A 57,671-nucleotide genomic window follows, 5' to 3' on the forward strand; every position below is an offset into this window, starting at 1 on the left:
TTAATATTAACATCCTAAGACGTATTCTGTCTGTTTTGGTTCCACTGATCAATAGAGAGTTGGAGCGATCATCGGCAGCTACAGTTAACTGTGTTCGTGATCCTCCCATGCTGGGTTGAATTTTAACAAGATCTTTTAAAGTAGCAGCGATATCCATAGCTAATGAATGTCTTAAAGGGACCATATCGATACCATTTGCAGAAGAGGAATCTACTTGTTTGATGATTTCTGCAAGACTACGAATGTTGTTGGCTCTACCTGACAAAATAAGCATGTTTGAGGGAGCATACGCAGAGATACTGCTCCATTGGGGCATTAGTGGTCGTAAAACAGGTACTAATTGCTCAGATGGAACATAATGAACGGGCACGACGGCCACCATCATGTCATCGCCTTTAGGGGGCTGTTTCATTTCGCCTGAAGGATCAGGTGATTGTGTTTTTGCATCAATATTAGGGATAATTTTAATGATCGCACCACTAGGTATCGCGGCAAAACCAGAGACTTGTAACACTGAAAGAAACACTTCATAGAGTTCGTCATTGTTCATTGGTGTTGCCGATACAATGGATATTTTTCCTTGTACTCTAGGATCAATGACGAAGTTTTTTCCTGTTACTCGAGACACTTCAGCGATGACCGCTCTGATATCCGCATTTCTTAGGTTCCATAACTTACTGCTTGGTGGCGGAGGTATTTCTGTTGGCTCACTTGAACTGTCGGATGGGTTTGATTGGGCTAAAGGAGGAGATTGATTTTCAATGTGTTTGTTCTTTTTAGAATCGATGATTTTTTGAGTTAATTTATTCTGCAAGGCACGTGCTGTGAGATAATCACTAATTGGTCCAATTTGTATGAGATAAAGTTTCTTATCCGATAGATTCTTAATTTCCACCGGTTCACTAACGAGCGCGGATAATTCTTGTTGGCGTTGTTTTGCATCTTTTTCTAAATTAAATGCGCCTGCTTGCAAATAAAAAGTAGTATTCCCATTTTTAGTAGTTGTGGAAATATTAATTTCGTTTGCATGAATTAATGCAGAACAAATAAATGTTAAAATAAAAATTACTATCGAGCGCATTGAAAAATCGCAAAATCCTAATTAAATAACATAATAACTAAATTTATAAACTTACAATAGTTTTTTTGACGTGTTACTGAAGGTATTTTGAAGCCTTTTTAAAATTCTGCTTCAAGATTATCTTAACTGCTAAGAATCTATCTTTATATTCACTTGTTTTTATTTTGAAGCATGAATTCTAAATTCATCGGGTAAGAATATCCTTCGTAGGTCAAAACAATTTTCTTCCTTTTTAATCCCGGACAACATATCGTTAATCCGGGTTGCTTTTTACTAAGGTTTGTAATGTGTATGTTCATCGTGCGCGTCATGACTGTGGGAGTGCTGATGGGCATATGGCTGAGGAGTATGATGTTGCTGAGGTATGTAATAGGGATGTTGATGTGAATGATGATAATAGAAAGAGTTAGGATTAGCACCTAGAGCTGGGGTTGTAACAACCACTGAAGTGTGAGTGTGTGGCTGGGTGGTTGATGGGTGAGTGTGCTCGTGGTTTTTTGGCTGATGTTCGTGTTTTCTTCTCATATTATTTCATCCTCATTTAATAAAGAATTGAATTGCATCCATTTGTTTATTCAGATGATAATGTGCAAAGTTGTACATTTTAAATATCATCTTAACGCATTATATGCAGATGGTTTGGTAAATGTATATGTTTTTCTGAGCATTTAAAAATTTAAGTTGAATCAATATATTGGACGATCTTAGAGAGGTGCCTTCTACTGGTTTTTTCTGATAAGTGTAGAAGGCTCTTGAGATTTCTTTATATGGGTTTAAGGGCAATAAATTGTGTCTCTGACTTCTTCAAGATCCGCATTACTGGGATCGTTTAAATCATAATTTCCGTGAAGCTCTTCACCTGTTGCGCTTACGTAAGTTTTTTCAGCATTTCTTCCTGCTACTGCATTTTGTCTACGCAACGCAAGAGCAGGGGGAACCTCATCGGGATTAGGCAATTGCATGAGCGGATTATCTGATAAATCAGCCACAGCCGTTCTTCCTCCGGTAACAAATAAGGTTTTCGTTTTTGTATCGAAAAATTTTGTCATAATAATCTCCAGCTGAATGGGTTATGGTGATTACATACTGTAACTCAGTTGAACTTATATATCAGTTTAAGTAAAGCAATTTTTCTGCACAAACGCAATTATTCAGTGAATTAACCTAAGATTGAATGGTTGTATTATCCAAACCTCCAACGCGCATGATACGGTATTTTAATTGTACAATACTACTGCCGATACTCTTTGTCTCCAAAAGTTCAAGCCCGATGTCATGCTTCAGTGGACCAAATAAAGAACGACCCGAACCGAGTAATATAGGGATTAAGGTAATTGTTAATTCATCAATGAGATTTTCTACAATGAATTTTTGAATGGTAATTCCCCCATCAATGTAAAGATGTTTCATCCCTTTTTTTGCCAGGCGCTGCACGAGGGCATAAGGTGTTTCAAAAGATGAAGAAACACATTTTTGTATGTGTTTGGGGATATTCATGGGTCTGCTGCTCATGACCACCACTGGCAGATCACCATATGGCCATTCATCAAATGTGAGCACCTGTTCAAATGAATTTCTCCCCATAATTAATCCGTCCACGCTGGAAATAAAGGATTGGTAACCACCATCTTCACCTTCAGGAACAAGCGAGTTGACTTTCATGAGCCAATCAATAGAGCCATCATCCCGGGAGATAAATCCATCCATGCTTGTGGCAATAAATACGGAACATTTAATGGACATATGAAATATCCTTGTGATAAATTTTTACAAACTGTAACGTTAAAGAATAATTCCAAGGTGTTTTAACTTACAAGGAAGAATACTACAAAAACAATACTTAACACGAAGAGTAAAAAATTAATTTTTTGTCGTGTTAACAGCTTTAATAAGGTATAGAGAATAATACCCCCGCCAATTCCATCCGCAATAGACGCAGTAAAAGGGATCATCATGATAGTAACCATGCAAGGAGCTGTTTCGCTTACATCCTGTAATTTCATGTCAGTGAGGTGTTTCATCATACAACACGCCACATACAAAAGGGCGGGGCCTACTGCATAGTTAGGAATCATTCGTGCTAAAGGTGAAAAAAATAACATAAGAAGAAAACCGATTGCGATGACTATAGCTGTGATTCCACCGCGTCCACCTGCTTCAATTCCTGCTGCAGACTCGATGTAAGGAGAGGTACTTGCAGAGCCTAATAATCCTGCTACAGCAGAAGCAGCTGCATCAACGGTTAGACAATTGCTAAGACGTTTGGAATAATTTTTTTGTTGTTTAAATACAGAAGGATTTAATAAGCCGATCAACGTTCCCGTAGCATCAAACACAGCAATTAAAAAAAAGGTAAACGTGGCTTTTAAGGCGGGAACTGTATTTAGGCCAGAAAAATCGAGCTTTAAAAAAGTAGCTTCCATGGAAGGAGGCATGGAAATTAATCCCTGCCAGGTAGATAAACCCATCAATAGGCTCAAGAGAGAAATACTGAGTATTCCGAGGATAATCGCCCCAGGAATTTGAAAATAATCTAAAATCAGTATAAGTAAGAATCCTAAGAAAAATAAGCCGCTTTCTGGACGATTAATTTCGCCAAGACGCATTAAATTATGCTGATCTTCAATAATAATTTGATTATTTTGTAAAGTAATTAATGCAATTAATAAACTGATTCCTATTAAGATAGCAATTTGTAAATTATGAGGAATTGCTTCGATTAATAGACGTCGCAGGCGTGTAAGTGACATTAAAAAGAACAAGACACCTGAAAGAAAAACAATGGCTAATGCTTGTTCCCAAGCGATTCCCATGCCTTGCACTACCGTGTAAGAAAAGAAGATATTTAATGCCATACCCGGTGCAATGCCAATGGGGGTATTAGCAAATACCCCTGCAAAAAAACAGGCAAAGGCAGTAATAAGACATGTGGCGGTAAATACTGCTCCCTGGTCCATCCCGGCCTCATGGAGTATGCTCGGGTTAATGAAAGCGATATACACCATGGTTAGAAAAGTGGAGATACCCGCAAGGATTTCAGTTTTCAGAGTGGTGTCTTTAAGAAAATAGGATTTTAACCGTTCCATAGTATTCTATTCTCCTATTTGAAAAAGAAATTTAAAGACACTGGCTAATCTATATACAGTGCGCGAATGTAATTGTTTTATTAAACATAACAAAAATTCAATTTTAAAGTATCTAGGTTCCGTGAACCAATTTTCTAGCGCATCCATATAAGCGCTCCGGCCAAATGTAAGAACCCGGAAAAAGCGGTCGTTGTTTTATCAAAACGAGAAAAAACACGCCGAAAGTGTTTGATTTTGGAGAAAAAAGCTTCAACTAAAAACCGCTCTTTGTACTGCTCTTTATCGATTTTTCTTGGGTTCTTCGCATTCTTTTTTGACGGAATGGTTGCAATACAGCCTTGACTCTCCAGTGTGTCAACAAGTGCCTGTGAATCATATCCTTTATCTGCAAGAACTATCGTGTCACGCTGCTCCTTCAATAGCTCTGCTGCTTGAGTAATATCGTTTCGATGTCCCCCGGTCAGGATAAACTTAATCGGATTCCCCAGTCCATCCACCAAAGCGTGAATTTTAGTGGTAAAACCTCCTTTACTGCGCCCCAATGCCTGAGCATCATTCCCTTCCTTGTCGTAACCAGATGCACACGCATGCGCGCGCACTATGGTGGCATCAATCATGACGGCTTGATCATCAACATCGCTAACTGAAGACATTAAGCCAGTCCAAATGCCGCGATCTGACCACATTTTATATCGCTTGTGAATTTTACGCCAATGTCCGTAATAGGGCGGGAGCAGGCGCCATTGACAGCCTGTACGTAATACATACCAGACTCCTTCCACAAAGCATCTTGTCTTCTCATTATTCTTAATGTGCAATCCTTTTACTCCTTGCAGAAAAGAATAAATTGTATCCCAGACTCGTTCTGATATATTATTATACATGTAGGCAGTTCCATTAGTGTTGTTAACGATCGCAATCGAATTTCACTATAAAAACTGCCTACTTTTCAAGTAATTAAAAAAATTGGTTCACGGAACCTAGGTTTTTTTGTAATTAATAATATGAGAAAAAAATAGTGCGCACTCACTTTAGTTGGGGAAGTCTTAAAGTCAACACGAAATGCTACTTCTTAAACTGCTTTCGTAGGAGGATTTGGGAGTAGGTTCAACTGATGTTTCGAGTTGCTGAGCATACCGTTCTTTATAGCTATTGAAATGATGATGGGTCGTTGTGTCTTTTCCAGAGAGAGTGTTTCGAACTATCTTTGTTACTTCATCAGTATTACTATTCTGGACTCCTAAAAGTTTCCTGAAGTCTTCCCCTATATCATCATCTGCACAGATTCGATTAATTAACCATTGTGCCGATTGATTATGTACCGAATACTTATCCCCACCTAGATAAAATCTGCGTTCGCAGCAAACTTGACACAGTTTTTCAAATGTTTTAGTGGCATGCTCCGTGTCTCCTGCTGATAGATAGGAATATAAAGTTCTCAATGTATTATTAATCACTACTTCTTTTTGTGCGGCTTCTTGCGACAAGAAAGCAATATCTTTGGTTTTTCTTTCTGTAGCAATTACTTTACTTTTCTTAAGATATTCCTCCTCTTTACTATCAATGAATGCTTCCATCATTTCTTTCATGCTATCACTTACTGAATTATATTCAGTTGGATGCTCTTCACGAAGCCGATTAAAAGGATGCCTTGCGCAAGTTTTTTTTAGTTCTTTATTTGCATACAGCGCATACTTATTGTAATCCAGTTCCAGTAAGTCTAATTGCAGTTGACGATCAGCATAACCCAATAATGAAATATCCTTAGCTATAATTTGCTTTTGTTCTTCTAGGGATAATTTTTTGAAAGCAAGCATTAAGACTCTAATTTTTGCTGACTGTAAGCCATCTCGTGTCATGGCCGCAAAATCTTTACAGTATTGTTCCGATAAAGTTGGATAGCCCTTTTTAAGTTGTTGTATCCTGGCATTGATATATTCATCTACTTTGATGGTAAAATTATCATTAATTAATGGTTCTATTAATTTGGATAGTCCCTTAGAATCAAGCTCCTCAACCAATGTTTTAATATGCTCCATTGGGTTTTGCTGGCGTTGTATTTTAATATCTTTTCTTGCAAATTTTTCAATTGCCTGGAAATAATTATAAAGAAATTCACTATCATAAGAATAACAATCTCGATCATCCAAGAGGTATTTGAACGCTTGGACTCTGTCATCAACCCTCATTTCTCTATATTTTTGGTTTGTATTTTCATAGGCTTGAGCAAACTCTGAATTGCTCTTTCGCATTTCATCGGATGCCAATTGAAAATGCCAGGCGATATTTGAATTTGCTATAGTACAATTTCCGGTTTTTTGATCTTTCTTTTGTAATTCTAGAGAAAGTTTTCCATTGAACTTATCTCGATTTTTTTCTAAAAATGCAGACATCATTTTGCGCGAGTCACCTGAAGTCATAGCAGCGCTCATCAATGCCTTTGCAAAACTTTCTGCATTTTCATTTTTTACAGAAAAAACCAGTACTGCAGGTGCACTCCTTATGTCCTCCCCTGTGGCTAAGTCATAATGACGTTGCCCACGATTTACGTAAATAAAATGAGTTTGTTGTTCTTCTTTAACAGCATGAACAGTATAAGCATGGCGAAACCATTCACAAGAAAATCCAACATATCCACCAACAGGTAGATCCGTAGTTTTTTTTGCAGCATCTCGATAAAAAAAATCAGGCAGTACATCGAAATTTAAATTGGAGCCAGCTTTTAATCGGTAGTATCTCCTTTTAATACTATCTACTGCTGCATCTGTCGTCCAACCAGTATTTCGAGAGGCAAAAAAAGAAGGATTATTTTGCAACCCTAAAACATGCGTCATTTCACTGTGAGAATTAATTACTCTAATTTTATTTTTTTCTTGAATTTTTTTTTCTTTTTCTATCTGCTGCCAGATTGGGCCAAGTCTGCTCGGAGGTATTTCTAAATACCATTGCTTTGAATTAGCTGTTTGCCCTAGGCCATTTCCCAGTGTTAATCCTTCTATACCATATTTTTTCATAAATTGAGCAAGGAATTCCCGATCTTTAAACTGAATCCGAATTTTATCTTGCGGTTGTTGATGTTCTTTTCCGGGTTGATAATTTTGTACAAAAGGTGTAACTCTTATGACTCCAGGCAAATTTGAGATAGCGTGAGCTTGTGCAATTAGTTTTTCTTTCTCTGTACGTTGCTGCATAATTGCTCGCCAACAATAACGCTTAAGTATTATTTATAGTATAGTAAACTGTATCAAAATCATTCATGTCCGAATTGGCTCAAAAGAAGTCAGAATCTATTGAATTCATCTCAATCTATTCCATTTAATGTGCAAAAATAAGAACTATGTGTCTATAATAAAAACTATTAGTATAAAATAAATCATTGGCAAATCTCAATTAGAATGCAGTGTAAAATTTTATGCTCTTAAACATTGGATTTAGGTTATGCCTGGCGCATCAGAACAAAATGCGTAACTCACAACCTTGAGTTGAAAAAGTGCATTTTGATGTCATGGATATCTGAAGTTTTTAATAGTGTAGCAACCTGCTTTTGCAATGCGAGTGAGCATGAAAAATCTTAATATTTCACAAGCAAAAACAATAACAATTATTAACAATTATCTAAAATGGCATAATCTGCCCATAAAATGGAATGAAACAGGTGTATGTAATGGTTTAGCTACAGTCCATGCTCATTATGTGCTTCAAGGAAAAGAGGATACTTTTTTAAAAATATTACAAAAGATTGCAGCCATGAGTGAAGGGGACTTCAGCCAATCAACTATAAGTGATTCTCCTGAAGAAGACATTGATCATTTTATAAGTCAAGTCATTTTAGCCTATGACCCTGGTCTTTTCGAAAAAACATTTTCTCAAAGGGATTCATATAAGGCCTTAAAAATTGATGGAAAACCTTTGGACTCAGATTTTGTACTTCCATTAATTACATCAGAAGAAAATTGGGCCAAAATACTGAAAGACATGGAACTTCAACATGGAGAGGTTTTAAAAATTAACTCGCCTAATCACGCAATTACAATTCATCGATTAAAGGGTGAGTATGTCGTTTTCGATCCTAATTACAAAGAAGGGATCAAAAAATTTGACTCCGAAGAGGCGTTAATGACAGAGTTACGAACTAATGTTTTCCAATTCCAGGATAGCAGCATGGCATTAACATTCACGCGCTTAACTCGTTCCGGATTCAAGCATAGCTCATCCTTTGAACAAGCTACACCTGAAGATTATACTAGGAAATACCTTGATCCCAATGCTATTGCTTCTTATGACGATAAAACAATAACCGGTGCCATAATAATAGCTAGAAATGGTAATGAACAGTTAATGCAAATCTGTCTCAATAAAGATAAAAATAAAATTTGGACTGCCACTGAACTTATGGATTTAGGTTTTGAGGCAATACTGAAAAATAACACTCAAAGTATCATCCCGATTTTAAATCAATTAAATTCGTGTCCTGAAAGCACTAAGCAAGAGAAAGAAGATAAGAAATCAGCATTTTTCAGCATGATTTTACTTTCCTTGAGAGATGGCCGTGCCGAATTACTCAATAAACTCATCGAAAATGAATTTGGAAAAAAGGTTTTTCAGAGTATCGATGATGGGCTGTTATTAAATATGGTTGCTCGAGGAGGTAATAAAGAACTTTTAATTGATATTCTCGAAAAAATTCAAACTAATCCTGCAATAGAAACTTTAGAGGAAACAGAGGATACCCAGTCCATTATTGATTTTCTAGATACAGATGAAAAAGACACTCAATTTGAAGAAGTAGAAGTAATGGATCTCTCCGATTTATTGGATATGGAAGAGGTAGAAGTTCAAGTAGATAGTCTTTCCGATTTTTTAAGAGAGGACTTACCCATAATGCCACAACGGACTCGGTTAACGCAAATTATTCTCGAAAAAGACTCTAGAGGGGATAATGCCATAACCTTAGCCATAAAAGGACATTCTCCAGAATGTCTTGAAGTGCTTTTAAAAAAGCTGAACCAAGAAGGTTATATTCTGACCGAGAAGAAACAACAGAAATATTTGCTTCTTGCCATTAATACTAATAATGTGCATATGGTAGACGAACTTATAAGCAATATGGGACCTGAACAGGCAACAGACATTGTGAGCAAGATATCTCTATCCGAAGAACAAGTTAAAAAGCTCAATATACACATCCTTAAGACTTTAGAGCAAAATGGAATGAATTTTGATAAACCAAGTCAAGATATTATTACTGAAAAAGCATCACGAAAAATGAATATTTTCGAAATTATTGGTACTAAATTAGTTAAATTTTTTGATTACATCCAAAGTGTTTTCCAACTCAATTGTTCTGAAGAAAATGAAGATTCTTTTTCGTCCACTCCTGATTCTTTAGCTCAAACAGAACATAATCTTAAAACCCCACCGGATAGAGAGCTTATCTCGAAATTCCAGAGTTTTAAGCAAAAGCATCAGGACCAAATATCTGAAAATCAATCAACCTCGGAGATACAAAATATACCGGGAGCGCCTACCTTGGTTAGTAGCTGAATTAATTTCATATTAGTTTTTTGTTTTCCTGAGGTTCATTGTGGATTTGGCAACGACACACACCCTTATAAAGTATAAGCAATAGAGGAGATTGAACTACTATTCTAAGAAGTGAATACTTTAGTCATACGATAGTTTTTGAAGGTAATGCCATTTAATTCTTTGGTTTGTTTTGCTTCAGTAGTGTATCCTTGATTTTCAAAAAATGGTTTTGCTGTGATGCTGACGTCTGAAAAGAGCTTTGGTATTCCTAAGGCTATTGCTGTATGTTCACGAGCTTCTAATAAGGCCTTGCCAACTCCTTGTTTTTGATAGTCCTTATGTACATAACCTCGATTGAGGCGCCCATTTTTTTCTAAATCCGAGAATCCAATAATTTTGTTACTGTCTTTATCAACAGCTACAAAGGTATAGTTATTCGCAAGAGATTTTCGCCATTCGGATAAGTTGGGTTTTTTAGGTGCCCATACATTGAGTTGTTCTTTCGTATAATCCTTACAGTTGACAAAATGGACAGTATCATAAAATAGTTGATAGATTTCTGTTTCATCACCCGGTTCAAAAGTTCTGATATAAAATTTTTGATTTAATGTTTTAAAGGCGGGATAAAATTCTAAAGAGTTTGCAGTCCAGCGTTTCTTGAGTTCGAGGAGTATGTTTTCTGCCATTTGTTTTAAGTGAGGCAATAAATTGTTTCTGGATGCAACGTGAATAAACGCGTGCAAACGCGATAAAACTCTTGGCCTAACCCAATTTTCTTCGTCTTTCCATAATGAATTTGCTGGAACAGGTCCTGAGGGACCAACTCTGTCTTTTTCTAGAGTCGAATCAAGAAAAGGGAGGGTTTGTTGCAATAACCAGAAGCCACACGCTTCAGTATAGGCTTTAGTATATGCTAAATCATCTGATGCCGCTGGAATGGTTTGTTTGAGTTCTTCTCGATAAATAATCTCTAACGGGATGATGACTTCTTCAGGTATGGATTTGGCACACCAACATGTAGGCATGCTCATTCTAAGATAAGTACCATCGAGTAGCGCATTGCGTACAAAAGCCCATTCAAAATCAATAAGTTGCAAATCATGTGTGTCTTCATGATCAAAAACATTGTCTGGACAAATATCGCCATGGGTAAGCACAGTAAATGGGCCTGGTTTAAGTAAAGATTCAATCAGGGAATTCGCTTCATTAATGCTTTCTGTTGTTAACGGTAAATGTAACTTTTTATTCGCTGCATGCAATTTTTCGATTAAATCAGTACGCGTAAAATCCAAATCTTCTTGCAGCGTTTCAACGTTTCCATGAATTTTCTTTAACAGTGCTTCATACATTGATGTTTTACCATAACTTGCTGCATGAAAACTTCCTAATGATTTCATAAATCGATTTAAGGCACGCGTTGCCTTATCCCGGTAAGGAAGTGTTAAAGAGTCCACTAAACTTATATGCTGCCTTCCCAAATCCTCAATAAGAATAAATCGATATTCTTTATTACCACCATAAAAGCGAGGCATATTATGCATACTCTGATGAATCTGATTTGCAAACTCAAGACCTGCCCAATCGCGAGCAAAGCGAGCATAAGCCTCTTTGTCATCACGATCTGATGCTTCAGGGAGGGATTGTTTAAAAATGATGCTTCTTGGAATAGAGTTTGATTTACTCGCTAGAGTGATACGCGCCACAATATTACGTCGCTCTTTTTCACTGAGAAACTGTATGGAGTTTATTTCTACTTGGGTTGCAAAATGCTGTTGAAGCATTTGTATCGTTTTTTGTAACACTTCACGATTAATTTTTTGTTCCTGTACTGTCATGTTACTTAACCAATATGTGAGGTTTCAGCATCAGCAGATATGCTTTATCTTCGCTGTAATCAGTATGTTTAAATCTCAATTTTCATAGCAGGAAAATCGCATGATAATTATTCGTTCCTGGATCCTCAAGAAAGGTAGGAAAACTCTGTGGTTCTGTTATGAATGCACCTAAGTATAAGTTTTTATTCGATGTTTGTTGTGACTTATTGATCTAAATGGTGGCTATGGGTGGACTCGAACCACCGACCTCAGCATTATGAGTGCCGCGCTCTAACCGGCTGAGCTACATAGCCACAAGAGGCGTGATTTTGTCGTTTTAATGGAAAATTGTCAAGTCTGTTACCCTATTTTTTTTGATTTTTTTCTGATTATTCCTAGGGTATGTTGACAATTTATCCCCATCGCCTACGTGCCGCGACTTGTTCGCGGCATCCAGCCTCTCTTACTCAACGGCAAAGTTCTTCATATAGATCACGCCATTCTGGATTAAGATCCTCAATGAAATTTCACTTCTACTGCCTGCACCAATTTTTGAAACGTTTTTCACGCCGGCTTCTACATAGGTTTCATGAACCTCATAATAAACCAATTTATGTACCTTATACTTAGCTGTAAATCCTGAAATTATGTTATTTTTATGTTCCCAGACTCGTTTAATTAAATCTAACGTTGAACCGGCATATAGGTAGAATTCCAGAACCTGGATTCTATGAGTAGATCTCGCCAGGACAGCCGACGCGTGCGGTATAACATTGCTTCAACCATCATTCGAAGATTGGGCTTGTCATAAATCTGATGTTTCCAGCATGATCTCCTTTAGTTTTTGCTACAGCTCATCACTGAGCATTAGTCTAGCCATTGCAAACTCATTTTATACTTGATATTGGAATCGTTATATTATGAATTTGCTCTTATTAATCAATAGATTAGAGCAATATCTTAGGTTTGTTTTTTAATTTGACCATCTCATGGATGCCGCGAACAAGTCGCGGCACGTAGGCAAGGGGGATGAATTGTTAACATGCCCTAAGTATGCTTAATCATTTTTTATAATGGCTTAAGTTCAATAAAACAAAAGCATAATCAATAAATCGATTTAAGAAAAAAATGTCAGCCGTACTCTTAATTAGGAAATTTAGAACTTTAATTTCATAAAATACTGGACCTCTATTTATTAAAAATTATCTTAAATCAGAGGGTTAAAAACTTATTGAGTATAGCCGGGTGATTTGGCAGACTAAGGATACCCAGATACTTTTTTTGAACTCACAGAGGAGCAAAAGGTTTCTGCTAAAAATAAAGGAAAAGTCGATGCATAACATCAATCAACAAAATCAAAATCCTTTTGATGAATTAGCTAGCGAGATGCTATTGGAGATTCTTAATGCACGCAATAAAGATAAGAATTATATCCTTAAGCCAAACGATATGGTTTCTTTTGCTTTAAGTTGCAAACGTTTTAACTGGATGAGCCAGAAAGCTAATTGCTTTTTCTTCCCACACACTTATAAAGAGCTTCGGGAGAAAGCTTCGGATTACCATAACTACAAAGAAAATCAACTTGCGAAATTGAGGCTTGAACAAAGATTGCGAAACGAAAAAAGCGGCCCATTTTATTGGAATAAGACCATTAGAAATAGAATTGCCTGTTGTTTGGGCTTACTCCTGGCATCTCTTTTAGCTCTCAAATTGGATCTAAACTATGAAACTTTTTTATTAACTTCTTTAGTTTTGACCATGGTGACTATGATAGTTAACGAACTCATTATGAATCACCTGGAGTTTTCTTTAGATGTATCCAATGCGAGGAAGATTCCTCTCCAGTTTTTTGAGGAAGAAGTAGCAAGTATTCCAGGCTCATTGAGCTTGTAATTAACTAATTGGTATTAACTTTTATGCTTTAAGATCGATATCTGCATAACAATTGAGGTTCTGAGTCTAAAGTACCCGAAGTCGCATGTACAGCAGTGCTTTTCATGAGGTCTATACAGGCGCAGGCACTATTTTGGAAGTGCGCGTAGGGGAGGAGTCCTGGGTTCTGCAGTGCTTCACCCAGGATAAATTGTCTAGTAAGTTAGATGATCAATAGATACATGGCACCTGGTCCACGTAATATTTGCACTAATAACTCATTTTTTTTATGTAAGGCCATTTGTTGTAATGCTTTAACGTCTTTAATTGGCTCTTTATTCGCAGAGATAATAATGTCTCCAGGTCTTAAACCTGCACGCCATCCTGCACTTGTTTCAGAGGCACCAACGACTTGTACGCCAATAACATTACCATGAGGCGGTGTTTCTTGCTCAAAGTTTCTTAATGCCAGCCCATAAAGAAAAGGATTCTCTGATTGCAGTTTTTGTTCATGTGATTTAATGTCAGTAACGACTGCATCCAGCGTAATAGTCTTGCCATCACGTTGAACAACCATTTTAACATTTGAACCTACACGCAAGAGACTAATCGTCGTTTTTACCTGAGTCGCTTGTGTGATTTTTGTATTGTTAATTTGGGTAATAATATCGCCTGATTTTAAACCAGCACGCTCAGCAGGAGAGTTTGGATTAACTTGTGATACTAATGCACCTTGGAAATCTTCGGGATATCCAAGTGAATGAGCAAGTTCAGGTGTTAAATGCTGAACAAATATACCCATTAAGCCACGATGAATAGAACCAAATTTAATGATTTGTTGTGCTACATCCTTTGCCATGTTGATGGGGATAGCAAAACCTATTCCTACGTTACCGCCATAAGGAGAAAGAATGGCGGTATTAATCCCGATCAATTCTCCTTTTGTATTAACCAGAGCACCACCAGAATTACCTGGGTTAATTGCAGCATCTGTTTGAATAAAGTTTTCTACGCCTTCAATGTTTAAATCACTGCGTTTTAAAGCACTGATAATACCAAACGTTGCAGACTGGCTGTTGCCAAAACTGTTTAAGCCAAAAGGATTACCAATAGCTACTACAAAGTCGCCCACTTGTAGTTGATCCGAATCACCTATAGGCAAGGATTTCAGGTTTGTGGCATTAATTTTTAATATGGCCAAATCCGTTTCACTATCACTACCGACCAGTTTTGCTTTTAAGCGTCGGCCATCCTGTAAAGTAATCGTGACAAGACTCGCATTGCGGATTACGTGATCATTCGTAATAATGATCCCATGTTTTGCATCCACAATCACACCAGAACCTATGCTTTCAAATTTACGCCCTTTTTCAGGAGCTGCTTGGTGTGGTTGTCTGCTGTTTTGAGCCTCTTCATCATTTCCAGCTGCACCAGGAGATGCACTAGGAGGTAGATAACCTTGTACCGCAACATTCACAATTGCAGGCATAATATTTTTTAAAGCGGGAGCCAAACTGGGCATAGGGGTAGGCGCTGCTTCATTAGTCGCATTAGCTGCGTAAGTTAACGAGACCGTTAAAAAAAGCAGGCTACTTATAATGAATTTGATATGTTTTATCATAATTATTAATCCTGAGGTTGATCATTAAACCAAATTAAGGTAGCTATTCTACCTGTTTGTGACGTTCTTCGATAGGAATACAACTCATTTTTTAACTCAAAAGTACATAAACCAGACTGATAAACGGCTTTTATGCCTTTTAAGTTCAAAACAATTTCAGCAATTAGAGGCAAATTAGCCAGCCATTTTCCATTAACGGGGTTAAATGCCTGTTTACTTAAAGGGTATGTATCGGTAAAAGTTTGATATACTTCCTCTCCGACTTCATAACACTTTTGACAGATTGAGGGGCCTATCCAGGCTAATACCTCTGGCTCTGAACTCTCCATTTTATCGAGTGTTTTTTCAATGATACCATGCGCTAATCCCTTCCAACCAGCATGAATTGCTGCAATCTCCGTGCCTTGAACATTACAAAGCATGATAGGTAAGCAATCAGCAGTAAGAATGGCTAAAGGATGTTTCATTGAGCGGGTTATTGAGGCATCTGCATTTCTGTTTGGATCTTCTTCTGCAATAACACAATGAGTCCCATGGGTTTGATGTAACCATTGTGGCTCGCCGGGCAGTTGCAACAACTCCATAAGTTGTTGTCTGTTTTGCAGGACGTGGTGATCATTGTCCCCTACATTCAAGCCCATGTTATTACTGTCATAAGGGGCTTGACTATATCCTGATAAACGAGTTGTACTCAGGGCTGTGATATTTTTTGGTGCTGGCCAATTAGCTGGATTAGTCTTCATAATGCTGGTCCAATGTGTTAAGAAGAAGTTTAAAATCATCAGGTATTGGAGCCTTAAACGTCAACTCATTTTCTGTTTTTGGATGATAAAATGAGAGCATGCATGCATGCAGTGCTTGTCTTTTAAAGTTTTGGAGCAGGGCGCGCAATTGCTCTTTAGCTTGAGCTGGGAATCGCATACGTCCCCCGTAAAGTGGATCACCAACAACCGGGTGATGGATATAAGCCAAATGGACTCTAATTTGATGTGTTCGCCCAGTCATCAGCTTAACGTCTAATAAAGTAAAATCCTGATATTGTTTTTTTACCGAATAATGAGTTATTGCTTGCCGTCCTTGCTCTTGAACGGCCATTTTTAATCGATTTCGTGGGTTTCGTCCAAAACCAGTATCAATCGTACCGCCGGAAATAATATGGCCTTGTACTAAAGTAATGTAATGACGTTGAATTTCGCGAGCTTGCATTTGACGGATTAAAGAAGTATGTGCGGGGAGTGTTTTTGCCACGACTAATAAGCCTGTTGTATCTTTATCTAATCGATGAATAATGCCCGCTCTTGGCAAATGATGTAAGGATGGTTCATGATGCAACAATGCATTGACTAATGTGTGCTCTTTATTTCCTGCCCCAGGATGAACGACCATGTTTGCAGGTTTGTTGAGTACTAAAATGTCTTCGTCCTCATAAACAATACTTAAGGGAATTTTCTCGGCAATACAATGGTTAAAATCCTTTTCCATTAAAGTAAAATCAACATTAATCTCAATCAAATCTCCATCTAAAGCTTTGTCTTTAGGTTTACATGGCTTTTGGTTAAGCGTTATTGTACCGTTTTTAATCCAATTGCTGATTTGCGAACGTGAGTATTCAGGCAGTAAATAGGCGAGCACACTGTCAATACGTTGATTGTGATGCTCGCGCGGAACAGTTAATTGTTTATGAATATGTTCTATCATCAAATCGTTTCAGTCTCAGCTGCTACGAGGCGTCCTCGTAATGAGTTAGGTAATGCATCATTAATTTGAACGCCGACGAATTGTCCTATCAAATGAGCGGGACCATCAAAATTCACCACCCGATTGCATTCAGTACGACCAGACAGCTGTTGGGAGTCTTTTTTAGAGTGCCCAGTAACTAATATTTTCTGCGTGCTTCCTATCATAGATTGGCTGTACCGTGAGGCGTTTAATACCAGCCTGTTTTGTAATATCTGCAATCTTTGCTTTTTTACTTCCATAGGGGTTTCATCGGGTAAATTTGCAGCTGGAGTACCTGGTCTTGGACTGTAAATAAAGCTAAATGAAGTATCGAAACCTATTTCATGAACCAAATCCATAGTGTCCTGAAAATCTTTATCTGTTTCTCCTGGAAAGCCAACAATAATGTCTGTTGATAAACGAATGTCTGGGCGTACTTTCCGCAATTTTCTGATCTTGGATTTAAACTCCAAAGCAGTATAACCACGCTTCATTAACCCTAAAATGCGATCGGAACCACTTTGTACAGGCAGATGTAAATGATTCGCTAATTCAGGCACTTCTGCATAGGCATTAATTAAATTATCTGAGAACGCCAAAGGATGGGATGTAGTAAAGCGAATTCTGCCTATACCCTCTATGGCAGCAAGATAATGAATTAAAAGTGCCAGATCCGCAATATCACCATTTTCCATCACTCCACGGTAATCATTAACGTTTTGTCCCAATAAATTGATTTCTCTGACACCTTGGATTGCCAATTGATAACACTCAGCAAGTACGTCATCAAAAGGACGACTGATTTCTGTGCCGCGAGTATAAGGCACGACACAAAAACTGCAGTATTTGCTGCAGCCTTCCATAATCGAAACAAATGCCGTAGGTCCTTCAGCTCTTGGTGCTGGCAGATGATCAAATTTTTCAATTTCTGGGAAACTGATATCAACAACTGGCTTTTTCTTTTCCATTCGTTCATTAAGCAATGTGGGAAGTCGATGTAATGTTTGTGGACCAAAAACGATGTCAACAAAGGGGGCTCTTTTAATAATGTCTTCACCTTCTTGACTTGCAACACAGCCCCCCACACCAATTACCACATGAGGATTTTTAGCTTTATATTCACGCCACTGTCCTAATTGCGAAAAAACCTTCTCTTGTGCCTTTTCACGAATAGAGCACGTATTAAGCAATATCACATCTGCCTCTTCAACGTGCTCCGTTTTGACTAAGCCATGTGATTGCAACAAAACTTCTGCCATTTTAGTTGAATCGTATTCATTCATCTGGCAGCCGTTGGTTTTGATGTATAATTTTTTAGCCATATCAAATCTACTTTAAAAATGTGTAGCCTGAGTGAGAGTACAATCCGTATCAGGTAGACCTGAGTCCGGCTTTGCACCCAGGTTACTGTATCCCAGGAAGTTTCGTATTATTTCATTAATGTACACTTTGGCAATAAGTTTCTTTAATTTTGGGCAAAATAATTAAGGCAGTAAGCATTCCCAGGGGAAGAAGTGCAAGTCCCGTATGGTAAGCCTCCAATGGATATACTCTAACACTTCCATTCATTTCACCTTGCCACATTTTGTCAAGAATATAGCCAATAAGTGGCTGTGCCAGTGCAATACCTATCATGTTCATCATATTCATAAAGCTTAAACCTGTAGCGACATATTTTTTATTGCATAACTCTTTGGCTACAGTAAATGCAGGTAAAAAGCCTGCTGAGAAGATACCAAACGCAAACAACAAAATCTCCATGTAGATTGGGTTATTAATTGGAGCAAAAATAAAAATTATGGAGGTTATAAGTGCGCCGATACATCCTATGTACATAGGTGGTTTGCGTAAACCAATACGATTCGACAATATTCCCCATAAGGGGCTGGCAATTGCCCAACCGATAAACACTAAAGAAATATAATTTGCGGCAGTTGTTTTAGTGATCATCATTTTAGTCATCAAAAAGGGAACCCCCCAGAGACCACAAAAAACAGGAGTAGCCATATACATTAAACCGCCATAGCAAGCAACCAACCAAAGTTGTTTGTTTTTTATCAGTGTTAATAAACTTGGTATTAAGGGTTCTTCTTTAATAGAAGGGTGGTGAGTTTTTTCATAATTTTTAGGAGTGTCTTGAGCAATGACAATAAGCAAGACTGCCAGAATAAGACCTACAATACCCATAATGAGCATGCTGTGGCGCCAACCAAAGGATTCAATTAACAATGCCAAAGGTGCTTCCCCACCGATTGCACCTAACATTCCTATGGTAACCATGAGGCCAGTAAGTAAGGCAAAACGCTGAGCAGGAAACCAATTCGCTGCGAGCTTCATTGTACCTACAGCCGCAAATGCCGAGCCAAAACCTATCATTAGACGTGCCACACAGGCCATAAAAAAGTTATCTGTCATTCCGAATGCAATGGTACTGACAGCGCAAACTATAGTCGCTAGAGTTAATAATCGGTGTGGACCGAAATAGTCCATTAAGACACCGCCAGGTAATTGCATGGCTGCATAAGAATAGAAATAGATTCCGGATAGAATTCCTAATGTTTGGCTAGTAACGGAGAAATCCCTCATTAATTCATTACTCATAACGCTAGGGGAAACTTGTAAAAGACATTCGTAAAAATAAAATAAGCAACCTAAGCCCCATACCATCCAAGGCATTATTGATTGTATCCCAAAACTTGCTACTGAGTCGGACCGTGTATTGTAGTGTGCCATTATTTTATAACTCTCCAGATTCATCGATACGAAATTGATTTTGTATTATCACTCTTGGGCCAAGATTACAGTTTATTACTTATGGCCAGCCATCCTGGCGTTTTTCAATTTAAAAATTTTCGTATGCAGTCCTTACTTTTACGCTCTAAAACTTCACTTTGATGAAACATGTGAAATATACATTTTGAAGAAAAACTGGGAATAGTCCTGTAGATCAGGTGGTTAAACCTTGTGTTCCATTTTAATGCAGTTTTTTAAATCAAAAAGTCAACCGGCAACATTACCATACAAACATATAAATTTCATCATATAAAATATTAACAGTTTGGTTATTATTTGTCTATTGCTCGTTTGGGTAGTCCGGGGGATCAATGACTACACGGGTTCCTTTCATTCCATCCCCCGGCAGGTCAATAAATTCTTCATTTAGCCAACGCGCATCCTCAATAAACATCCTGATACAACCGTGGCTTGCTCGATATCCAGGTACATCATAACTACCATGTAACGCATAGCCTCTAAAAAAATGCATGCAATAGGGCATTAAAGCACCACCATCATTGCCATCTGATCTTCTCGGAAATACAGTGGACACACAATCAATATCTTGCTTGCGAATAACGCGAAATGAACCAGTTGGTGTATTGCAGCCTCCGATGACGCCTGGACATTTTCCTATCCCTGACGAAATAGGTCCCCACCAAAGGAGCTCACCATCTTGATCATAGGCTGCCCAAGCTAGCTTTTTTTGGCTTACATAAATTGCTTTTTCTCCTTGAGAGTCAATATATCTTGGAAAAGGAGAAACATCATAGATAGTCAAGCGGTCGATATTTTTCGGTACTGCTATAGTCATTCCCGAATGTAACGCAACATTCATACGATTAATTCGTCGTACCATGTCTCGCTCTTCGGGATTAGGGAATAGCTTTTCCCAGCTTTCACCATTTTTAATTTTCATACAAAAATAGTCCGATGAATTACATAAATTTTCACCGTATCTCGCATGAGCAAGAGCGAGTTGACTTATTGTAAATAAATAAATAGAGACGATTATTGATATCATAACTTTCATAAATGATCTCAATTGGGGTCATTATATCCTCTATAGCGGCACTTTAAAAAATAACTTTATACATGACTTTTATAGGATACTATCATGTGGAGAACTGGGTAAGAAATTCCTGGGTTTTACTGTGCAAACCCAGGCATCATTATGTTTCAAAGATAAAAATCAGGATGAAAGCGAAGAGTCAGGCTCTGAACTGCTGGGGGAAATTTTTTGCCAAGCCTCGTGAACTTGCGCAAGTAATGCATTGGATTGCGCTAACAATTCTTTATCGTTATTGAGATTTGCTTTTAATAGTAAATATTCAATATGCATGTAAATTTGGAGTAAGTTTTCTGCTATTTCACCACCTTGTTCGTGGTTTAAACTGGTTTTTAAACCCTCAATGATACTTAATGCCTTACTAATATGCTCTCCTTTTTCTTGAATTTCTTTTCGCTCAATATTGCCTTGGGCTGTGGCAATATGAGTTCGCGCACCTTGCAATAACAAGTTAATTAATTCATAAGGAGAGGCAGCATCGATACGAGTTTTTAATTCAATTGTTTTGTAGTGATTTATAACTTGTTGATTTGGATTCTTCATCGATAATGCTCCAATTATTTAGTTTTCAATTTGGGTAGATTCGACAAAATTTGAGTAAGCGTATTGCTGGTGTTTTGCATCTGCGAGATTAAGAGATCTACGGCATTCCATTGTTTATAATATCTTTTTTCAAGAGTAATGCTGCGTTCATTGATGTGTTCTTGCATTTCATCTAATTGTTGTGCCTGAGTATTTAAACGGTCTATTCGTTCCTCAATTTCACCGTCTTCATCGATTAATGAACCTAAATAGCCATCAATTAATGAGGCTAACCCATCACTGACGATAATTTGTCCTCTATCCCCAGCAAGCCCAGAAAGAACATCAATTGATAATGTACTGAAATCACCAGTACCATTTAGAGTAATTCCATCTGTTGAGTTGGCCAACACGCCTCCTAGGGTGCCTGACATGCTAATGCCTGGAGTATATTCATTTAATATGACATCATATGCTCCTGCAGCAACTTCGGTATCCAATGAATTAATTTTAATATTTGGATCGGTAGCAGTTATTTTTTTTGCAAATAAATTCTTAATATCTTGATAATTATTATTAATCGCTTCATCCAACATATCGGGATCAATTTCCAGCAAGCCATGCTTATCGCTGGTAATCCCCAGATCAGCAAGACTTTGGATGGGCCCATCAGTAGTTAATGGGTTAGTGGCTAAGTGATATATGTTTATTTTTAAATCCCTAAGCTTGTCGTCACCTTGCAATACTCCTCTTTTCCTGGTTTCCATATCGAAACCAGTTAAAGCAGTGATGAAATTGACAAAATCATTATATTTTTTGACAAAATCATTAATTAAGCCTTTGAGATGAGCTACATCTTTTTTCACGGTTAAAGTGATTGTTTTTGCCGGATCAGCTTGTTGAAGATCGAGCGTGATTCCTGTTAACGCATTTTCCAATCGATTACTGCTTTCATTCACAAGCAATCCATTAATTTGTACCTGGCTATTTTGGGCAGCCATGGTTTGACTTAAAGAGGTATTGGCGGTTGTCGGGTCATAATTCATAGCAGTTAGGCTACCTGTAATTTGCATCGCATATTGTTCACCTGTTTCGGATGAAGTTAACGTTAATCTTGAGCCAACACTATCTTGTACAATTGCTGCGGTAACACCTGTGTTTGCGGCATTGATGGCATCGCGAACTGCATTAAGGCTGTCGTTTCCTGGAGTGATATTAATTGTTACAGGAGACACTTCAGTATTTAGTGTGAATGTTGCATTGTCATTGCTGTATGTACCAAAGTTTATCGTGATGCTTCCGCTGCCTATCGAAGAACTATTGTTAGCGAAATAACCGCTTGCAAGGCTTTGCGCTTGAGCTAATTGATTCACTTTTATCTGATACAAGCCTTCAGCTGCTTGTTCTGTCACTGAGGCAGAAACATACCCAGCTTCGTTGAGTAACGAATTCATTTTATTAAATTCACTAGCATAAGATAGGGAGTTGAGTGTCGCTTGAAAATTGGATATGGCACTTTTTAATTGACCAAAAGCAGACAACTCAGTGGTAACGGAATTAAGCTTTTTATCATGTCGTACTTGTGCTGGCATGAGATCGGCTTTGACCATGCTTTCGACCATTGCTTTAATGTCCAAACCTGACCCAATGCCTGGAGTTGATAGGCCCATAATATTCCCTATTTGTTTTAGTAATCTCAATGAAATTACGTTTATCCATAAATTGCATCAAACATGTTTATCTATAGAACCACTAATTATCCCATCAAGCAAGTTAAGTAAGCCTAAATACTCATCTGAGGGTATTTTGCGTATTATTTTATCTGAGGTTTTATCAGTTACTATAGTTTGCAGAAGGCCTGTGGCATGGTCTATGGCCTGTTTCGAATCAGTATCCAGATTCAGATCCGACGTAGCGCATTTAGTCACAGGCTTAATGTTTTTATCTTTTAATTTGACTGAATCACTTTGTAGCAATTTATTATTTGCTGGAGGAATCGATTCCATAGTCATTTTTTTACTCCTTTCCCTTGATTGATACTTTAATCATTGGGATATAAAATAAGCCGAAAAGCGGCAATTGCCGCATTTCGGTTTTTACTTTCTTACAACTATCCTAGCAAGGAAAGAACAGATTGTGGCATCGCATTTGCCTGGGCCAACATTGCTGTTCCTGCCTGTTGTAAGATTTGGTTTTTAGTTAAACTTGCCATTTCTGCTGCATAGTCAGTATCTTGAATACGGCCTCGTGCTGCGGACATATTATCAGATACGTTTTGCAGGTTAGCTACTGTTGCATCAAGTCGGTTTTGCAAAGCACCTAATGCAGCGCGATTATTAGTGACACTATCTAAGGCGGCACTGATTCTCAATATTGCTTGCTCTGCACCATCCTGGGTCGTGATGTCAATACTATTCACACCATTTGTATCCAGACTGATGGTACCTGATAAACCGACATCAGCCAGAGTACCCCCTACAGAAATAGTTTGAGCAGCACTTACAGTGAGTTGTCCGCGCAGGGTTGCTGCAAATGGACCACCTGTGACTGTGAGTCCGTCAGTACCTGCAATAAATCCGGTACCACTTTCAGTTACGGCAATGTTTCTTCCATCTGCTGCAGTTAACGTCATGTCACCGCCATTTAGAGAGGCCACAACCCCTGTTTGGCTGCTTACGGCATTGATTGCATCCATAAGATCTGTATTCGTTAATGCAGTGGAGACGTCTTGGTTCGTAAATATATCAACACCGTTAATGGTCAGATTATAAGTATCCGCTGCAGTGCCACCTATAGCTCCAACAGTTTGGGTACCACTTGTTGATGCGGTTACTGTTAAACCAGGAACACCTGCAGCATTAATCGCAGCTGCTTTAGCATATGCGGATGAGCTGTCTTGGCCGTTTGCTGTTCCCACATAGTTTGCAGACGAGCTGACACTTACCGCTGGATTAGAACCAAGAGCAAGAGTAACATCAGCAGCAGCGGCGGCACTTACTTCGGTTCCTTGTTGATAAGCGATACTACCTATTGTTGAGGAGGCAATACTATTTATCGAAAATGAAAGGGTTTCACCTGCATTAGAGCCAATTTGCAGAGAAGCGTTAGTATAAGCACCATTCAAAATACTTTGCCCGTTGAATTGTGTACTCGTAGCAATATGATCCATTTCACTCAAAAGGTTATTTACTTCATTTTGTAACGCTTGACGGTTGGATTGGCTATAAGTTCCGTTTGCAGATTGAAGCGCTAATTCCCTCATGCGTTGTAAAAGATTAGTTGACTCTTGCATCGCACCTTCGGCAACCTGGGCGAGTGAAATACCGTCATTAGCATTTTTCACTGCTTGGTCCATTCCCCGAATTTGTGATGTCATATTGGTTGCAATTGCCAGCCCTGCAGCATCATCTTTTGCACTATTAATTTTTAAACCAGATGATAATCTTTGTATCGCAGTTGCCATAGCGTTACTTGATTTAGACAAGTTACGTTGAGCAATTAACGAGGGCACGTTAGTATTAATAATTTGAGCCATATTATAGTCTCCTCAGACCTAAATCCCTGGTTTGGGACATTTGTAAATTGGCAAATTCCTTTTAAATGGCGAATTTACCGTACGCAAAAAGGTTATCGGACATCCGGCAAAAAACTTTAGGCTCACCCTTGTTTTTTTAAAAAAAAATGGAAAATTTATTTATTAAAATGAATGGGTTGCATTTTTTGAACACTTTGTTTTTGTTTCTAATTCTTTCAATATTTTACTTTTTTTAACTTCAAGGCACATAACCTGGGATGAATCACAGTGCAAACGAAACCTGACCCCAGTATACGCACTGTATGCAGCTGCATAAAAAGATCATACAAAAAGAAAAATTCCAATTCGATTTCATGTGCATTTAAGAATATTTTTTTCTGTGTATAATATTACGATTCTATAATATTGGGTTCCAATTATGAGTTGGTTTAAAAAACTATTGCCTTCAAGAGTGAGTACGAGCTCCTCCCAAAAAAAAGGAGTTCCTGAAGGTTTATGGCTTAAATGTGCAGGCTGTAATGAAGTTCTTTATAGCACTGAATTAGAAAAGAATTTAATGGTCTGTCCCTCCTGTAATTTCCATCACCGGATCTCTGCACGGACTCGAATTCAGCAATTTCTTGATGAGGGAGGCCAGGAAGAGATTGCTGAATTATTGGAGCCCCAGGATCGGTTAAAGTTTAGGGACTCAAAAAAATATAAAGACAGGATCTCACAAGCACAAAAAACAACAGGTGAGAAGGAAGCTTTGATTATTGTCAAAGGTACGTTATTACAACAACCTGTAGTTGTGGGATCCTTTGAATTCAATTTTATGGGCGGCTCCATGGGAGCTACGGTAGGGGAGAAATTTGTTCGTGCAATTCAAGTAGCAACAAAAGAACAAAGAGCTTATATTTGTTTTACTGCAAGTGGTGGTGCACGGATGCAAGAAGGGCTTTTTTCCTTAATGCAAATGGCCAAAACTTCAGCTGCTCTGGCTAAATTTGCTGAAACGGGCTTACCTTTTATTGTCGTGTTGACTGATCCAACCATGGGCGGGGTTTCTGCCAGCTTTGCAAGTCTGGGAGATGTGATTATTGCTGAGCCTAATGCGTTAATTGGTTTTGCTGGTCCAAGAGTTATTGAGCAAACTGTAAGACAAACTTTACCTGAAGGGTTTCAGCGTAGCGAATTTTTGTTAGAGCATGGACATATCGACATGATTCTCGAAAGAAAAGATATCCGTCCAGTTGTTGCTGAATTGATATCTAAATTAACGCGCAAAAGTCTAGGGGATTCAGTTGCCAAAGCAGGATCGTATTAGACCGCTTACGAAACACGCTGTAAAGAGAGAGGTGCGAGAAAACACGGAGCACAGAACTGGAGTGTACACGAGCGTACATGAGGATTCGAGTACCGTATCGACGAAGCAATTCTCCTCCCCGGCAGCGTTTCGAAAAAAATCTCTTGATGAATGGTTGCATGATTTAGAAACTAGAAATACTCATGAAATACAACTTGGTTTAACGCGTATTATGGAAGTTGCACAAAAATTATGTCTGCAACGCCCATGCTGTCCTGTTATTACTGTAGCGGGTACTAATGGAAAAGGTTCAACAGTAACTGCCCTTGAAATGATTTATCATGTTGCCGGATATAAAGTTGGCGCCTACACCTCACCTCATCTTATCCAGTTTAATGAACGTATTCGAGTAAATTTAACGCCCATTTCTGATGATGACCTATGTCAAGCCTTTAGTATTATCGAAGAAGTTCGTGGAGAAACTCTTTTAACTTATTTTGAAATGACTACTTTGGCAGCATTGTGGCATTTCAAAAAAATGGAATTGGATATCATTATTCTGGAAGTGGGATTAGGTGGCCGGTTGGATGCTACGAATATTGTGGATGCAGAATTATCCATAATTACTACTATAGATTTTGATCATCAGGAGTACTTAGGAAATACACTTGATGCGATTGGTTATGAGAAAGCGGGTATCCTTCGTTCTGGTAAACCATTCATCTATGCTGATATTAATCCCCCTGCATCAGTAACTCATGTAGCGAAGCAACTTGGTGTTCCTGCCTATTTGTGGAGCCAAGAATTCTCTATTCAAGAAGAAAATTCTGTCTGGAATCTTCATTACGAGGAAAAAATGAAGCTTTCCTCTGTTTATGGATTGCCTAAACCATCAATACAGCTCAAATCAGCTGCTGCTGCAATTACTGCAGGTGTTTTACTTGAACATCATCTGCCAGTGACACGTACCCATTTTCAAATTGCCATGCAGCGTATTTATATTCCCGGTCGTTTGCAATTGCATAAAGACAAGGTGAGCACTTTATTTGATGTGTCTCATAATCCTCAATCGGCAAGATTACTTGCAGATACTTTGCGCATGATGAAGAAAATAAAAATTCACGCTGTTTTTTCTGCATTAAAAGATAAGGATATTTTGGGCCTGATTATGTCTTTGAAGGATTGTGTTGAGAGATGGTATCCTGCACAATTGGATAATAAACGTGCTGTTAGTGGAGATGTGCTGCTCACCTTTTTTAAGGATGCAGAAATTCCTGTGGGAATTTGTTATAATAACCCCTTTGCAGCTTTTGAAGCCGCATTGGAACAAGCTAAACCTGGTGACTTAATTGTTGTTTATGGGTCATTTTTTACTGTGAGTCATGTTATGGCTAATAGGAGATTCAATGAAATTAGTAATTGATGAGAAGCTAAAACATCGTTTGGTTGGTGTGGCTGTTGTTTTATCATTAGGTGCAATTTTTCTGCCTGCAATGATGAAGAAATCAAGTCAACGCCTTGAAAATAATTTTAGTGTAAAGGTACAGCTACCTCCTAAACCAACAACTCCTGATGTAGCGATAACGGATGAAAAGGAGATGTTTAAAACCATAAAAATAGCCAAGATTGAAATTCCTCCTGCCGTAGAACAAAAAAAGTTAAATCCAGAAAAAGAAGACATCATTCAATCCGTTCAAAAAGCTGATGATGCCGCTATTTCTGTTGCTAAGGCAGAGGCAACTAAGGCGAATACTGTAGTTGTAGCGAAACCCATAGAGTTAGCATTAAGCAATGCCGCGCAAAATGTTGTTAAAAAACAAGTAAAAGTAGTAGCTGCAACAATACCAGCTAAATCGGCTACACCCTTTAAACCGGTAGCAAATGTGAGTCCTAAAACGATTAAAAAACCGGTAATTGCTCAAGTAAATACAAGCGATACTAAAAATTACAAAAGAAATATATATGCTGTTCAACTGGCCTCGTTTTCAAAGTTAGCCAATGCCCAATCCTTAGTTAGTAAATTACGTAGCAAAGGATATAAAGCAAGTTACATCAAAACTGCTGGACGACAAGGGGTTATTTATAAAGTTTATGCAGGACATTCACCTATTAAAAGTGATGTAATGAAATTGAAAATTCAATTGGCAAGTGCCCTGCAGTTGAATGGTTTTGTAGTCAATACTGGAGTTAGCTAACCATGCAATTTCAATGGGTTGATTTAATTTTTATAGTAATAATTGGTTTATCCTCAATTACTGGTTTGTTAAGAGGATTTATTAAAGAATTTATTGCTTTGGGAGTATGGATATTAGCAGTATGGGTAGGTTATAACTACTCAGGAGCTCTTAATCCCTATCTGCAACCATATATCCAAGATCAATCAATTCGTACAATATTAGGTTTTATTATTGTTGTACTTGGTGTTTTAATCGCTGGGGGTATTGCTAATGCGATACTTGGCCTTTTTTTAAGGGGAAGCGGTTTAGGTGCTATGGATAAAGTTTTGGGCGGTATTTTTGGCTTTGCCCGTGGCGTTTTCATTCTTTCTCTTATCTTCGCAATACTCAGCATGACTTCTTTGCCATATCAGCAATACGTTCAAAGCTCCAGAATTTATAATCAGCTTGTACCGGTTATAAACTGGATATCTGGTTCTTTACCCGGTTTAATTAATAAAGCTAAACAAACGGTATCGGCAAATGAGTCCTTTAATTTTATTGATATAAGCCCTGATCTTTGATGTATTCATAGACTGTGTGAGGGAGCATGTTTTTAACATCAGCTCCCTTTTCTATTTCTTCCCGAATGAAAGTGGAGGAAATATCATAATTGCCTGCATCAAATAAAAAGACACTTCCAGCTTGTGTGTTTAAGAGTTCTATTTTGCTTTTAATCTGATGCTTTTCTAAAAATTCCTGCATAATTTCTGGGACAGCTTGTCTGGCAAACTCTTTTCTATTGATTACTAGTAAATTCGCTAGAGTAATAATTTTCTCCCACTGATGCCAACGGGGTAATGATAGAAAGGCATCATATCCAATAATCAAAGTTATCGATGCTTTTGAGTATTCCAGCCTAAAACTTTTCAAAGTTTCAACCATATAAGAGGGGGTGTCGCGTTCTATCTCTCGTAAATCTAGCTTAAAGTCTGGTATCTCTTTAATTGCCAACTTTAACATTTCCACTCTTTGCTCATTGTTAGCTAGCGTTGGAGGCTTTATAGTTGGTGTTTTACAGGGAAGAAAGATATACGAGTCAAATTTAATATGTGTTTGAATAAATTTGCTGGCCTGCAAATGACCATTATGTATGGGATCAAAGGTGCCGCCAAAAATAGCTATGCTGTGCATGTGTCACCCATTAATTTCCCCAGACAAAGCGAGAGGGCAGCGTTTTCGAGGGAATTCCATACTTGGCTATATGAGCTATTCGATTTAATACGCTCGTCGATAGAGTAACAATATCGATGAAGCTGCTGCAATATTGCTTGATTAAATCGATTACAACATATTTTATAGAGGTTGACACGCTGGGGCCAAATTTTTAATTGGCTGCATGCATTTTGAATATCAACTTTCTTTTCCATTAAATAAGACAGCTGTATGATTAATCTTATTTCCTGACTAAGCATCCATAAGACTAAAGTAGCTTCTGTCTTATTATTTGCCGCATGACGTAAAATCTGAATCGCCTTATCCCCTTGGCCAAGGAGACATGCATCGACTAACTCGAAAAGATTATGGTCACATTGATCGGATAAGTGCTCCAATACGTGTTGCGCCTCAATTTTGCTGTTAGGAGTATAAGATAATGCTATTTTTTCAATGGCTTGTGCACAAGCCAGCATATTTCCCTGTGTATATTGGTGAATTAAATCGGGAATTTGCAGATCATAACTCATGAAATTTTTCTTTAACTGCGTGACTATCCAACTTTTCATTGCTTCTGAATTAAGCGGATAGGATAGGACAAGTGCAGCCTGTTGATGAGATGATATCCACTGTAATTGTTTCGCAGGTACATTCGGCGCTCTAATAACAATGAAGCAACGTGAATTAATTAAGTTAAGGTATTCCGTGAGAATTTTCTTTCCCGTAGCGTCTATGGATTTCTTATCATAAAAAATATTTAAGAGTACGGTATCTGAAAATAAGGAGTAACTGTTTGCTTCTTCCTTTACAGTATTCCAATCCTCTGCTGACTGGATGGATATGAGTTGCTCATCATAGTTATAATTTTTTTGGATGGCTGACTTTATAGTAGCTAAAGACTCTTCCAGCAAGTAATTATCTTGCCCAATAATTATATAGAGCGGGGCAATTTTTTTTTCTACTTGCTGGGCAAGCATTTGTTGTTTGATTTGCATGATAATTTTAGTTTAAGCATGTGCAGTGTCGTTTTTTTCTTACCCCACGCTACCTGTTCTCTTTTCTGAGGTTAGGTTCTTGCAGATGGCTAAGTCGATAAATTATTTGGGTCACAGCATCTTGCTTCATTTCTCCAATTAAAATACTTTCTTCATCTTTAGAACCTAGAATTCTGTTATTATTTAATATAAGTTCCCGGGAAATACTTATTCTACCAGGAGCATTAATAACTTGGCCTGCGCGTGTTTTCAATACAAATACTACAGTTAAAGTTAAAGTATATTGGCGTGGATTTGTACTTGCTCCAACACTGATGATCTGTTGTTGTAAGTTAACCTCATTAACAATTAACCAATATCGTGCTCGAGAGGGATCAGGATTCACTTCAACATTGGATCCTTCCAGTCGGGATTGCAGTATTGAGACGAATTGTTTGTCATCGTTTTCAGAAATAATAGCTACATTATTAAGCCATCCAGGGACATTGTCCATACCTCGTAGATGAAACCCACAAGCTGATAGTAATAATAAGAGCAGTAACGGTATTAGACAGCGTAAAACTGCAATTTGATGTTTTTGTTGTTCAAGTCCCACAAATTGTACGCGAAGTCCATGCGGGACTTTAGAAACACCAGATTGGCCATACTTCATTAGTTAACAACCAAATTAATTAATTGCCTGTGTGCAACAACGATTGCTTTTTTTACTATTTTATCAGCCAGAAAATCTTTTACATGTTCTTTGGCTGCAGCAATTAATGTTTCTTCTGCAGCATCTACAGCCGCGGTAAATTGAGCTCTTAGTTTCCCATTAACTTGAACTACATAATCCACTTCATCAGTTTTCAGGGCACCTTTATCTACTCTTGGCCAGTTTGCATCAATAATTGCTTTTTCAAAGCCTAATTGTTGCCAGATATGATGGGTAATATGTGGTGTTATAGGAGCCAATAACCGCAACAGTATACTCATGCTGGAGTGAATAAAGAATTTATCTTCTTCAGTTTCTATAGAATAGCTCGATATTTCATTAAACAGCTTCATGCAGCCTGAAACTACTGTATTGAACTGATTTCGATCATAATCATGTGTCGCTTGTGCGAGAGTTTGGTGCACAACAAGACGTGATTTTTTTAGCCGACTTTCTACTTGCTGCCAGTTCACATGTCCATTGCCACTTAGAATGATGTCATTGATTTCAATGAACATATTTTGATGCTGATGGGCAAAAGCCCAGACGCGTTTTAGAAAACGGTGCGCGCCTTCAACAGCAGTATCTGACCACTCTAATGATTGCTCAGGAGGTGCAGCAAACATAACAAATAGGCGTGCAGTGTCAGCTCCATAAGTATCAATAAGATGATTGGGATCGACGACATTTCCCACAGACTTAGACATTTTATGTCCGTCTTTTAAAACCATCCCTTGGGTTAACAGCGCTTTAAATGGTTCATCCGAATTCACTAAACCTTCATCACGCATCAGCTTGTGGAAAAAGCGAGCGTAAAGTAAATGCATTACCGCATGTTCAATTCCACCCACATATTGATCTACAGGAGTCCAATATTTTGCTCGATCATCAAGCATGGCATTTTCCTGACCTTTACATGCAAAACGAGCATAATACCAAGATGACTCTACAAAAGTATCAAAAGTATCTGTCTCGCGAGATGCATCCTGACCGCATTTGGGACAGCTTACGTTAACAAATTCTGGACATTGAGCAAGGGGTGAGCCGGTTCCAGTGATTGTTACATTTTCAGGAAGAATTACTGGAAGATCTTCGTCTGGAACAGGTACAGTACCACATTGTTCGCATAAAATCATGGGAATAGGGGTGCCCCAATATCTTTGTCTTGATACGCCCCAGTCACGCAACCTATAGTTAATTGTTGCTTTTCCTGCATCATGTTCCTCAAGGAAACTGGTTATAGTTTCCACTGCTTGGGAGGAGCTTAATCCATCAAATTGACCTGAGTTAATTAATGTCCCTTCTTCGGTATAAGCAGATTTGCTTAAGTCATGTTTTTTGTCATTTGCAGGTTTAATAACTTCCTTAATAGGCAATTGGTATTTGCGTGCAAATTCCCAGTCTCTTTGATCGTGTGCTGGGACTGACATTACAGCTCCAGAACCGTATTGCATAAGCACAAAATTTGCCACCCATATCGGTAGTTCTTCACCAGTAATAGGATGGACTGCCGACATCCCCGTATCAATACCTCGTTTTTCCATGGTAGCAAGTTCTGCTTCAGCCATTTTAGTACCTTGACAACTGTCAATGAACTCTTTGACTTCCTTATGAGCACTTGCTGCTTCCTTGGCAAGGGGATGATCCGTTGCTACTGCAAGGTAGGTTGCCCCCATTAAGGTATCAGGGCGGGTTGTATATATTTTTAATCGTTTGGGATAATTATTGACATTGAAATGAATTTCGGTTCCAGTTGAGCGGCCTATCCAGTTGCGTTGCATTTGTTTTACTTGTGCAGGCCATTCGTCCAATGTATCTAGTGAACTGAGGAGCTCGTCAGCATAAGCTGTAATTTTAATAAACCATTGGGAAATTTCTTTCCGCTCCACAAGAGCGCCAGAACGCCAGCCGCGCCCATCGACGACTTGTTCGTTTGCCAAAACGGTTTGATCCACAGGATCCCAATTTACCACGGCATTTTTTTTGTACACTAACCCTTTTTCGAATAATCGAATAAAAAACCATTGCTCCCATCGATAATATTCTGGGGCACAAGTACAAATTTCACGTCGCCAATCATAGGCATTACCAAGACGTAAGAATTGTTTTTTCATGGACTCTATATTTTTTTTGGTCCATTCAGCAGGAGGGATTCCGTTTTTGATGGCTGCATTTTCAGCAGGCAAGCCAAATGCATCCCAACCTATGGGTTGAAGCACATTTTTACCCAAAGCACGTTGATAACGGGCAATAACATCACCGATGGTGTAGTTACGAACATGCCCCATGTGCAATGTCCCACTTGGGTAGGGAAACATGGATAAACAATAAAATTTCTCTCTGTTTAAATCTTCTGAAACATTAAATGATTGTTTTTTATGCCAATACTGTTGAGCTTGTTCCTCAACTTCTTGTGGTATATAGGTATTATCCATAGTCCGATTTTTTAAGTGACTCTAAATCGCTAAGGATAACTCCTCTTGTGTCTGCCAGCAATAGATTATTACTGGAATAAGCGACGAAGTTGAATAAAAAGTACAAAAGAAAGAAAAATTGTGCAAAATATGAGTACTGGATACTCATACCAAATAATCCATGGAGTAAGTCCTTCAGCAGGAAATATACTACTTTGCAATAGCCCAGAACTAAATGGAGGCAGACTTTCTACTATATCTCCGCTTGAGTCAATTACTGATGATAAGCCGTCATTATTGACTACCACTTGATATCGTCCTGTAAGCAGGGAAAGGATTTGAGCCATTTGTAATTGTTGGTAGCTGGCTAATGAGTGTCCAAACCAGCCATTATCACTAATTGAAACGATCCATTGGGCTTTAGGCATTTGATCACGTAAAATATTGGGGTAAGCAATCTCATAACAAATGAGACTTGCTATAGGATGGTTTTCAATTCGAATTAGAGGTTGCTTTCTTTTCCCTGGTAATAAATTGGGTTCAGGTAAACTCAACCAACGATTAATGGTAACCAGAGGTTTGGGAATATATTCACCAAAAGGAACCAAATGGCGTTTGAGCTTTTTCCCTTTTGCCTGTCCAAGGGTAATTACCGAGTTGTAATAATTTGTTTCACTATCATTTGTAGGTTGTAAAATGCCTAACATAAGCGCGCTGTTCGCCTTCAAAGCTTTTTTGTTCAGTTTAAATAAGTATTTATCCAAATAACTTGCAGGCAGTGGTATGGCGGATTCTGGCAAAATAATTAATTGTTTACCTAGGAGTTTATTAATTGCATCTTCATAGTATTTTAATAAATTCCAAAATAAGGTTTCATCCCATTTATCGCGCATGGATAAATTAGCCTGAACAGCGCCTACACTGATAGGTTCTTGTTTGATTTGTGACCATGAACTATTTTTGCAAAGTATTGGGCTCAAAATGATGAGTACAATTATGATCAAGTAGTGGTAACGTTTTTTGGTATTTTGTGACACAGCTAAAGTCAGTAATGCAGAAATTAAAATACAGACAAAACTGAGTCCATAAATCCCTAAAACAGGCGCGATGTATTTAATGGGAGTATCAATGAGCACGGTGCCTGTCAATAACCAAGGAAAACCGCTAAATAACGTAGCACGGCAGTATTCACTCAAGCACCATAAGACACAAAATAGAGTTAAAGACAACAATTGTCGATTTTTAAACTTAAGCAATTGATAAAAATAAGCAACAAGGGCAGGGAAGAGCGCGAGATACATAATGAAAATTAATGTAACTAATCCTGCAAGTAAATAATTGAGTTGGCCATAATCGTGGATACTGACTATAACCCAGGAAACTCCAAAACCGAAATAGCCTATCCCATAAAAAAAACCAAGTGAAAAGCCTTGTTTCGCAGAGCAATTTTGTAGGCTCGAATAGAGAAAGGCTAAACTCAACAGTGCTAATCCTGGTATATGGAAAGGGGCAAAACCAAAAGGAGCCAGAAGGCCTGCTATAAATATAAAAAAGTATTTAACATAGCCAAAACGAATTGATGAACTCAAAGGGATAGAATTGGCTAAAGCGGTTTGCTTCATGAGTTGTTAAAAAATTATAAAACGATAAGATAATTGAGTCCTTTATCCAGGTCAAGAATTAGTGAAACATTTTATAACTGATCTGTCTCCTAATCCGGATGAAGTGCAAGCGAGTGTTTTAATGACATGAAATTGATTTGCAATAGATCACCACCGCCTACGTCTTGCGGCCTGTGTACAGGATCCCGCTTCGGTGCCATTCATGGATGCAGCGGAAAAGCTGCTGCACGTAGGCCTTTTTATGTACATCCACTCCCCATGACTTGCTTGCAGGGTCCAGAACTAGTGACTATTATTTTTTCAGAACATAGGTTCCTGGTGCATCACAAATCGGTCTTATATCTTGCTCAGGATTGCCTAATTCAGGTGGTTTCTTTTTTGTACCAGAATAATCTGCAAGCCATTTTTCCCAGGCTGACCACCACGAATCTTTAAAATGAGGTGCCCTTTCTAACCAAATGTTAGGGGCCAAATGTTTATCATCCAATTTATGGGTGAGCATTTGATAACTACGTCCATCGTCCCCTGGTTCATTAACGATTCCTGTATTGTGCCCTGCATTAGTTAATACAAAGGTAATATCGCTATCAATAAAGTAATGAATTTTATACACCGATTTCCAAGGCGCGATGTGATCTTTTATAGTGCTTACTGAAAAAATAGGTAATTCGATATCGGCAAGGTTAATGTTCTGATCATGAATCTTAAATCGTCCTTCAACTAAATCATTATTTAAAAATAACTTGCGCAGATACTCACTATGCATTTTATAAGGCATCCTGGTCGCATCGTAATTCCATGCCATTAGGTCACTTACTGTCTGGCGTTTGCCCAATAAATAATCATATACCACACGAGACCAAATGAGATCTATGGAGCGTAACATATTAAACGCCCCTGCCATTTGCGAACCATCTAAATAGCCTTTTTCCCACATGATATCTTCAATATATGTAAGTTGGTTTTCATCGATAAATAGCTGCAATTCGCCTGCATCCTGAAAATCAGTTTGTGCTGCAAACAGCGTCATGGTTTTTAATCGATCATCATTATCAGCTGCCATTTTTGCAGCAACCATGGTTAATAAAGTCCCTCCAATACAATAACCTACGGCATGAACTTTTTTTTGCGGAATAATTTGATTAATTGTTTTTAATGCATCCATCACACCTTGTATTGCGTAATCAGAAAAGTCTAAGTCTCTATCTTCAGAGGTTGGATTTTTCCAGGAAATCATAAATACAGTATGCCCTTTATCTACTAAGAATTTAACCATGGAGTTGTTAGGCGAGAGATCAAGAATGTAATATTTCATAATCCAGGCTGGGACGATTAAGACTGGTTCTGGGTGCACTGTTGAGGTTGTTGATTCATATTGAATCAGCTCAATTAAATGATTTCTATAAATAACTTTCCCGGATGTTACTGCTACATTCTTTCCTACTTTATATTGATCACTTCCCGCTGGTGGTTTGTCATTCAGTCTCCGGATGATGTCCTCAATAAAATTATTCCATCCTTTGCTAAAATTCATGCCCCCTTCATTCATTGTGGCAGTAATTACTTCAGGATTTGTTCCAGGAAAATTAGATGGAGCAAAAACGTCCAGAATTTGGCGTGTTACAAAATTAACTATATTCTCATGATGGTTGGAAACTCCACGAAGATGTGTTGTAGCATCCTCCCACCATTCTTCTGTTAATAAAAAGGATTGTGAATAAACATTGAATGGATACTGAGACCATAATTCATTTTGAAAGCGATGATCGGTTTGCCGTACTTCAACACAGGGTTCACATTTATCCTGGCTTTGTTGTTGTATGTATAACAATAAACGCCCTAGTTTTTGGAGTGCATTTTTATTTAAGTCAATTTGCTTTGCCGGCGAAAAAATTAAATAGATTAGCCAATCTGTAAAAGACATCATGAGTGTTCCTGGGGATAACCAGTTACACAATTGGCTTATTATCGCATGGAATAATCTATCAAAACTTACCCCTTCATAGTCGCATTTTTCTGATTCGGTTAATAAGGGGGCCTGGGCTTTCTTAGTAGATTTTGGGGGCTTCTTTTTCGATTTATTCATGACAATTCCTTTTATGAATTCAAGAATTTTTAAAATATAGTCCTTTTAAATATTATGTATTAAAAAATAGAATAACTCGATTTTAATATTCTCATTTTGTTTCGCACATAGTTTAGAGAATACTATCCAATTCTGAATATTTTGTGTAGGATGATTGCGTTTTATAATGGGAGAGGGATAAATGTATAATGTAATGATTACTGGTGCAGGGAAAATTGGTAGCTTAATCGCTTGTTTATTATCAGAGAGCGGCTCTTACCAAGTTCATCTGGTTGATATTGATTTTAATGGATCCGATGTAAAAAGGCTGTTGGACGCAGTACCCAAAATTAAAACTGTAGCCTTAGATGTTCGAGATCAGCAGTCAACCCAAGCTTATATGGAAAAAAATGGTATTGTGACTGTTATTTCAAGCCTTCCATATTTCCTAAATACTTATGTTGCTGAAGCTGCAAAAGCTGCCAAAGCACATTATTTTGATCTCACCGAAGATACCGCGGTGACTGAAGCAGTGAAAGCAATTGCTCTTGATGCAGAAACTGCATTTGTTCCTCAATGCGGGTTAGCTCCCGGATTTATCAGCATCGCTGCAAACAGTTTAATGCATGAGTTTGAAGAGTGTCACCATGTTAAATTACGTGTCGGAGCTCTTCCTCAAAATGCAAATAATGCCCTCCAATATTCATTAACTTGGTCAACTGATGGAGTTATTAATGAATACGGCAATCCTTGTTATGCAATTAAATATGGAAAAGCAGTAACTTTAGCACCTCTAGAAGGATTAGAAACAATTCAAATCGATGGTTGTGAATATGAAGCTTTTAATACCTCAGGTGGATTGGGAAGTTTGGCAGAATTACATGCAGGTAAAGTACAAACCATGAATTATAAAACAATGCGTTATCCTGGCCATTGTTCAAAGATGCGTTTATTAATGAACGACTTGCGATTAAACCAAGATAGACCTACATTAAAACGAATTTTAGAAAATGCTATTCCTAAAACTTATCAAGATCTTGTGATTGTTTATGTTTCTGTTGAAGGAATGAAACGAGGCGAGTTAACCGAAAAAAATTATGTGAAAAAGATTTATCCTGCAGAAATTTGTGGTTTGGAATGGTCAGCAATTCAAATAAGTACTGCTTCTGGTGTTTGTGCAGTAGTTGATTTAGTGCTTGGGCAAGAGAATGAGTATAAGGGAATGATTTTACAAGAGAAATTCCAATTGTCTTCAGTACTGGAAAATCGTTTTGGTCGCTATTACGCTTAATCTAGAAATATCATGTTACTGTACCCGGATTATATTTTAGTGAGTCCGGGTTACTATGGAGACATTTAATGGACATATTAAAACGTTTGAAAATTCATGCAGTTAATCCTGGCGCTTTTAGTGGCCAAGGTTGGCAAAGTGGAGTTCATGAGCATCAACTAATCTCTTATAACCCTGCAAATGGTGAAAAACTTGCAGAAATAGCAACATGCACTCTACGCGATTATGAAGAGGTAATGACTCGTGCTCAACATGCTGCGCATGAATGGAAAAAAGTTCCTGCTCCCAAAAGAGGAGAAATCATCAGGCAAATTGGCCAGGCCTTGCGTGAACATAAAGATGCATTGGGAAGTTTGGTTTCACTTGAAATGGGCAAATCCAAGCAGGAGGGGGACGGAGAGGTTCAGGAAATGATTGATATAGCCGATTTTGCGGTGGGTCAATCACGAATGTTATATGGTAATTCCATGCACTCCGAACGTCCTCAACACAGAATGTATGAGCAGTGGCATCCATATGGTATTGTTGGCGTTATTTCGGCGTTTAACTTTCCCGTTGCAGTTTGGTCTTGGAATGCTTTCCTGGCTGCTATCTGTGGTAATGTGACTCTGTGGAAACCTTCAGCAAAGACTCCTTTGTGTGCTATTGCGGTTCAGCATATTTGCAATGATGTGTTAAGAGCTAATGGTTGTCCGGAAATATTTAGTTTAATTATTCCAGAAAGCCACGATGTGGTTGAGGAAATGGTTAATGATAAACGTATCCCTCTTATTTCATTTACTGGCTCAACAGCTGTAGGTAAAAAGGTTGCAGAAAAAGTTGCTGCCCGATTAGGTAAAACTATCCTGGAATTAGGTGGTAATAACGCAATTATTCTCGATGAATCAGCAGATCTTCATTTAGCAATCCCAGCCATTGTTTTTGGAGCAGTAGGTACTGCAGGTCAACGGTGTACTTCTACACGACGCTTATTTATTCATCATTCTAAGTATGATTATGTTGTAGAACGTTTACGTTTTGCCTATGAGCAAATAACAATTGGTGATCCTTTAGATAAGAAAAATTTAATGGGACCGCTTATTGATGAACAGGCTGTGCATCAATTTAATCAGGCAATAGCTCGAATTAAGGAAGCAGGCGGCCGGATTATTTTTGGCGGCGAACCAGTACAGCGTCCTGGTTTTTTTGTTCAGCCTACATTGGTATGTAATATAAAAAATCATTGGGAAATTGTACAGGAAGAAACATTCGCGCCAATTTTGTACGTTATGCCTTTTCAGACAATCGATGAGGCGATTGCTTTACAAAATCATGTACCTCAAGGATTGTCTTCTGCCATGTTCACCCAAAACCTGAAAAATGCGGAACATTTTTTAAGTGCCTGGGGCAGTGATTGTGGAATTGCCAATATTAATATAGGGACTTCAGGTGCTGAAATTGGTGGTGCGTTTGGTGGAGAAAAAGAAACCGGAGGTGGGCGTGAATCGGGTTCTGATTCTTGGAAAGCATACATGCGTCGACAAACCAATACGATAAATTGGGGAAATGAACTACCCTTAGCGCAAGGCATTCGTTTTGATTTGTCTTGATTTAAGGTAACTATTAGCACAGTTCACCGAAAAGCCATATTTGGTGCATCTTGGGCGAAAGCCATTCTAAAAAATGCTCACATAGCCATCTATGCTGCGCTTTTTTAGAATGGCTTTCGCCCAACCTGCACTCAAATCTGACTTTTCACCAAGATTTTTAAAATTTTGGTGAATGGATACGATTTAAGCAAATTGAAGGGTGAAGCGAGGCGTAACTCCGGTTACAATTCACCTCACCCCAGGCTACATTTAATTAACGAGGAAAAAAGAATGCAGGGACCTTTTTTTATAAAAAAAGTCGCAGTTCTGGGTGCTGGTGTTATGGGTGCGCAGATTGCAGCGCACTGTGTTAACGCAGGTATAGAAACGTTACTCTATGATTTGGCATCTAAAGAAGGAAATCCAAACGCACTGATTGATAAATCAATAGCTAATTTAGGGAAGCTAAAACCTGTTCCTCTTGCTACTGCCCAAACTGCAACATTGTTGCAAGCACGAAATTATGATCAGGATCTTGCTGATTTATCTTCATGCGATTTAGTGATTGAAGCAATAGCCGAGCGCTTGGATTGGAAAGAAGATTTATACAAGCGGATTTCTCCATTTTTAACAGAACACTCTATTTTAGTGAGTAATACTTCAGGTTTGAGTATTAATTCTTTATGTTCTGTTTTACCTGAGGCGCATAGGAAGAATTTTTGTGGTGTACACTTTTTTAATCCTCCACGTTACATGCACCTTGCAGAACTTATTCCTGCGAAAACTACAGATAAGGAATTAGTGGATAAACTGGAAACATGGTTAACTCGTAATTTAGGTAAAGGAGTGGTGCGCGCTAAAGATACGCCTAATTTTATTGGTAATCGTATAGGCGTATTTTCTCTCTTAACAACCTTGCATCACGCTTTTTCTATGGATATGGGATTGGATGAAGTTGATGCATTGACAGGCCCTTTGTTAGGGAGGCCAAAATCTGCCACATTTCGCACTATGGATGTTGTTGGTCTCGACACCATGCAACATGTAATCCACACAATGCAGCAGCAGTTACACGATGATCCATGGCATCATACGTTTAAACTGCCAGAATGGCTGCTTAATCTTATTAAAGAGGGACATTTAGGTCAAAAAACAGGCCAAGGTATTTATAGAAAAAATGGCAAAATTATCGAGGTTTATGATGTTAGAACATCAACTTATCGTCCGGCTCAACCTGTTGTAAGCGATGAGTTGAAAACGATCATGGGTAATTCTGATCCAGCAGTACGCATGCAAAATCTACTTACTTCGAATAACAAGCAAGCACAGTTTTTGGCTGCATGTTTCAGAGATTTATTCCATTATTGTGCCTATCATCTAGAGTCAATTGCAGAGAATGTTCGAGATGTAGATTTGGCGATTCGCTGGGGCTTTGGATGGATGCAAGGACCTTTTGAAACATGGCAATTAGCAGACCTGGCAAAAATGACTCAATATATTAATCAGGCAATGAAGGAAAAATCCTCTCTTAGTACAGCGCAATTGCCCGGATGGCTTTTTGAAATCGATGCTTTCTATACTAAAAATGGTGCATATTCGCCGCAGATGAATGATTATCAACCACGAAGCCAATTACCTGTGTACAAACGTCAATTCTTCACTGACCGGGTTATTAAAGAAACAGCTCATCCTACACCGGTGATTTATGAAAATGAAGGTGTGCGTTTATGGCATTTACAAGATGATGTAGCTGTTGTGAATTTCAAAAGTAAAGCAAATACTGTGGGACAAGTTGTTCTTGATGGATTGGAGGCTGCAGTTGAAACTGCGGAAAAACAATGCCGTGGGTTAATTATTTATCAACATGATGCGACTAATTTCTGTTCGGGCGCTGACTTACGTGGTGTTCTTAATTTAATTAAGGACAAGAAAATGCAGGCTTTGGACACTATGATTGCACAATTTCAACATGTAGCTTTACGTTTGAAATATAGTTCTATTCCAACAGTTGCGGCGTTGAGAGGACGTGCTCTTGGTGGTGGCTGTGAATTAATGATGCATTGCGATGCCGTGGTTGCAGCCTTTGAAGCTTATCCGGGTTTGGTTGAGTTTGGCGTTGGAGTCATACCTGCTGGGGGTGGATGTAAAGAAATGGCCATGCGTGCTGCACATCTGGCTCCTAAAGGCGATTTGATGGCAGTTCTTCAGGGTTACTATCAACAAATCGCCACTGCGCAAGTTGCAAGTTCAGCTGCTGATGCAATGCAGATGGGCTATTTACGAAGCACGGACCGTTATGTCATGAATGCTGATGAAGTCCTCTATGTTGCATTGGCTAAAGTAAATTTTATGCATACAGAAAATTACTTGCCTCCTTTAAAGAAACAGTTTCAAATTGCTGGAATTGAAGGTAAAGCACGATTACAGGCAGGTTTGGTTAATTGGTTAGAGGGTGGATTTATTTCTCAGCATGATTATTTCATTGCTACGGAGCTGGCAACAGTACTTTGTGGTGGCAATCTCAATCAAAACACATTTGTTGATGAGAACTGGATGCTTAAGTTAGAACGAGAAGCTTTCATAACTCTTGCTGGATCGCAATTAACTCAAGCACGCATTAGTCATTTACTAGAAACTGGCAAGCCGTTACGCAACTAAGGGAGATTTGAAAAATGACTAATGTATATATAGTTGACGCATTACGCACTCCAGTAGGTAAAGCACCACGCGGTGTGTTTAAGAATACTTTACCAGATGATTTATTAGCCCATGTGATTAGAAATTTAATAGAACGTAATCCATCAGTGGATCATCAGGAAATAGGAGACGTTGTTATAGGTTGTGCTATGCCTGAGGCAGAGCAGGGTATGAATGTAGCGCGTATCGCAGCATTACTTGCTGACTTACCTCAATCTGTTCCTGCAATGACAATCAACCGTTTTTGTTCTTCCGGGGTGCAAAGTATTGCTACTGTTGCAGAGTCTATACGTAATGGAGACATGCATTTGGCTCTCGCTGGTGGTGTTGAAAGCATGTCTATGGTTCCTTTAGGTGGAAATAAATATACAGCAAATCCTGTGATATTCAATAATGACGATATCGCAATCGCATACGGGATGGGTATTACTGCTGAAAATGTTGCAAAACGTTGGGAGATTACTCGCGAGCAACAAGATGAGTTTGCTGCTGAAAGTCATAAAAAGGCAATAACAGCACAGCAAAAGGGTGACTTTAAAGCTGAGATCAGTCCCGTAGAAATTATCCTAAGACAGGCAGATTTAGAAAATGCCACAGTAATCATGAAGAAGAAATGGGTGAATGATGATGAGGGACCACGAGCCGACACTTCTTATGATGTGATTTCTAAATTAAAACCAGTCTTTGCGGCAAAGGGCACGGTTACTGCTGGAAACAGTTCACAGACTAGTGATGGCGCCGGTATTGCTTTATTGGCCAGTGAACAGGCTTTACACCAATATAACTTGAAACCAATAGGACGATTACTGAGTTATGCGGTCGCCGGGGTTCCTCCGGAAATTATGGGGATTGGTCCTATCAAAGCAATTCCAGTTGCTTTAAAACGAGCTGGTATTACTTTAGATCAGCTGGATTGGATAGAGCTCAATGAGGCTTTTGCAGCGCAAGCTTTGGCAGTGATTAAAGAACTTGATCTTCCCCGAACCAAAGTGAATCCTCTAGGTGGGGCTATTGCCTTAGGACATCCGTTAGGTGCAACAGGTGCAATAAGAACAGCTACTTTATTGCATGGGTTAAAAAGAACTAAAGGACGATATGGCATGGTCACTATGTGTATTGGTACAGGCATGGGCGCTGCTGCAATATTTGAAGCCTTATAAATTTGTAGCAGAGTGGCTGTAGGAACCTGTTCACGGTAATAGTGTTAATATGAATGAGAGCCTAGGTGAAGCAAAAGCGCGCGGCACTGAGGTTCTCTAATTGGTTTGTGCTTTCAATCAAATTACGAGTGCTGCAACATAAAATTTCCAAGAGTTCTGAAGACTAATTATCCTCTTTAATTGCTTATCCTATATTTGATTTGACTTCAATTGATAAGTAGGAGGAAAGTCCTAATTCACGTTCCAGGTTTGATGCTTTTGCCTGGCTCAATGTTTCTTCTTCCATGTCAAGCCCGAGCTACATTTTGCTTTTGATGTCTCTCAGGTTACACGGTGTAAAGAAAAAAAGCGCTACTTAGTTTTTATCGCGGAATATAATGCGACCTTTGGACAAGTCATAGGGAGTTAATTCGACTTTAACTTTGTCACCAGTCAAAATTCTAATGTAATTTTTACGCATACGACCAGAAATGTGGGCGGTGACAACATGCCCATTTTCTAATTCAACTCGAAACATGGTGTTGGGTAAGGTATCTATAACCGTTCCAGCCATTTCTATATGATCTTCTTTTGCCATAGGTCTCTCAGTAATCTACCAAAATTTAAGGTTTATTATTATATACTTTACTGCGTGTATACTGCACTAAAATGAAGAAAATGGCAATCTAAGCTCATTAAAATTTAATTATTTGTATTGCTCCACAATGGGTTTACTACAGACATTATCGACTCAGCTATTAATAAAATCTCTCTTATTTAACTAATCCAGGAATATTCTCAGCTACAAATACATCACCGACATAGTCAAAATAGTATCTCTCTTGACTGGCTTGCGCACGACTGGGTCTAATCAGCCCATGCAGATTAAATTCATTTTTTTGTAATTCAAAGCTCAGTGTCTTAATCTGCTCTGGGGTAACGCTTTGTTCAAATAGCCGCTTTGCCGTATTGAGAAAGCACCGCATTTCCTCATCAAAAGTTGCTTTATCGTGCATATATCTTGCTTTTACTTCAAGGGTATCTGTAAATGCAGGCTCTTTAGGTGGTTTAGGAACCATTTTCCACCCATCATGTGTTAATCCCAATCGGAGATGTTTTACCATTTCGTGTTCTTGAGAGTAATATGAAACAGTCATTATCCCTGCCGAATTATCTCTTATTAAAAACACAGCCTTAGTTTCTTGTTTTGTGGCACCATGGTTATCCAAAATATCATGTAATTGGTAACTGCTAAGTTGTCCAAAAATAATAGAAACTTTAGACCCTGATTCATTATTTTGTTTTGAATCCATAGGCAACTACTCCGGGTTATGTAACTACCTTATCAATCATTGAAGCCATAACAGGATGAAATGGTAATGGTATGTCTATATCGTATAATAATAGTACACTGATGTTGCTATTTGAAATATTAAGGTAAAATGATATTCCACTGGCCTTGCTTTGTAGGGTGTTCTAATGACTGGGATAACAGGTGAAGAAATTCTTTTCGTTCGATAACTTTAGCGCCTAGGCTTTGTAAATGATTGGTTGGAATTTGGCAATCAATAAAATCAAAGTTCCAGTCTACCATTGTTTTACATAAATAATAAAAAGCAATTTTTGAAGCATTGGTTATCTTGTGAAACATAGATTCACCAAAAAAAGCATGGCCCAAACTGATTCCATATAAGCCTCCTACAAGTTCATTTTCATACCATATTTCAAAAGAATGAGCATAGCCCATGGTATGTAAACGGGTATATGCTTCAATCATTTCTTCTGTTATCCAGGTATTATTTATTCGTTCAGCACGCGTAGCGCATGCAGTAATTACTTGTTTAAATGCAGTATCTATTGTGAATCTGAAGGACTTTTTTAATGATTTTTGTAGACTGCGGGATACTTTAAATTCATTGGGAATTAATATGAGTCTTGGATTTGGAGACCACCAGAGAATAGGGGTTCCTGGCTCATACCAGGGAAAAATTCCTTGTTTATAAGCTTGAAGTAGGCGTTGGGGTGATAAATCACCGCCAATGAATAATAGACCTTGGTCATCACTTGTTTCTGGATTTGGAAAGAAGTGAGTTTCATTATAACTCAATACAATCTCCTGGATTTATCAAGAATTTTTCTCTTACAAATCTTTTTTATTCTACAATTATTATAAACCTAGAAAAAGCAGTTGAAACCTGCTGCGGGACCTAAAGGTATCAAATTTGCCGGATTGTTTTAAAACAGTCCAATTCCTTCAGGATCTTTAGTTCGCTTACTAGGGTTTCTACTGTTTTTCTAGGTTAAACAAAGAACAGGAGGAAGCAATTGGATTATCTGTATAGTTTGGGAAATATTTTAATGCTCTTGAGTCTTTGCTTTAGAAAAGTACTCTTTCTTCGTACAATATTTATACTATCGGATTTATCGTTTTTGCTTTATGGCGTATTGGCTGATGTACCTCCAGTTGCATATTGGGCTATCGCATCATTAGTGATTAATTTTGTACAGATTGGCATTTTGTTAAGAGATATGATACCTAGAGACTTGCCTTATGATTTGCAACAAATAAAAGATTTATTTTTTTCAAGTATGCAAACGAGTGATTTTATTCGCCTTATAAAATTGAGTTATCGAGGTACTTCCAGCAATAAAAGAATGCTGATTAAAGGAGAACTTGTAGAAAACCTAATGTTGATCACCAAAGGTTTGGTTTATATTGAGGTAGATGGGGCTATTATTGAGATAGGCCCTTATCATTTTATTGGTGAGATGAGCTATTTTAGAGACGGTAAGGCCAGCACTACCATACATTCACGAGAACCAGTGGATTTTTTATATTGGCGTTATTCCGATTTGCGCCGCTTACAAGAGAAAAACCCGCCCTTATTTATGAAAATGATTGAAGCTATGGGGAAAGATATTATGTTGAAAATGCTTCATCAAAATGAAACTACAGGGTCACCATAAATAGCAATTTTATCGGGGCAGCAAAGCAACGTTATTGCCTTCTAAGTCAGCTTCACTGCGCGAGATTTTAATTAAACGCTACTCCCCTAAATCCAAATATTGTTCTGCATCAAGAGCAGCCATACAACCAAAACCAGCAGAGGTGATGGCTTGTCGGTACACATGGTCAGCCACATCACCACAAGCAAATACACCGGGAACGGAAGTGCTGGTTGCCATACCTTCCAGTCCTGATTTAATCACGATATAACCATTATTCATGATGAGTTGATCTTTAAACAAATCAGTATTGGGTGTGTGTCCTATAGCAATGAATACCCCATCGACATTTAGTAACTCCTTTGTATCATTTTGTACATTACGAATTAAAGCCCCAGTTACTTTTTTATCATCACCAATGACTTCATCAAGAGTGGAGTTCCATATTATTTTAATATTGCCATTACGTGTTTTTTCAAAGAGTTTATCCTGGAGGATTTTCTCTGCGCGCAGACTGTCCCGTCGATGTACTAAGGTTACGGAGGAGGCGAGGTTAGACAAATAAAGCGCTTCTTCAACGGCAGTATTTCCTCCACCAATAACACAAACTGCTTTATTGCGATAAAAAAAGCCGTCACACGTAGCGCAAGCGGAGACCCCTCGGCCTTGATAAGCTGATTCTGACTCTAATCCTAGGTATCGTGCAGAAGCTCCAGTCGCGATGATCAGTGCATCGCAGGTATAAATATCACTATCACCATGCAGGGTAAAAGGTGCTTGTGCTAAATTCGCTTTAACAATATGATCAAAAATAATTTGGGTTTCAAAGCGTTCTGCATGTTTTTGCATACGCTCCATCAGGGCAGGGCCTTGTAGTCCTTCGATGTCACCAGGCCAGTTATCAACGTCCGTTGTGGTCGTTAATTGACCTCCTGGTTGCATTCCAGTGATTAAAACCGGATGAAGATTGGCTCTTGCAGCATAGACTGCAGCGGTGTAACCTGCTGGTCCTGAACCTAATATGATTAAGCGATGATGATTGCTTGAGCTCATTGTCTCTGCCTTCCTTAATATTTTGATATTTTGTGTTAAGATGGCGAATATTATGACAAAAACAACTATATGAAAATACCTATGGAAAAACAACATTCAGGAAAAAAATCTGGTGCTTCTAAAAAAGACATGCCTAGCTATGTTGTAAAGCGACTTAGTGAGGGTAGTTTTATATTAATTTTAACAAGTGCTCTTTTTGTGCTCTTGTCTTTACTGACTTATAAAGTCAGTGATCCTGGATTTTCACATGCTTCACGAGCCGGAGCGCTAGTTGCAAACTCAGGTGGGCAAGTGGGCGCTTATATTGCAGACGCTCTTTACTTTGCATTTGGATATTTTGCCTATTTGGTCCCCATCGCTTTTGTTTATATTTCCTGGGCCTTATTACATGATTTTCGTGCATTAAAGATTTTTGATAAACGCGTTTTAGTTCTTCGTTCTGTTGGATTGATGCTTATGTTTGCTGGGGGGTGCGGCTTGTTAAGCCTCGAGGCAGAGATGAATCAATTGGATTCCATTCATGGTGCCGGAGGATTTATAGGGCAAGCTGTTGGAGGTGGTTGGTATCAAATGCTGAATTTGCATGGAGCAAGCTTGGTTCTATTGGCTATGCTTTTGGTAGGAACTACATGGTTAACCGGTCTATCCTGGATAAAGGCAATTGAACTTATCGGTTTTTATACATTATTCGCTGCAAATTATGTTTCTAAGGCAATACAAAAAGTAGTATATCTTCTTAAGGCTCAAGTTGAGCGTTCAAAGTTAAAGGAAATAACCAAAGCACCTCGTGAAAAAACCGCTCCGAAATTATTTAAGCCAAAAGTAGAGAAAGAAAAAGAGGGGATAGCTCCTCCTATTTTAATTACTGAAGTAAAACCTGAAATTGTTAAATCGGTTCCGACTCCAGTTAAGGAAATAAAGGAAATCCGTATTCCCAAAGTAAGTATTTCCGGTGAATTGCCCTCTCTAGGTTTATTAGATAAAGGACAACCTGGAAAACCAATGGGTGGATATACGCATCAGGAATTGGAGAATTTATCAAGGGAAGTAGAACAACATTTACTGGATTTTGGCATTCAGGCTGGTGTAGTTGCTGTCCATCCTGGACCTGTGGTAACTCGCTTTGAATTACAATTGGCAGCAGGTATCAAAGTAAGCAAGTTGACTGCGTTGGCTAAAGACTTAGCCCGTTCTTTATCTGTCATTTCAGTTCGTGTTGTTGAAGTAATCCCAGGTAAAACTGTGGTTGGATTGGAGTTACCCAATCATTCGCGAGAAACCGTTCGCTTATCGGATGTCCTATTAGCGGATGTATATCAACAGGCCCACTCATCAATTACCTTAGCCTTAGGTGTTGATATTGCAGGCCATCCTGTAGTGGTTGATTTGGCTAAAATGCCGCATTTATTGGTTGCTGGGACAACAGGGTCGGGTAAATCGGTTGGTATCAATGCCATGATTCTAAGTATCTTATTTAAGGCAACCCCCGATCAGGTACGTCTCATTATGGTTGATCCTAAAATGTTGGAGTTATCCGTTTATGATGGAATTCCGCATTTGTTGACTCCTGTGGTTACCGATATGAAAGAAGCTGCCAGTGCATTGCGTTGGTGCGTTGAAGAGATGGAACGTCGTTATAAGCTTATGGCTGCTTTGGGTGTAAGGAACTTGGCAGGTTTTAATAGTAAAATCGCTGAGGCGATTGCTGATGGCAAACCTTTGGTAAATCCTTTATGGAAGCCTGTTGATTCAATGGATGAAACAGCTCCAGAGTTAGAGCTTTTACCCTATATAGTTGTTGTGATTGATGAGCTTGCCGACATGATGATGGTTGTAGGTAAGAAGGTAGAGCAGTTGATTGCGCGAATTGCTCAAAAAGCACGTGCCGCTGGAATTCACATGATTCTTGCTACACAGAGGCCTTCGGTGGATGTTTTGACAGGATTGATTAAATCAAATATTCCTACAAGGATGTCGTTTCAAGTTTCGTCAAAAATTGATTCTCGTACTATATTAGATCAACAAGGTGCAGAACAATTATTAGGACATGGAGATATGCTCTATTTGGCACCAGGAAGTGGAGCACCCTTACGTATTCATGGGGCTTTTGTTGATGACAAAGAAGTTCATCGTATTGCCGATGACTGGCGTGCTCGAGGGGAACCTGATTATATTGAGGATATCTTAAAGTTAACTGGTGATGGTAATGAAGGTGGAGCAGATGAAGAGGGGCAATCCGCAGCTGAGGACGATGATCCTCTTTATGATCAAGCAGTAGAATTCGTTATTCAAACGCGTAAGGCAAGTATCTCTGCAGTTCAACGACGTTTAAAAATAGGTTACAACCGCGCAGCAAGAATGGTTGAGGAAATGGAGCGAACAGGAATTGTGGGGCCATTAGATGGCGGCTATCGTGATGTTCTGGTATCGTCCGTGACGGAGGATTAGCAATGAAAAAAATATTATTCGCAGTACTCTTGAGTGTTTCTATCGCCGGATTTTGTGAAACACCCGATGCATTATTGCAGGCCAAATTAAATAGCATTCGCTCTATGACAGCTGTTTTTAAGCAAACAGTAAAAGCAAAACAACGAGTAGTATCTCGTTCATCGGGTACTATGGCATTACAAAGACCGGGTCGATTTCGTTGGCAGACGACACAACCTATGGAGCAGTTAATGGTAGCTGATGGTCAAAAAATTTGGGTCTATGATAAGGACTTAGAGCAAGTAACTGTTAAAGCACAACAAAAAGGTTTAGGGGGAACTGCTGCTTTATTCTTGAGTGGCTATGACGATACTGTAACTCGAGATTTTAAGGTGGCTCAAAGTAATGTGGGTAATGAGCTTGTTTTTGATTTGAAATCAAAATCACCTAAAGCAAACTTCCAACGGATAAAATTGAAGTTTCGCCAAAATGCCTTAACAGGGTTGGAGCTTTATGATCAATTGGGTCAAGTAACAACTGTCCAATTATCGCAAATCAAATTAAACCCTAAATTGGCCGCTAGTTTGTTTCAATTCAAAACGCCAAAAGGGGTGGATGTGGTTCGGCAATGAGCTTATTTAAGATGATGCCTACACCACCATTAGCAGAGCTTTTAAGACCCAAAAGTCTGGATGAAGTGATTGGGCAAAGTCATTTATTGGGGGAAGGAAAATCGTTACGACTGAGTTTTGCTGGGAAAAAACTTCATTCAATGATTTTATGGGGGCCACCAGGAGTTGGTAAAACAACGATTGCCCGTATTGCCGCTGAAGCTTTTGACTGCGAATGGATAGCGCTTTCAGCGGTTTTCTCCGGTGTAAAGGACATTCGTGCTGCAGTTGAAAAAGCCCAAGAAAATTTGACCTATGGTAAACATACTTTATTGTTTATTGATGAAATTCATCGTTTTAACAAAGCGCAACAAGATGCATTATTACCTTATACTGAATCAGGTTTGGTGACCTTTATAGGAGCTACTACTGAAAATCCTTCTTTTGAAGTAAACTCAGCATTGCTGTCACGCGCACAGGTTTATGTTTTAAAGTCTTTAACTGATGAAGAATTAAGACGTTTGTTCCAAAAAGCATATAAAGCTGTTTTATCTCATATCCAATTTGATGATGACGCGATAGAAATGGTTATCGGATTTGCTGATGGGGATGCCCGGCGATTATTGAATAGTCTCGAACAATTGCATGCAGCATGTACCACAATGAATAATGTACATGTCACTAAAGAATTTGTTATGAATTCACTGACAGAACAAGTAAGACGTTTCGATAAAGGCGGCGAAAATTTTTACGATCAAATTTCTGCGCTGCATAAATCAGTGCGCGGCTCCCATCCTGATGCAGCACTTTATTGGTTATGCCGTATGTTAGACGGGGGAGCGGATCCTCGTTATTTGGCACGGCGTATCGTTAGAATGGCATGGGAAGATATAGGTCTAGCTGATCCGCGTGCCGCCCAAATTGCAAATGATGCTGCACTTACTTATGAAAGATTGGGCTCTCCTGAGGGAGAACTTGCTCTGGGAGAAGCTGTCATTTATTTATCAATTGCTGCAAAAAGTAATGCAGCTTATGTCGCATTCAACCAGGCTATGGATTTTGTAAAACGGGATAAATCTCGAGAAGTACCTATTCATTTACGTAATGCTCCTACACGTTTAATGAAAAAACTAGGATATGGAAAAGAGTATCGTTATGCGCATGATGAGCCGCATGCTTATGCTGCTGGAGAACATTATTTACCTGAAGGGATGCAGGAGCCCGGTTGGTATAAACCAGTAAATCGTGGTTTAGAAATAAAAATTGCCGAAAAGTTAGACTTTTTAAAATCATTGGATGAAAAAAAGCAAGAGTCATAGCTTAATCTCTAAAAAGAGTAGATCTTTCACTGTCTCATGTCGCATTAATTGTCCTTAATCTTATTCTGTGTTCCATGGACAAGCCGTGAGAGCATTAGTTCTTAATTTAATGCCAGGGAATGGTTCCACATGGATCCACTCTTTTGTATTTTTGCACTTATAATCGACAATCCAGGGTATTCCAACTCGTCTCAATAATATTTGCTCCTGCTTCATGATATCGGCTGTAATTAAATACCAATGGTTTACCATGACTAAAAAAAGGAGCATATAAGTTTTTATAACTTACTTGGCTATCTGTAAGAAATACTGAACACGTATTTGGTAATAACTCTGCTACACTTTTGATATTTTTATAGCGAGAATTACCACTGATGTAACTGTGATCAAAACCTAAAAAAGCCAGGTAAGGTTCACCATTGCTTTCTTTTTCAATAATTTTCGCTGCATTGCCATTAAAACTATGAATTCTAAAGTATTCATCTCCACCTAAGTATTTGATTTGGAAACCTTTAATACAGGATAAGATTGCAGGATAAGAATCCAGAGCAACTACACGAATACCTGCTTTTTTTGCTGCTTTTACTACATCTGTATAACCAGAAAATCCGCATCCACTTGCTACATCCTTGAAATGTAAATAGGCAGCCAATTCAGGGGGCAGTTCTTCACTGGGGCTATTTAAATATGCATCAAGCAATGTTTGATGGCGATCGTAAAAGAGAAATTCAAAAAATAAGGTTTTTATTCCTAGTTGCTTAAAATATTCCAGATTTTCTGTAAGAAATTTTTTGGGAAACTTATGATGATGAATTTCGCCTAAGTAGATTCCTTGGGGAAACGCATTTTTATTTTTTAACTCACTGAATGATTTTTTTAGTGCCTCCTTTCTTTGGGGTACTGATAAATAGGAATGTGATGCTTGTGAAAAATTCCAACGAGGATGGGGATAGTTTGTTTGTTGTGCTAAATCAACAGACAACTTATGCAAAGATTTAATTTCAGCTACATATTCTTCCACTGATTTATTATGCCAAAGAAGGTAGCGATTACCATCCCAATTTGATGCAAAAGGTAGTTGGGTTACATTAAGTTGTAGCTTTTCATCAAAATCCGTATAAGTGATTAGAACATCCAGTTCATCGGGGTAGTAATCAAAATGAATTTGCCTTTTTTCATCATCAAAATAAATTTTGATGCTTTCCAGTGGGAAACCTTTTTTAACCAAAGCTTTAATTAACTCCTGGTAACATCCCTTGATGCTTGGATAATTGATTTCATCAATAGATTCACTCTTTGATCCTTTTAAAATGCATATGCTCATGAATAAGCCCTCTAACTTTAACAAGGTCGCTTTTTGAGATTATCCTGAACACTGGTATTGGGAAATGTGGGGGAGTTATAGCGCCAAATTTAACTGCACATGCCCAACCTGAAAAACAATGTTCAGGCAGCTCATATACATAGTCATATTAGGACGCATAATTGTCATAATGTTACTTTTCTTGAATAATTTAATAGCAATATGTTTATCACGGTTATCATTTTATGTCAATAAAAAGGAGGAATGGAGTTTAGAGTAATTAATTGCCTGATTTTAAAAGTATTTTCATTTTATTCTAAATTTGTTACAGTCATCTTATTAATTATAATAATTTCATCCAGTATGCATTATTCTAATTACCAAACATGTGCTGTAAGACCGCAAATACCTCTTTCTGAGTGGGATATTTTATCTAGCTTGCCAACCGCTTTAGTCATCATTAACTCTCAAGGACGTATTGTGTGGTTAAATCCGCCTGCTGAGGCAATGTTGGGATATGGTTTACTCGATTCATTATGGTTGGATGTGATTTTACGTGCTTTTGTTCCTCGAGCTGATGATGGCCATGAAGTTTCTCTGGCGGACGGCCGTCGTGTCCATGTAGCGATTGCAACCTTGGACAGTTTGCCGGGCATATTAGTTAGTTTAACTGATATAACTGCGACACGAGATTATGAGAAGGCTAAAGAAAATGAAAAGCAATTGGTTTCAATTGGTACAATGACGGCACAGCTCGCACATCAAATTAGAACTCCTTTGGCTTCAGCGATGTTGTATACAGAACATTTGAATAATCTTCCTGATTTAGATGGGCGTACCCTAAACTGGATTCATCGATTGCAAGAGTGCCATACCAGCATTGAGCAGCAAATTCAGGACTTATTGTTATTTGCACGAGGAACTACAATAGAGCCCACACGCACGGATATGAACTATTGGTGTTCCTTGCTGGTACAACGTGCGCAGCCTTATGTTTTAGCTCGTAATGTGACATTCAATGTGAACAATCAACTGGTTTCCAGTGAGTCATTAGTCCATGCAGAATCATTAATTGGTGCTGTTTTAAACTTAGTGATCAATTCATTGCAATCGGATGCAACAGAAATTAATTTAACACTTGCATCTATGGATGATTCAGGTATACAAATATCAGTAGAGGACAATGGTAAAGGAATGACTGAGGAAGTAAAGAACCAGGCTTTTTCCCCTTTTTATACTACAAAAGCGCAAGGAAATGGTTTAGGTTTGGCAGTTGTTTATGCTGTAGCAAAAGCACACGGCGGTCGGTTGAGTATGGAATCTACGGAAGGAGTTGGAACTCAAGTTAATTTGTTTTTGCCGTAATATTTTAAGTCGTCATCCTGAGCATGTTGAGTGTCTCCCGTTTAAGCTTTTAAAATAAATTCAGGGGGCGCTTTACCACGCCCCGGATGATATCCTTTTTATAACACTTAGAAAAAGGACTTTTTATGAGTCATGTTTTAATCGTTGAAGATGATCCAGTATTAAGGGAAGCGCTGGCTGAAACAATGACTATTGCTGGCCATACATATATTACTGCTAAAGATGGCAGGGAAGCTTTGGCTCTTCTCGAAATTCATAATCCATCAGTGGTACTAACGGATATTCGCATGGATGAACTGGATGGAAATCAGCTATTAGCTGAGATCCAAAAGAGAAGACTGGGTCTTCCTGTAATTTTGATGACCGCCTATGGATCAGTACAAGATGCAGTGAATGCTCTTCATAATGGTGCGGTGGATTATTTACAAAAGCCTTTTAGTGCCCAATTGTTAACTGAAAAAATTAATCAATACATTAAAGTGGAGTTTGATGAGGATACTGGTGAGCCCATTGCCAAGGATCCTAAAAGTCAGGCTTTACTAACTATGGCATTGAAAGTGGCCCAATCGGATGTGGGTGTAATGATTAGTGGAGAGAGTGGCACGGGTAAAGAAGTTTTAGCTCATTTTATTCATGATCATTCACCCCGAAAAAAACAACCTTTCATTGCGATTAATTGCGCTGCAATTCCTGAGCAAATGCTCGAGGCCACCTTATTTGGTTATGAAAAAGGTTCATTTACTGGAGCCTATAAATCAACGGCTGGAAAGTTTGAACAGGCACAAGGGGGGACTTTACTTCTTGATGAAGTGAGTGAAATGCCTTTAAGCTTACAAGCTAAGTTACTTCGAGTTTTGCAAGAAAAAGAAGTGGAGCGAATTGGAGCCAATAAAACAATTAGTTTGGATGTACGCATTCTGGCTACGACTAACCGACAGCTTAAGGATGAAGTGAAAGCGGGTCGTTTTAGGGAAGATTTGTTTTATCGTTTGAATGTCTTTCCATTGCAGTGGCATCCTTTACGTGAAAGAAAGAATGACATAATTCCCTTGGCTAACTATCTGATTCGTAAACATTGTCAGCACAAGCAACCTGTGGTTCCAGTGATTTGTCCAGCAGCTCAGAAGCTGATGTTAGCTTACCCCTGGCCGGGGAATGCGCGGGAATTAGATAATGTGATTCAACGAGCATTAGTTTTACAAACTCAAGGTATTATAGAAGCAGAGCATTTACAATTGTCATTAAATGCTACCTTGGTTCCTGAAATTACTCCACTTGCTAACAGTAAAAATCTGCAAATTCATGAATTTGAATTAATTGAAAAAACTTTATTGGAGAATGAGGGAAATAGACAGAAAGTAGCAGCTTTATTAGGGGTAAGTGAAAGAACATTACGCTATAAATTAGCAAAAATGCGTGAGGAAGGGTATACAGTATAAATAATTGTAACATCATTGCAGCAAGGACAAATTCTGGTGAGACCAAATCACCAGATGAAGGGATAAAACACCAAATAATTATGAGGTAGATAAGGAAATGAGTGATATTAATACAGTAAATCTGCTAAATCAGATAAAGACAATGTCTGCAAAGGCTGAAGGTGCGGTGATTGAAACAGAAACGAGTCATTCTTTTGGTACGGTATTTCAACAAGCATTAAGTCAAGTCAATGAGTTAAATCAATCTGCAGACTCTTTAAAAACTCGTTTTGAAATGGGTGATCCTAATGTGAGTTTAGGGGAAGTAATGATAGCAGCCCAGAAAAACAATCTGGGACTTGAGGCTACTGTTCGGGTTCGCAACAAAGTGGTACAAGTATATCAAGACATTATGAATATGCCAGTATAATTAGGAGCTTGATATGGCATTGGCTAATAGTGCGTCAACAGTGGCAGCAAAATTTGCAAATCTTTCTATTGCGCGGCAAATTGGTTTGCTGGTGGGGATTGCTGCAAGCATTGCAATCGGTTTGGCAGTTGTTTTATGGTCTCGTGATCCGAATTATGTCCCTTTATACACGCAAATGAATGCGCGTGATGCAGCTGAAGTAGTCTCTGCTCTTGAACGCAATGGTATTGATTTTAAGATTGATAATAGCAATAGCATGATTATGGTTGCAGCAGATAATCTGCAAAATGTGCGTCTTAAACTTGCAATGGAAGGATTGCCTCGTGATCCGGTGGGTTCGGAAGAGCTTTTTTCAAGCTCGAATGCGTTTAACAGCAGTCAATTTATGGAAAACGCACGTTACAAACAAGCTTTAGAAGCTGAGCTTGCCCGTACTATAAGTAAGTTCCATGATATTAAATCAGCTCGGGTTCATTTGGCAATTCCACGTGAATCGGCTTTTGTTCGAGATGCTCACGAGCCTAGCGCTTCTGTTTTCCTAGATGTTTATTCAGGTTTGGAACTTAAAAAACATACAATTGCCGCAATTGTAAATTTGGTTGCATCCAGCATTCCAAATCTCTCTGCAAGTCGGGTAACGGTTGTCGATCAGGATGGACAGTTGTTAAATGAAGGCGGTGGACAAACCCTTTTTACAGCTACAGAGCGCTTTTTAGATTACAGACAAAATTTGGAACATCAGTATGCTCAAAAAATTCAAGATATATTAACACCAATACTTGGTTATGGTCGGGTTAGAGCAAAAGTTTCTGCTGATATAGATTTTACCACTTATGAACAAACACAAGAAATGTTTAATCCCGAGCTTCCTTCTTTGCGAAGCGAACAAACCATGGAAGAGAAACGTAATGTTTCAAATGAAGCGGTTGGAGTCCCTGGAACTTTATCTAATACACCGCAAGCCAATCCTGCTCTTAATCCCAAAAATGCCCCTCCTAAAAATGTACCACCAAATGCACCACCGCAAACACAAATAGCATC

At 38.5% G+C, this 57,671-nt stretch carries 47 protein-coding genes, 1 tRNA gene and 2 pseudogenes (2 of these 50 running past the window's edge); 18 read left to right on the plus strand and 32 right to left on the minus strand.

What is annotated here, in order from left to right; all coding sequences use genetic code 11:
- The 7 genes from lspD to FOLKNPGA_RS07550 all read right to left on the minus strand — a co-directional run.
- On the minus strand, positions 1 to 1,081 hold the 5' portion of the coding sequence (gene lspD / locus FOLKNPGA_RS07520; protein ID WP_182352455.1) for a GspD family T2SS secretin variant LspD. Its footprint begins 1,316 nt before the window's first position; the window shows 1,081 of its 2,397 coding nt (coding positions 1–1,081); it begins with the start codon at positions 1,079 to 1,081; the stop codon falls past the left edge of the window.
- 273 nt (positions 1,082 to 1,354) lie between these two features.
- The gene (locus tag FOLKNPGA_RS07525; RefSeq protein WP_182352456.1) at positions 1,355 to 1,606 is read right to left on the minus strand and encodes a hypothetical protein; all 252 of its coding nucleotides are present in this window, start codon (positions 1,604 to 1,606) and stop codon (positions 1,355 to 1,357) included.
- A gap of 248 nt (positions 1,607 to 1,854) precedes the next feature.
- A complete protein-coding gene (locus FOLKNPGA_RS07530) occupies positions 1,855 to 2,130 on the minus strand; it encodes a hypothetical protein (protein ID WP_182352457.1) in 276 nt (91 codons plus the stop codon).
- A gap of 115 nt (positions 2,131 to 2,245) precedes the next feature.
- A complete protein-coding gene (locus FOLKNPGA_RS07535) occupies positions 2,246 to 2,824 on the minus strand; it encodes a dihydrofolate reductase family protein (RefSeq protein WP_182352458.1) in 579 nt (192 codons plus the stop codon).
- A gap of 62 nt (positions 2,825 to 2,886) precedes the next feature.
- Positions 2,887 to 4,167, minus strand: a complete 1,281-nt coding sequence (locus FOLKNPGA_RS07540) for an NCS2 family permease (RefSeq protein WP_182352459.1) — start codon at positions 4,165 to 4,167, stop codon at positions 2,887 to 2,889.
- 134 nt (positions 4,168 to 4,301) lie between these two features.
- Positions 4,302 to 5,051, minus strand: coding sequence for an IS5 family transposase (locus FOLKNPGA_RS07545; protein WP_058441825.1), 750 nt, complete (start codon positions 5,049 to 5,051; stop codon positions 4,302 to 4,304).
- Between the two features lie 168 nt (positions 5,052 to 5,219).
- Positions 5,220 to 7,358 (minus strand): hypothetical protein, encoded by a 2,139-nt coding sequence (locus FOLKNPGA_RS07550; RefSeq protein ID WP_182352460.1) that lies wholly within the window; start codon positions 7,356 to 7,358, stop codon positions 5,220 to 5,222.
- A 370-nt stretch (positions 7,359 to 7,728) separates the two neighbouring features.
- Between FOLKNPGA_RS07550 and FOLKNPGA_RS07555 the strand changes: the two genes are divergently transcribed.
- On the plus strand, positions 7,729 to 9,711 hold the full coding sequence (locus FOLKNPGA_RS07555) for a hypothetical protein (RefSeq protein ID WP_182352461.1): 1,983 nt from the start codon (positions 7,729 to 7,731) through the stop codon (positions 9,709 to 9,711).
- 104 nt (positions 9,712 to 9,815) lie between these two features.
- Here FOLKNPGA_RS07555 and FOLKNPGA_RS07560 read toward each other — a convergent pair whose 3' ends face one another.
- From FOLKNPGA_RS07560 to FOLKNPGA_RS18900, 4 genes and pseudogenes are all read right to left on the minus strand, one after another.
- Positions 9,816 to 11,528 carry a GNAT family N-acetyltransferase gene (locus FOLKNPGA_RS07560; protein ID WP_255466069.1) on the minus strand — a complete coding sequence of 571 codons (1,713 nt, stop codon included), beginning with the start codon at positions 11,526 to 11,528 and terminating at the stop codon, positions 9,816 to 9,818.
- Between the two features lie 216 nt (positions 11,529 to 11,744).
- Positions 11,745 to 11,821, minus strand: a tRNA-Met gene (locus tag FOLKNPGA_RS07565).
- Between the two features lie 213 nt (positions 11,822 to 12,034).
- A pseudogene (locus FOLKNPGA_RS18895) lies at positions 12,035 to 12,255 on the minus strand (GIY-YIG nuclease family protein).
- Positions 12,195 to 12,336 (minus strand): annotated as a pseudogene (locus tag FOLKNPGA_RS18900) (IS5/IS1182 family transposase); the annotation flags it as partial. The pseudogenes FOLKNPGA_RS18895 and FOLKNPGA_RS18900, both read right to left, overlap by 61 nt.
- Positions 12,337 to 12,839: 503 nt before the next feature.
- Between FOLKNPGA_RS18900 and FOLKNPGA_RS07580 the strand changes: the two are divergent.
- On the plus strand, positions 12,840 to 13,400 hold the full coding sequence (locus FOLKNPGA_RS07580) for a hypothetical protein (RefSeq protein ID WP_182352462.1): 561 nt from the start codon (positions 12,840 to 12,842) through the stop codon (positions 13,398 to 13,400).
- Between the two features lie 202 nt (positions 13,401 to 13,602).
- Here FOLKNPGA_RS07580 and FOLKNPGA_RS07585 read toward each other — a convergent pair whose 3' ends face one another.
- The 10 genes from FOLKNPGA_RS07585 to FOLKNPGA_RS07630 form a co-directional block, all read right to left on the minus strand.
- A complete protein-coding gene (locus tag FOLKNPGA_RS07585; RefSeq protein WP_182352463.1) occupies positions 13,603 to 15,000 on the minus strand; it encodes a Do family serine endopeptidase in 1,398 nt (465 codons plus the stop codon).
- A gap of 5 nt (positions 15,001 to 15,005) precedes the next feature.
- The gene (gene pgeF / locus FOLKNPGA_RS07590) at positions 15,006 to 15,743 is read right to left on the minus strand and encodes a peptidoglycan editing factor PgeF (RefSeq protein WP_182352464.1); all 738 of its coding nucleotides are present in this window, start codon (positions 15,741 to 15,743) and stop codon (positions 15,006 to 15,008) included.
- Positions 15,733 to 16,698 carry a 23S rRNA pseudouridine(1911/1915/1917) synthase RluD gene (gene rluD, locus FOLKNPGA_RS07595; RefSeq protein WP_182352465.1) on the minus strand — a complete coding sequence of 322 codons (966 nt, stop codon included), beginning with the start codon at positions 16,696 to 16,698 and terminating at the stop codon, positions 15,733 to 15,735. Before rluD ends, pgeF begins: the two co-directional genes overlap by 11 nt.
- On the minus strand, positions 16,698 to 18,041 hold the full coding sequence (gene miaB, locus FOLKNPGA_RS07600; protein WP_182352466.1) for a tRNA (N6-isopentenyl adenosine(37)-C2)-methylthiotransferase MiaB: 1,344 nt from the start codon (positions 18,039 to 18,041) through the stop codon (positions 16,698 to 16,700). The genes rluD and miaB overlap by 1 nt, the downstream gene beginning before the upstream one ends.
- A gap of 115 nt (positions 18,042 to 18,156) precedes the next feature.
- Entirely contained in the window at positions 18,157 to 19,452 is a 1,296-nt protein-coding gene (locus FOLKNPGA_RS07605) for an MFS transporter (RefSeq protein ID WP_182352467.1), read from the minus strand.
- Between the two features lie 340 nt (positions 19,453 to 19,792).
- On the minus strand, positions 19,793 to 20,527 hold the full coding sequence (locus tag FOLKNPGA_RS07610; protein WP_182352468.1) for a L,D-transpeptidase: 735 nt from the start codon (positions 20,525 to 20,527) through the stop codon (positions 19,793 to 19,795).
- Between the two features lie 159 nt (positions 20,528 to 20,686).
- Positions 20,687 to 21,106 carry a flagellar export chaperone FliS gene (fliS, locus tag FOLKNPGA_RS07615; protein WP_182352469.1) on the minus strand — a complete coding sequence of 140 codons (420 nt, stop codon included), beginning with the start codon at positions 21,104 to 21,106 and terminating at the stop codon, positions 20,687 to 20,689.
- A 14-nt stretch (positions 21,107 to 21,120) separates the two neighbouring features.
- Positions 21,121 to 22,755, minus strand: a complete 1,635-nt coding sequence (gene fliD / locus FOLKNPGA_RS07620) for a flagellar filament capping protein FliD (protein WP_182352470.1) — start codon at positions 22,753 to 22,755, stop codon at positions 21,121 to 21,123.
- Positions 22,756 to 22,812: 57 nt separating this feature from the next.
- Positions 22,813 to 23,097 (minus strand): flagellar protein FlaG, encoded by a 285-nt coding sequence (locus FOLKNPGA_RS07625; protein WP_182352471.1) that lies wholly within the window; start codon positions 23,095 to 23,097, stop codon positions 22,813 to 22,815.
- Between the two features lie 98 nt (positions 23,098 to 23,195).
- A complete protein-coding gene (locus tag FOLKNPGA_RS07630) occupies positions 23,196 to 24,620 on the minus strand; it encodes a flagellin (protein ID WP_182352472.1) in 1,425 nt (474 codons plus the stop codon).
- Positions 24,621 to 25,038: 418 nt separating this feature from the next.
- Between FOLKNPGA_RS07630 and accD the strand changes: the two genes are divergently transcribed.
- From accD to FOLKNPGA_RS07650, 4 genes are all read left to right on the plus strand, one after another.
- Complete coding sequence (accD, locus tag FOLKNPGA_RS07635) at positions 25,039 to 25,926, plus strand: acetyl-CoA carboxylase, carboxyltransferase subunit beta (RefSeq protein ID WP_182352473.1); 888 nt, start codon at positions 25,039 to 25,041, stop codon at positions 25,924 to 25,926.
- Positions 25,927 to 26,080: 154 nt separating this feature from the next.
- Positions 26,081 to 27,328 (plus strand): bifunctional tetrahydrofolate synthase/dihydrofolate synthase, encoded by a 1,248-nt coding sequence (gene folC / locus FOLKNPGA_RS07640; protein WP_370529201.1) that lies wholly within the window; start codon positions 26,081 to 26,083, stop codon positions 27,326 to 27,328.
- On the plus strand, positions 27,312 to 28,100 hold the full coding sequence (locus FOLKNPGA_RS07645) for an SPOR domain-containing protein (RefSeq protein ID WP_182352475.1): 789 nt from the start codon (positions 27,312 to 27,314) through the stop codon (positions 28,098 to 28,100). The genes folC and FOLKNPGA_RS07645 overlap by 17 nt, the downstream gene beginning before the upstream one ends.
- 2 nt (positions 28,101 to 28,102) lie before the next feature.
- Positions 28,103 to 28,645, plus strand: coding sequence for a CvpA family protein (locus FOLKNPGA_RS07650; RefSeq protein WP_182352476.1), 543 nt, complete (start codon positions 28,103 to 28,105; stop codon positions 28,643 to 28,645).
- On the opposite strand, the gene nadD is transcribed toward FOLKNPGA_RS07650, so the two are convergent.
- The 6 genes from nadD to FOLKNPGA_RS07680 all read right to left on the minus strand — a co-directional run bounded on the left by nadD (position 28,620) and on the right by FOLKNPGA_RS07680 (position 37,084).
- The gene (gene nadD / locus FOLKNPGA_RS07655) at positions 28,620 to 29,255 is read right to left on the minus strand and encodes a nicotinate-nucleotide adenylyltransferase (protein WP_182352477.1); all 636 of its coding nucleotides are present in this window, start codon (positions 29,253 to 29,255) and stop codon (positions 28,620 to 28,622) included. The genes FOLKNPGA_RS07650 and nadD overlap by 26 nt on opposite strands.
- Positions 29,243 to 30,271, minus strand: coding sequence for a DNA polymerase III subunit delta (holA, locus tag FOLKNPGA_RS07660; protein ID WP_182352478.1), 1,029 nt, complete (start codon positions 30,269 to 30,271; stop codon positions 29,243 to 29,245). Before holA ends, nadD begins: the two co-directional genes overlap by 13 nt.
- 49 nt (positions 30,272 to 30,320) lie before the next feature.
- Positions 30,321 to 30,923 carry an LPS assembly lipoprotein LptE gene (lptE, locus tag FOLKNPGA_RS07665; RefSeq protein ID WP_255466070.1) on the minus strand — a complete coding sequence of 201 codons (603 nt, stop codon included), beginning with the start codon at positions 30,921 to 30,923 and terminating at the stop codon, positions 30,321 to 30,323.
- Positions 30,923 to 33,397 carry a leucine--tRNA ligase gene (gene leuS, locus FOLKNPGA_RS07670; protein WP_182352479.1) on the minus strand — a complete coding sequence of 825 codons (2,475 nt, stop codon included), beginning with the start codon at positions 33,395 to 33,397 and terminating at the stop codon, positions 30,923 to 30,925. Before leuS ends, lptE begins: the two co-directional genes overlap by 1 nt.
- Before the next feature lie 68 nt (positions 33,398 to 33,465).
- Positions 33,466 to 34,998, minus strand: coding sequence for an apolipoprotein N-acyltransferase (lnt, locus tag FOLKNPGA_RS07675; protein WP_182352480.1), 1,533 nt, complete (start codon positions 34,996 to 34,998; stop codon positions 33,466 to 33,468).
- Between the two features lie 292 nt (positions 34,999 to 35,290).
- Positions 35,291 to 37,084: an alpha/beta hydrolase gene (locus tag FOLKNPGA_RS07680; RefSeq protein WP_182352481.1), complete on the minus strand. Its 1,794-nt coding sequence runs from the start codon at positions 37,082 to 37,084 to the stop codon at positions 35,291 to 35,293.
- 181 nt (positions 37,085 to 37,265) lie between these two features.
- On the opposite strand from FOLKNPGA_RS07680, the gene FOLKNPGA_RS07685 reads away from it, so the two are divergent.
- The 4 genes from FOLKNPGA_RS07685 (at position 37,266) to FOLKNPGA_RS07700 (ending at position 43,779) form a co-directional block, all read left to right on the plus strand.
- Entirely contained in the window at positions 37,266 to 38,354 is a 1,089-nt protein-coding gene (locus FOLKNPGA_RS07685; RefSeq protein ID WP_182352482.1) for a saccharopine dehydrogenase family protein, read from the plus strand.
- Positions 38,355 to 38,422: 68 nt separating this feature from the next.
- Complete coding sequence (locus FOLKNPGA_RS07690; protein WP_182352483.1) at positions 38,423 to 39,943, plus strand: aldehyde dehydrogenase family protein; 1,521 nt, start codon at positions 38,423 to 38,425, stop codon at positions 39,941 to 39,943.
- 270 nt (positions 39,944 to 40,213) lie between these two features.
- A complete protein-coding gene (locus FOLKNPGA_RS07695; protein WP_182352484.1) occupies positions 40,214 to 42,580 on the plus strand; it encodes a 3-hydroxyacyl-CoA dehydrogenase/enoyl-CoA hydratase family protein in 2,367 nt (788 codons plus the stop codon).
- A 14-nt stretch (positions 42,581 to 42,594) separates the two neighbouring features.
- Positions 42,595 to 43,779, plus strand: coding sequence for an acetyl-CoA C-acyltransferase (locus tag FOLKNPGA_RS07700; RefSeq protein WP_182352485.1), 1,185 nt, complete (start codon positions 42,595 to 42,597; stop codon positions 43,777 to 43,779).
- Between the two features lie 355 nt (positions 43,780 to 44,134).
- On the opposite strand, the gene infA is transcribed toward FOLKNPGA_RS07700, so the two are convergent.
- From infA to aat, 3 genes are all read right to left on the minus strand, one after another.
- Positions 44,135 to 44,356, minus strand: a complete 222-nt coding sequence (gene infA, locus FOLKNPGA_RS07705; RefSeq protein ID WP_006872751.1) for a translation initiation factor IF-1 — start codon at positions 44,354 to 44,356, stop codon at positions 44,135 to 44,137.
- Positions 44,357 to 44,531: 175 nt separating this feature from the next.
- Complete coding sequence (locus tag FOLKNPGA_RS07710; RefSeq protein ID WP_182352486.1) at positions 44,532 to 45,071, minus strand: hypothetical protein; 540 nt, start codon at positions 45,069 to 45,071, stop codon at positions 44,532 to 44,534.
- A 119-nt stretch (positions 45,072 to 45,190) separates the two neighbouring features.
- Positions 45,191 to 45,865 (minus strand): leucyl/phenylalanyl-tRNA--protein transferase, encoded by a 675-nt coding sequence (aat, locus tag FOLKNPGA_RS07715; RefSeq protein ID WP_182352487.1) that lies wholly within the window; start codon positions 45,863 to 45,865, stop codon positions 45,191 to 45,193.
- A gap of 218 nt (positions 45,866 to 46,083) precedes the next feature.
- Between aat and FOLKNPGA_RS07720 the strand changes: the two genes are divergently transcribed.
- Entirely contained in the window at positions 46,084 to 46,725 is a 642-nt protein-coding gene (locus FOLKNPGA_RS07720; RefSeq protein ID WP_182352488.1) for a cyclic nucleotide-binding domain-containing protein, read from the plus strand.
- 78 nt (positions 46,726 to 46,803) lie between these two features.
- Here FOLKNPGA_RS07720 and trxB read toward each other — a convergent pair whose 3' ends face one another.
- Entirely contained in the window at positions 46,804 to 47,757 is a 954-nt protein-coding gene (gene trxB, locus FOLKNPGA_RS07725; RefSeq protein ID WP_182352489.1) for a thioredoxin-disulfide reductase, read from the minus strand.
- An 81-nt stretch (positions 47,758 to 47,838) separates the two neighbouring features.
- On the opposite strand from trxB, the gene FOLKNPGA_RS19135 reads away from it, so the two are divergent.
- From FOLKNPGA_RS19135 to FOLKNPGA_RS07740, 3 genes are read left to right on the plus strand one after another with little or no spacing between them, the layout of a single operon-like run.
- Complete coding sequence (locus tag FOLKNPGA_RS19135; RefSeq protein ID WP_182352490.1) at positions 47,839 to 50,205, plus strand: DNA translocase FtsK; 2,367 nt, start codon at positions 47,839 to 47,841, stop codon at positions 50,203 to 50,205.
- Between the two features lie 2 nt (positions 50,206 to 50,207).
- Positions 50,208 to 50,816 (plus strand): outer membrane lipoprotein chaperone LolA, encoded by a 609-nt coding sequence (gene lolA, locus FOLKNPGA_RS07735; RefSeq protein ID WP_182352491.1) that lies wholly within the window; start codon positions 50,208 to 50,210, stop codon positions 50,814 to 50,816.
- Positions 50,813 to 52,114, plus strand: coding sequence for a replication-associated recombination protein A (locus tag FOLKNPGA_RS07740; protein ID WP_182352492.1), 1,302 nt, complete (start codon positions 50,813 to 50,815; stop codon positions 52,112 to 52,114). Before lolA ends, FOLKNPGA_RS07740 begins: the two co-directional genes overlap by 4 nt.
- Positions 52,115 to 52,271: 157 nt before the next feature.
- On the opposite strand, the gene FOLKNPGA_RS07745 is transcribed toward FOLKNPGA_RS07740, so the two are convergent.
- Positions 52,272 to 53,438 carry a hypothetical protein gene (locus tag FOLKNPGA_RS07745; protein ID WP_182352493.1) on the minus strand — a complete coding sequence of 389 codons (1,167 nt, stop codon included), beginning with the start codon at positions 53,436 to 53,438 and terminating at the stop codon, positions 52,272 to 52,274.
- A 342-nt stretch (positions 53,439 to 53,780) separates the two neighbouring features.
- Here FOLKNPGA_RS07745 and FOLKNPGA_RS07750 point away from each other — a divergent pair, with 342 nt between their 5' ends.
- The 4 genes from FOLKNPGA_RS07750 to fliF all read left to right on the plus strand — a co-directional run.
- The gene (locus tag FOLKNPGA_RS07750; protein WP_182352797.1) at positions 53,781 to 54,782 is read left to right on the plus strand and encodes an ATP-binding protein; all 1,002 of its coding nucleotides are present in this window, start codon (positions 53,781 to 53,783) and stop codon (positions 54,780 to 54,782) included.
- A 125-nt stretch (positions 54,783 to 54,907) separates the two neighbouring features.
- A complete protein-coding gene (locus FOLKNPGA_RS07755; RefSeq protein ID WP_182352494.1) occupies positions 54,908 to 56,221 on the plus strand; it encodes a sigma-54 dependent transcriptional regulator in 1,314 nt (437 codons plus the stop codon).
- A gap of 97 nt (positions 56,222 to 56,318) precedes the next feature.
- Complete coding sequence (fliE, locus tag FOLKNPGA_RS07760; RefSeq protein ID WP_182352495.1) at positions 56,319 to 56,630, plus strand: flagellar hook-basal body complex protein FliE; 312 nt, start codon at positions 56,319 to 56,321, stop codon at positions 56,628 to 56,630.
- Between the two features lie 13 nt (positions 56,631 to 56,643).
- Positions 56,644 to 57,671: the 5' portion of a flagellar basal-body MS-ring/collar protein FliF gene (gene fliF, locus FOLKNPGA_RS07765; protein ID WP_182352496.1), read on the plus strand. It continues 610 nt past the right edge of the window; only the first 1,028 of its 1,638 coding nucleotides appear in the window; it begins with the start codon at positions 56,644 to 56,646; its stop codon lies off the right edge, out of view.

It is taken from the genome of Legionella sp. PC1000 (assembly GCF_014109805.1).
GTDB classification, from domain to species: Bacteria; Pseudomonadota; Gammaproteobacteria; order Legionellales; family Legionellaceae; genus Legionella; species Legionella resiliens.

Excerpts from the sequence above, each read along its gene's own strand:
- FOLKNPGA_RS07625 (WP_182352471.1), bottom strand. The coding sequence starts at position 23,097 with ATGACTATGGAATCGATTCCTCCAGCAAATAATAAATTGCTACAAAGT.
- holA (WP_182352478.1), bottom strand. The coding sequence starts at position 30,271 with ATGCAAATCAAACAACAAATGCTTGCCCAGCAAGTAGAAAAAAAAATT.
- leuS (WP_182352479.1), bottom strand. The coding sequence starts at position 33,397 with ATGGATAATACCTATATACCACAAGAAGTTGAGGAACAAGCTCAACAG.
- miaB (WP_182352466.1), bottom strand. The coding sequence starts at position 18,041 with ATGGCTAAAAAATTATACATCAAAACCAACGGCTGCCAGATGAATGAA.
- FOLKNPGA_RS07645 (WP_182352475.1), top strand. The coding sequence starts at position 27,312 with ATGAAATTAGTAATTGATGAGAAGCTAAAACATCGTTTGGTTGGTGTG.
- FOLKNPGA_RS07745 (WP_182352493.1), bottom strand. The coding sequence starts at position 53,438 with ATGAGCATATGCATTTTAAAAGGATCAAAGAGTGAATCTATTGATGAA.
- FOLKNPGA_RS07605 (WP_182352467.1), bottom strand. The coding sequence starts at position 19,452 with ATGGCACACTACAATACACGGTCCGACTCAGTAGCAAGTTTTGGGATA.
- FOLKNPGA_RS07550 (WP_182352460.1), bottom strand. The coding sequence starts at position 7,358 with ATGCAGCAACGTACAGAGAAAGAAAAACTAATTGCACAAGCTCACGCT.
- FOLKNPGA_RS07750 (WP_182352797.1), top strand. The coding sequence starts at position 53,781 with ATGCATTATTCTAATTACCAAACATGTGCTGTAAGACCGCAAATACCT.
- FOLKNPGA_RS07740 (WP_182352492.1), top strand. The coding sequence starts at position 50,813 with ATGAGCTTATTTAAGATGATGCCTACACCACCATTAGCAGAGCTTTTA.
- lolA (WP_182352491.1), top strand. The coding sequence starts at position 50,208 with ATGAAAAAAATATTATTCGCAGTACTCTTGAGTGTTTCTATCGCCGGA.
- lnt (WP_182352480.1), bottom strand. The coding sequence starts at position 34,998 with ATGAAGCAAACCGCTTTAGCCAATTCTATCCCTTTGAGTTCATCAATT.
- FOLKNPGA_RS07755 (WP_182352494.1), top strand. The coding sequence starts at position 54,908 with ATGAGTCATGTTTTAATCGTTGAAGATGATCCAGTATTAAGGGAAGCG.
- rluD (WP_182352465.1), bottom strand. The coding sequence starts at position 16,698 with ATGATAGAACATATTCATAAACAATTAACTGTTCCGCGCGAGCATCAC.
- FOLKNPGA_RS07580 (WP_182352462.1), top strand. The coding sequence starts at position 12,840 with ATGCATAACATCAATCAACAAAATCAAAATCCTTTTGATGAATTAGCT.
- trxB (WP_182352489.1), bottom strand. The coding sequence starts at position 47,757 with ATGAGCTCAAGCAATCATCATCGCTTAATCATATTAGGTTCAGGACCA.
- FOLKNPGA_RS07555 (WP_182352461.1), top strand. The coding sequence starts at position 7,729 with ATGAAAAATCTTAATATTTCACAAGCAAAAACAATAACAATTATTAAC.
- lptE (WP_255466070.1), bottom strand. The coding sequence starts at position 30,923 with ATGAAGTATGGCCAATCTGGTGTTTCTAAAGTCCCGCATGGACTTCGC.
- fliS (WP_182352469.1), bottom strand. The coding sequence starts at position 21,106 with ATGAAGAATCCAAATCAACAAGTTATAAATCACTACAAAACAATTGAA.
- FOLKNPGA_RS07630 (WP_182352472.1), bottom strand. The coding sequence starts at position 24,620 with ATGGCTCAAATTATTAATACTAACGTGCCCTCGTTAATTGCTCAACGT.
- FOLKNPGA_RS07695 (WP_182352484.1), top strand. The coding sequence starts at position 40,214 with ATGCAGGGACCTTTTTTTATAAAAAAAGTCGCAGTTCTGGGTGCTGGT.
- pgeF (WP_182352464.1), bottom strand. The coding sequence starts at position 15,743 with ATGAAGACTAATCCAGCTAATTGGCCAGCACCAAAAAATATCACAGCC.
- FOLKNPGA_RS07690 (WP_182352483.1), top strand. The coding sequence starts at position 38,423 with ATGGACATATTAAAACGTTTGAAAATTCATGCAGTTAATCCTGGCGCT.
- FOLKNPGA_RS07585 (WP_182352463.1), bottom strand. The coding sequence starts at position 15,000 with ATGATAAAACATATCAAATTCATTATAAGTAGCCTGCTTTTTTTAACG.
- FOLKNPGA_RS07680 (WP_182352481.1), bottom strand. The coding sequence starts at position 37,084 with ATGAATAAATCGAAAAAGAAGCCCCCAAAATCTACTAAGAAAGCCCAG.
- accD (WP_182352473.1), top strand. The coding sequence starts at position 25,039 with ATGAGTTGGTTTAAAAAACTATTGCCTTCAAGAGTGAGTACGAGCTCC.
- FOLKNPGA_RS07610 (WP_182352468.1), bottom strand. The coding sequence starts at position 20,527 with ATGAAAGTTATGATATCAATAATCGTCTCTATTTATTTATTTACAATA.
- fliD (WP_182352470.1), bottom strand. The coding sequence starts at position 22,755 with ATGGGCCTATCAACTCCAGGCATTGGGTCAGGTTTGGACATTAAAGCA.
- FOLKNPGA_RS07685 (WP_182352482.1), top strand. The coding sequence starts at position 37,266 with ATGTATAATGTAATGATTACTGGTGCAGGGAAAATTGGTAGCTTAATC.
- FOLKNPGA_RS07650 (WP_182352476.1), top strand. The coding sequence starts at position 28,103 with ATGCAATTTCAATGGGTTGATTTAATTTTTATAGTAATAATTGGTTTA.
- nadD (WP_182352477.1), bottom strand. The coding sequence starts at position 29,255 with ATGCACAGCATAGCTATTTTTGGCGGCACCTTTGATCCCATACATAAT.
- FOLKNPGA_RS07530 (WP_182352457.1), bottom strand. The coding sequence starts at position 2,130 with ATGACAAAATTTTTCGATACAAAAACGAAAACCTTATTTGTTACCGGA.
- FOLKNPGA_RS07710 (WP_182352486.1), bottom strand. The coding sequence starts at position 45,071 with ATGGATTCAAAACAAAATAATGAATCAGGGTCTAAAGTTTCTATTATT.
- FOLKNPGA_RS19135 (WP_182352490.1), top strand. The coding sequence starts at position 47,839 with ATGGAAAAACAACATTCAGGAAAAAAATCTGGTGCTTCTAAAAAAGAC.
- FOLKNPGA_RS07700 (WP_182352485.1), top strand. The coding sequence starts at position 42,595 with ATGACTAATGTATATATAGTTGACGCATTACGCACTCCAGTAGGTAAA.
- FOLKNPGA_RS07525 (WP_182352456.1), bottom strand. The coding sequence starts at position 1,606 with ATGAGAAGAAAACACGAACATCAGCCAAAAAACCACGAGCACACTCAC.
- FOLKNPGA_RS07560 (WP_255466069.1), bottom strand. The coding sequence starts at position 11,528 with ATGACAGTACAGGAACAAAAAATTAATCGTGAAGTGTTACAAAAAACG.
- FOLKNPGA_RS07540 (WP_182352459.1), bottom strand. The coding sequence starts at position 4,167 with ATGGAACGGTTAAAATCCTATTTTCTTAAAGACACCACTCTGAAAACT.
- infA (WP_006872751.1), bottom strand. The coding sequence starts at position 44,356 with ATGGCAAAAGAAGATCATATAGAAATGGCTGGAACGGTTATAGATACC.
- fliE (WP_182352495.1), top strand. The coding sequence starts at position 56,319 with ATGAGTGATATTAATACAGTAAATCTGCTAAATCAGATAAAGACAATG.
- FOLKNPGA_RS07535 (WP_182352458.1), bottom strand. The coding sequence starts at position 2,824 with ATGTCCATTAAATGTTCCGTATTTATTGCCACAAGCATGGATGGATTT.
- FOLKNPGA_RS07545 (WP_058441825.1), bottom strand. The coding sequence starts at position 5,051 with ATGTATAATAATATATCAGAACGAGTCTGGGATACAATTTATTCTTTT.